Source organism: Noviherbaspirillum sp. (genome assembly GCF_035254865.1).
Lineage (GTDB): Bacteria > Pseudomonadota > Gammaproteobacteria > Burkholderiales > Burkholderiaceae_D > Noviherbaspirillum.
Genome location: NZ_DATFAF010000009.1, coordinates 1 through 57,021, shown reverse-complemented (window position 1 = coordinate 57,021; position 57,021 = coordinate 1). Strand labels below are relative to the sequence as shown.

Below are 57,021 nucleotides of genomic sequence, written 5' to 3'. Positions count from 1 at the left end.
AAGGTCGGGCCCGGCATGGGGGATCTCGTGCCCGCCGTGCTGGCCGCCTACGGCGTGATGGCGGCGGTGTTCCGCGCGCAGCGCTGCGGTCGCGGCCAGTTCCTGAATGTGGCGATGGTGGACGGCGTGCTCGCCCTGTGCGAGCGCACCATCTATCAGTACAGCTACCAGGGCAAGGTCGCACATCCGGAAGGCAACCAGCATCCGCTGCTGTGCCCGTTCGGCATGTTCCCCGCGCGCGACGGCTGGGTCACGCTGGCCTGCCAGAGCGACGACTTCTGGCGCCAGCTGTGCATGCTCATCGAGCGCGAAGACATGCTGAGCGATGCGCGCTTCACCGACAACCAGACGCGGGTGCAGAACCGCGACGCGGTGTACGAGGCGGTGAGCGGCTACACCACCCGCTACACGAAACGCGAACTGACGGAACGCCTGGGCGGACATGTGCCCTTCGGTCCGGTGTACGACATCGCCGACATCCATGCCGATCCGCATTTCCGGCAAAGCGGCATGCTGGCCGAAGTGGAACAGCCCGGCATGGACCGCAAGCTGGCGATCGCCGGCATACCGATCCACATGTCGGAGACGCCGGGGAGCATACGGCACCGCGCGCCGCTGCTGGGCGAGCATAGCGACATGATTTTGCGCGAGGCGGGCTGCAGCGCGGCGGAAATTGCCCGCTGGCGGGAAGCCGGCGCGGTGGCTTGACGGAACCAGCACTTCACTCTCACAAGGAAAAGGACACAAGATGGAAAACTATCAACGACCCAAGCGTTTGCGTCGCGTGCAGCTCGCCGTGCCGGGCAGCAGCGAAAAAATGATGGCGAAGGCCGCCGGCAGCGACGCCGATCATGTCTTCCTCGATCTGGAAGACGCGGTGGCTCCCAATGCAAAAGTCGGCGCGCGTTCCAACATCGTGAACGCGCTGCGCACGCTGGACTGGGGCAAGAAGACGCGCTGCGTGCGCATCAATGACCTCGGCACGCAATGGGCCTACGAGGACATCATCCATATCGTGGAAGAAGCCGGCGAATTCGTCGACACCATCATGGTGCCGAAGGTCATGTCGGCCTGCGATGTGCGCTTCGTCGCGACGCTGCTGCGCCAGATCGAAAAGAAGACCGGCATGAAGCGGCAGATCGGCATCGAAGCGCTGATCGAGGAAGTCGAGGCGATGCAGGAAATCGACAACATCGCGCGCGCCGATCCGCGCCTGGAATGCATCATCTTCGGCGCCGGCGACTATTCCGCCTCGCAGGGCATCGACATCCGCTCGATTGGCGGCGAGAACGGTTATCCGGGCGACATCTGGCATTTCGCACGCTTCAAGCTGGTGGTGGCCGCGCGTGCCGCGGGCATTGACGCAGTGGACGGTCCGTTCGCGAATTTCAAGAACCCCGAAGCGTATCGCGAAGAATGCCGCCGCGCGATGATCCTCGGCTGTGTCGGCAAGTGGGCCATCCACCCGGCGCAGATCGAAGTCGCCATTGATGCCTTCTCGCCCAAGCCGGAAGATGTCGAGCGCGCACGCAAGCTGGAAGCCGCGTATGCGAAGGCCGAGGCGGAAGGCATGGGATCGGTGAACATCGACGGCATCATGGTCGATGCGGCATCGGTGCGCATTGTGCGCAACATCATCAAGAAGGCGGACCTGATCGGGATGTAAATCCGGCAGAAGAAGAATCGATCGGGCGCGCCGCCGGCCTGCCCGATCGGCGGACGTCAATGCGTCCGACATTTGCAGGAGACAGGCATGACAGTTGAGAAACAGGCTTCGATGGAGTTCGCCGGGAAGACGGCGCTCGTCACCGGATCGGGACGCAATATCGGCCGCGCCATTGCGCTGGCCTTCGCGCAGCAGGGCGCGAACGTGATCGTCAACGGCCACAGCGACAAGAACGCGGTCGACGGCGTGGTGGAGGAAATCAGGAAGGCGGGCGGCAAGGCGATCGGCATCATGGCCGACGTGTCCTCGCATGATACAGTGGCTTCCATGGTGGACCAGGGCGTGCGCGAGTTCGGGTCGATGGACATCCTCGTGTCCAATGTCGGCATCCGGCGCATGCAGCCGTTTCTCGACATCAGCGTGGAGGATTGGGACAAGGTGCTGGCTTCCAACCTGTCGCCGGCGTTCTACCTCGCACGCAATGCGATTCCGCACATGCAGCAGCGCAAGTGGGGACGCATCATCCTCATTTCCGGCTTCGACGGCTTCTGGGGCCAGATCACGCAGCGCGCGCACAACGTCACTTGCAAGGCCGGATTGCATGGCCTGGCGAAGGCACTGGCGCGCGAGTTCGGGCCGGACGGCATCACGGCCAACACGGTGGTGCCCGGCGCGATCGATACCGTGCGCGACTGGTCGCAGTATGCGCATCAGCCGGACAAGAAAGAGATCGAAAAGCAGATTCCCGTGCGTCGCTTCGGCGACCCGGCGGAGATCGCGGCGGCCTGCACCTATCTCGCTTCGGGCGGCGGCGGCTTCGTGTCGGGGCAGGCGATTCACGTCAACGGCGGGCATTACATGTTTTAGGCAGCACAGGAACCGTAAGGGGCGCCATGCAAGACGCTCCGGCGGCAGCCATTCGGCTGGAGTTGCACAAAGATCCAATACAGGAGACAGGCAATGCAAACAGACTGCTCAGTCATCGAGCCGCCAGCGCCATCCGCTGATCGGCCGGCCGCATCCCACAAGGAAAATGAATTCATTCTGTGGCGCATGATTGATACCGTCACCGACCTCGCCGGCATGATCAGCGGATGGTCGGTATTCGCGGTCGGCATCTTCGTGCTGTATGAAGTGATAATGCGCGCCGCGTTCAGGGCGCCGACCATCTGGGTGACGGACGTCAGCACCTACATCCTCGCGTGGTTCTGTTTCATGACCGCGGCCTACGGGCTGAAGACGGGCAGCCATATCGAGGTCGATGTGATGACCCATTCCCTCGCGCCGCGCGCCCGGTCGATACTGCATCTGACGGCCACCGTTCTGGTTCTGCTCTATGTTGCCATCTTCGCGTATTTCGGATGGCAGATGGTGTGGGAGTCCTACGACCGGCATCAGGCCACGCCCAACCTGCTTCACTTTCCCGTATGGATCGTCCAGCTCGGATTGGGCATCGGCATGACGATCATGGTGCTGCAGACGGTGCGCGGCGCAGCACTCACGATCGCCAAGATTCGCAGACTGCCCTCGGAGGCAAAGCAGTTCGTCCCCGCCGTGATGCTGCTTGCCAGCATGGCGGCGGCCCTGTTCGTGCTCAATGAAGTTTCCGAGATATGGGGCGTGATCTTCCTGCTGGTCGTTCTGCTGTTCGGGGGCGTGCCGGTTTTCGCCGCACTCGGCCTGGTCGGCGCAGGCGGCTTTTTCTTCGTCTTCGGCGGCTTCGATTCATTGAGCCAGGTGGCCTTCATGGGCTACAAGAGTTCCGGGGACTTCACCCTCGTGGCGCTTCCCTTGTTCGTCCTGTCGGGATATCTCCTCGCCTCGGGCGGCATCGGCGAGGAAGTGTTCGACGTGGTGTCGAAATTCATCGGCCATCTGCCCGGCGGTCTGGTCATCACTTCCATCGTGGCCTGCGCGATTTTTGCGGCGATCTCCGGCTCCAGCGTTGCGACGGTGGCGACCATCGGATCGATCGCGCTGCCGGCCATGCTCAAGTACGGCTACGACTTGAAGCTGGCACTGGGTTCGCTCGCCGCCGGCGGAACGCTCGGCATCCTGATTCCGCCCAGCGGACCGATGATCATCTATTCCAGCATCACCGACGAGTCGGTCGGCGCGCTGTTCATGGGGGGCGTCATACCGGGCTTGCTGCTGACCCTGATCCTCGCCGCGTATTGCGCCTATGCGCACCTCAAGTCGGGATCGGGCAAGGCACGGATGCCCAAGGCGTCTTGGGACGAGCGGCGGGCCGCGCTTCGAAAAGGCGTATGGGGCCTGTTTGCGCCGGTGCTGGTGCTCGGCGGGATCTACACCGGCATCTTCACCGCTACCGAATCCGCCGCCGCGGTACTCGTGTACGCCGTCTTCGTGAATGTCATCACTGGGCGGTTTTCCTGGCGCGGCATGAATGTGGCAATGGTGGAAGGCACGAAGAGCAGTTCCATGATCCTGGCCATCATCATCGGCGCCGCTTCCATGGGCGCAATCTTCACGCAGCTGCAGATGCCCCAGCTCGCGACCGCCTTTGTGGTGGACAACAATTTGCCGCCCTGGATGGTGATCGCTGCCGTCATGATCATCCTCGGTGTGCTCGGCATGATGCTGGAGGTGGTGTCGGTCCTGCTGATCACCACGCCCATCCTGTATCCGCTGATCACCGGCATGGGATTCAGCGGGCTCTGGTTCGGCATTTTCCTGACGGTGAACATGGAGCTGGCACTGATCACGCCGCCGGTCGGCATGAACCTGTTCGTACTGCGCCAGATGTCGGGTACGCACATGCGCACGGTCATCATGGCGGCGGTGCCGTTCATTTTGCTGATCACCCTTTTTGCGATTCTTGTGGCGGTGTACCCGCCGTTGTCCACGTGGCTGCCAAGCCGCATGGGATACAAATGACGACCCGCGCCTTGCCGTCATTGTCGGACGCACGGTCGCCATGCCGTGCGCGTTCTAAACCACTTCAGCTCGGAAGGAATACAGTCAAGATGAAAACCAATACACACGTTCGATTGACACTCAAGGGTCTTGTTGCCGCTGTCGGTCTCTGCCTCGCTCTGCCGTCGATGTCGGCGTACGCCGCGGACAAGAAGATCATGATCCGCTTTGCCGGCACGCTGCCGGTTGCACACCACATCACCAAGACGCAGGAATACTTCAAGAAGCTGGTGGAGGAGCGCAGCAACGGCAGGATTACGGTACAGGTCTATCCGGCCGGCCAGTTGTACAAGGATGTCGATCTGGTCGATGTGATTCCGAAGGGCTCGGTGGAAATGGCGATCGCGAACCTCGGCCAGTGGAGCGGCCTGGTTCCGCAGCTTGCAATCTTCGACCTGACCGGCAACTGGTCCGGGCGCGAGCATTTCTATCGCTCACAGGATGACAGCAAGGTGCGGGAAGTGATTGCCAGGGCGATGGAGAAGCGCGATACCCATCTGCTCAATACCATCGACTATGGCGAAGGCACCTACATCACGAACAAGCCGCTGAAGACGCTGGAAGACTTCAAGGGCATGCGCATCCGCGCCAGCACCGAGTACAACACGATCCAGGTGCAGACCCTGGGCGGTGCCAGCAGCCTGATCAGCTCGGCGGAAATCTACCAGGGCTTGAGCCTGGGCACCATCGACGGCGCCATCACCGGGCCGAGCAGCTTCATTTCGCGTAAACTCTATGAGGTTGCGAAGTACGACATGAACAGCTCGCAAGGCTATGGCAACTTCGGCACCGTGGTCAGCCTGAAGTGGTGGAACAGCTTGCCGCCGGACGTCAAGGACCTCCTGACGAAGGCGGGCAAGGAGGCGGAAGCCTGGTGCAGAAAGAGCGCGCAGGCTGCCGATGCGGCGGCATGGGAAAAGCTGTCTTCCATTCCGGGCAACGTGGTCTACAAGGTGGAGCCCGCCGAATTGGCGCGCTGGGCCAAGATCATGCTGCCGCCGCAGATGAAGTTGTACAGGGAGCGTGCGGGCAAGGATGCCGACATCCTGCTGGAACGCATCGAGGCACTGCGCAATCAGTAATGGGTGCGCCGCGCCCCGGCTTGGGCGGGGCGCGGCCGGTTCGTATCGGAGGCGATGAATGGTTGACGAGAAGCGCTCGGATAACGTGGTGAAATCGGCCCGGCGCGTGCTGGAGATCTTTGAATTCTTCGCCGGCCGGCAGGCGCCCGCGACGGTGATGGAGGTGTCGCGCGAACTCGGCTATCCGCAGTCGAGCACATCGGTCCTGATGGAGAGCCTGCGCAGTCTCGGTTATCTCAGCTATGACCGCTATTCGCGCCGCTTCAATCCGACCCTGCGCATTGCCTTCATGGGCAACTGGGTGCAGGAGAGCATGTATAGCGACGGCAATCTGTTTCGCATCATGGTCGACCTGCAGCAGCGCTCCGAGCACACCGTGATACTCGGCTTGCAGAATGACATCCATGTGCAGTACATCCACAGCATACAGTCCGCGTCGCCGCTGCGGCTGTTCGTGCGCGCCGGCACCTTGCGCCCGCTGGCGCGCGCGGCGATCGGGAAAATGCTGCTGAGCACCAAGCCGGACCAGGATATCCGCGCCTTGCTGATCCGGATCAATGCCGCGGAAGAATCGCCGGAACGACGCATCAAGCTGGCCGACCTGATGGAAGACATCCAGCGCTGCCGGCGCGACGGCTACTACATCAGCCAGGGGAGCGTGACGCAGGGCGCCGGCGTGATTGCGATGCTGCTGCCCGAGATTCCCGGACAGCCGCAGATGGCGCTGGGCATCGGCGCGCCGGTGCCGCGCCTGCTCAAGCACAAGCAGAAAATCATCGACATGCTGCGCGAAGTGCTGCAGCCCGACTTTGCCAGCAGAAAATCCGCCTGAGCCGGTGACGCATTGCGCATCGGCGGCGACTCCGATTCACTTGACTCGAACAGAACCATGAGCACAATCCCACGCAACCGGCCGCGACGCAGCGCCCTCTATACACCCGGCGCCAATCCGCGCGCCATGGAAAAAACGAAGCAGGTTCCGGCGGATGTCTTCATCCTCGACCTGGAAGACGCGGTGGCACCCGACAGCAAGCTGGAGGCACGGCAGCATGTCGCCGCTTTCCTGCAGCAGCGCAAGGCCGACCAGCGCGAGCTGATCGTCCGGGTCAACGGGCTGGACACGGCCTGGTGTGCGGAGGATTTGCGCGCTGTCATCGGACTGGGTCCGAGCGGCATCCTGTTCCCCAAGATTAACAGCCGCCGCGATGTCGAGCGCGCCGAGGAATTGCTGACTGCCGCCGGCGCGCCGGCGGACATGCAGATGTGGTGCATGATCGAGACACCGCTCAGCATCCTCAACCTGCACGCCATCGCGCAGCACGCACAGGAAAGCGCGTCACGCATGAGCGTTTGGGTGATGGGAACCAACGATCTCGTCAAGGAAATGCGCGCGCAGCATACGCCCGACCGCACGCCGCTGCTGTTTGCATTGAGCGCCGCGCTGAATGCCGCGCGCGCCTACGGCCTGGTGATCCTTGACGGCGTGCACAATGACATCGCCGATACGGAGGGCCTGACGCGAGTCTGCGAACAGGGTCGATCCATAGGCTTCGACGGCAAGACCGTGATCCATCCGTCGCAGGTCGAGCAGTGCAATCGCCTGTTCGCGCCCGATCCGGAAGCGGTGCAGAATGCGCGCCGCATCATCGCCGCCTTCGACCAGCCGGAAAACGCGGGCAAGGGTGTGCTGCAGGTCGACGGCAAAATGGTCGAATTGCTGCACGCGGAAATCGCCCGCGATACCATTGCCGTCGCCGATGCGATCGCCGCGCTGCACGGATCGCAGGCGCAAGCCTGAAGCCCGCGCGCTGATTGCACACCCATGGATGATGCACATCGGCGCAGCAAGGCCGACAAGTCGCTGTTGAGCCGGACGGCGAGCGCCGGATCTGCAATGACCGCCGCGCCGCCGCTCTGGATGATCAGCCTGGTGCCGGCGCTCGGCCTGTTCGCCTCCTCGGTGCACATGCCGTCGATTCCGGCGATGGCTGTCGATTTCGGCGTTGGCCCGCAGCCGGTGCAGTTCACCGTGTCGGTTTATCTGGCCGCCATGGCGCTGTTCGCGCTGCTGGTGGGGCCATTGAGCGACCGTTTCGGCCGCCGCCGCGCGGGGCTGGTGCTGCTCTTCGTCTTTGCGCTGGGCAGCATCGGCGCGCTGCTGGCTTCCCATGTCGAGATGATGCTCCTGGCGCGGCTGGTGCAGGGCATCGGCGCCAGCGGCGGCGTGGTCCTGTCGCGCTCGATGGTACGCGACGCGTTCGACGGACGGGCCGCGGCCAAGGCATCGGCACAGGTCGCGATGGCGGTCTCGATTGCGCCGATGTTCGGACCGGTAGTCGGTGGCTACGTCCACGAGCTCTTCGGCTGGCGCGCGAATTTTCTGATCGTGGCCGTACTGGCATTCGGCCTCTGGGCGCTCGCCGTGCTGCGCTTCGGCGAAACCCTGCCCGCCGAAAAACGCTATGTCGGCAGCGCCTTCTCCATGATGACCAATTACTTCGCCCTGATGCGCATGCGCAGATTCATGGCGTACTCCCTGCCGGTGATTTGCGGCTCGGTCGGCCTCTTCACTTTCCAGACCGAAGGGCCGGTGCTGCTGATCCGCCACATGCATGTGCAACCCGCCGATTACGGCATGTTCGCCGCCATGCCGGCCGTCGGATTCCTGATGGGCACCTTTGCCTCCGCCCGGCTGGCGCTGCACGTCAACGAGGCCAGGCTGATCGAAGCCGGCTGCCTGCTGTTCATTGCCTCCGGCCTGCTGGTCACCATGACGGCGCTCGAATTGGCGCCCTCGCCCTGGTTGGTCGCCGTGCCGATGCTGCTGTTCGGTGCCGGCAACGGGCTGGTGACGCCGAGCGCGACCATGGGCGGCCTCAGCGCGGCGCCCCTGCTGGTCGGTTCGGCGGCGGCGCTCATCTCCTGCCTGCGCATGGGTGCGGGATCGCTCGGCAGCGTGCTCATCACTGCCTTGCCGTCGGGATCGGCGGTGCCGCTGGGCGCCATCCTGCTGGCCTCCGGCGTGGCGGCGTTGCTTTCCTGGCAACGTCTGCGGCGGCGCAAGGGCTGAGTTGCGTCATGCATGCATCAGGTTCTGTCTCGCGGATGACTGCGCATGCCGGCCCGGATATTGTTTAATATGTCTGCGGCGACTTGCGGTACGCAGGGATATCAGACAGGAAGTTGCCGGTTTTTGCGGTTTCGCACAGCACGCAACGATAGCGCCCGTGCACGGTCAGAAGGTTTTCGCCATGATTCACATGATTTCCAATAACGCATTCACTCAACCATGAGCTTCCAAAACCTAGACCTGAACCTGCTGCGCGTTTTCGATGCGGTGATGACGGAGCAGAATCTGACGCGCGCCGCCAATTCGCTGGCGATGACCCAGCCGGCGGTATCGAATGCGCTCAAGCGCCTGCGCGACGCGCTTGATGACGATCTCCTGATTCGCACCGCGCATGGCGTGCGCGCAACGCCGCGCGCGGAAACCTTGTGGCCGCCGATACGCCAGGCGCTGGCGTCCTTGCAGAATGCCATTGCGCCCGATCTGTTCGAATTGTCGAAAGTGCAAATCACCTTCCGCATGGCCATGGCCGATTCCACCGCGGTGCTGTTTCTGCCGCCGCTGGTGCGCTCGATCGAGCGCGAGGCGCCCGGCATCCGCGTGCAGATGGTGCCGCTGACCACGCGCGAGCCGCGCCCGATGCTGATCCGCAGCGAGATCGATCTCGCGATCGGCTATTTTCCCGGCGTGCTGGCCCAGATCGCGGGCGCGCAGGGACCAGTCACGTCCAAGATCCGGCACCAGCGCCTGTACAGCGGCAAGTACGTGTGCGTGATGCGAAAGAATCATCCGCTGGCGGACCAGGACTTGACGCTCGACGCCTATTGCGCGGCGCATCACCTGCACGTCAGCTTCTCCGGCCGCGCGCATGGCCTGGTCGATGATGCGCTGGCCAATCTGGAGCGCGAACGCACCGTCCTGCTCACCGTCAACCAGTATTTCACGGCGGGCAAGGTGATTGCCAATTCCGATCTGATCACGGTGCTGCCCTTCCACCTGATCGCCGCCACCGGCATGGCCGAGGCGCTGGTCTGGAAGCGCCTGCCGTTCAATCTGCCGGACATCAATGTCGACATGCTCTGGCATGAGCGCGACACGCAAAGCATGGCGCACAAGTGGATCCGCGAGCAGATGATCTCGCTGGTGGAAACCAGCGGCAGCGGCACCGGCACCAAATCCGAAGTGGACCGGCGCTGATCGATTTCCATACAGCGTGTATTGGTAATGCCGGCGCTGCAACAGGCGCCGCCGAATTCTGCTGACAACTTTCCGTATGGAAAGTATATTGGCCTTGAGGATTTTTCCGCCAATCAGAAAGGACATCCCATGGCACGCACCGACAAATTCAGGCTGCAGCACAACGAACTGATCGCGCTGGCGCGCGAGCTTCAAGGCATGCTCGATGAAGAAGCCTTGTCGAAAGACGCGACCGCCGCGCGCCATTGTCTCGGCAGTCTGATGGGCAAGCTCACCATGCACCTGTCGACCGAGGACAAGGTGCTTTACCCTGAACTCGAGGCGCACAAGGACCCGGCAGTGGCAAGCCTTGCGCGCCGGTTCGCGTCCGAAATGAAAACCACGGCCGCCACCATCGGCAGCTACAACGGACGCTGGGGCACGCCGAGCGCGATCAAGGCCAAGCCGCACGAGTTCGTCAAGGAAACCAGGGATGTGATCAAGATCCTCTCCGACCGCATCAAGCGCGAGAACCAGGAGTTGTATGCGATGGCGGACCGCAGCGAGGGCAAGGCGTTCTAGCGTTCACCAGGATCGCTTGTCAACGAGACTGCCGACCTGAAGCGCTCGGCTTTGCCCGGGAATGCGGACAAATCCGGGATCCATGTCGGCCATGCGGCCGGATGGAAGAGCGCGGTCCACCAATCCCCATTCGACATACGAAGCACGGTGGGCCGTCTCTTGCATTTCGTTGCCGAAAATATTCAGCAGTGAGGAAACAGGCAAGGTACGGATGGTGGCACCGGGCGCCAGTTCAGTGCTGGAGGCCGCTGCGGCCAGGCCGATGTAGATGCCGCCGGAGAGCGTGCCTGTCACGCGCAGGCGAATGGATACGCCTTCGCGCACCAGATGGCGCAGGCTCAATGCCAGGTGCACCAGATACTGCGAGAGAATCAACTCTTCGTCCTGCATCAAGGTGCTGTGTCCGGGGCAATCCATGACGATCGTGAGGCGCTTCATCGCGCCATGCGAGCATGCCGATTCGGCCAGTTCGGCCAGCATGATCGCGTCGGCTGCCCCAAAAGATCTGCCCATCACGCATCGCAGCGTGTCGCCGTCCAGTACCGGGCCTTCGTCCTTGCCGGAGGCACGCACGGCGTCCTGCGCACCGGCCGACATTCGCTGCGACAAATGGCGACGCTCCGCAAGCAATGCTTCGCGTGTCACGCACGGCCTTATCGGCTTGGCGACCCATGCATGTACGGCTTCCGCATACGCATCGAGATCGTCGGCGACCAGCTGCTCGGCGTTGCCAACCGCAGCGCGGGAAATGCCATTGATCCGGCTTGACACCGTGTCGCGGGATGCGTCGTCCGCCAGCGCGGCCTGCAGCACGCGCGGTCCCGACATCGCCAGTTGCGTGCTTTCCGAATAAAGGCGTGCATCGACCGAGAACGACAGCATGCTCGCCGAACCGAAGGCATAGCGCCCGATGACGGCGAGCATGGGCACTTCGGCGAGGCGGGCGTCCAGCACTTCCCGCATCAGTGCACGGATTGCGCCTTGCACCGGCAATCCCGCGGTAAGACGGGTGCCGGCGGAATCGATCAACAGCAGAATCGGCGCGCCTGTCGCACGTGCGCGCAGCAATGCCCACTTGAAGTCAACGCATTCGGCAACACCGAAGGTGCCCAGGGCCGCAGCGGGGTCGGTGGCAATCACCAGAACCTTGCGCTTGGCAATCTGCCCCTCTACGAGGCGAAGATCGGAATTGGTGGCGAGGTATTGCCACGCACTGCCCTTGAACAAGGCGGCGAGCCGCTGTGAAAGTTCGGCCCGGCTGTAGATTTTTTGCTCCACGATGACCCCTTACAATTTATCAAGAAGGAATGCCGCAGCAGCTGCCGGCGTGGTACATCCGGCGGCCACGGCGGCGATCTGCTCCGGCAGTGCGGCCTGCACCGCGCCATGATTGTGAAAGCGTTTCTGCAGACGCATATCGATCAGTGTCCACATCCAGTCCACGGCTTGCTTGCGGCGTTTTTCCGTCAGCTGCCCGCTCGCCGCCAGCCTCTTGCGGTGCTGCAGAACCGCGTCCCAGAAAGCGTCGATGCCCTCGCCGGACGCCGCGCTGACGGCCAGTACCGGCGCGGCCCAATGCGACGAGTTGCGCAACAGGCGCAATGCATTTTGCATCTGGCCCATCGCCAGTCGGGTGGCGTTCCGGTCCAGGTCCGCCTTGTTGAACACCATCACATCGGCCAATTCGACAATGCCTTTCTTGATCGCCTGCAAGTCATCGCCGCCATGCGCCTGTTGCAGCAACACGAAGGTATCGGTCATGGCGGCTACTGCCGTCTCGCTCTGTCCTACGCCCACCGTTTCGATGATGACGACGTCGAACCCGGCCGCTTCGCACACCAGCATGGCTTCACGCGTGTGCGCCGCGACGCCGCCCGGCGAACCGGCGGCCGGCGATGGACGGATATAGGCATGGGGCGTCATCGACAGCCGCTCCATGCGCGTCTTGTCGCCCAATATCGAGCCGCCATTGACCGAACTGGAAGGGTCGACTGCAAGCACCGCCACGCGCTGGCCTTGTCCGATCAAATAAAGTCCGAGCGCTTCGATGAAGGTCGACTTGCCCACGCCCGGTGCGCCGGAAATGCCGACGCGCACCCGCTGGCCGGTTTCCGGCAACAAGGCCTTGAGGACCTGTTGCGCCCGCGCCTGATGATCGGCCCGGCTGGATTCGATCAGCGTGATGGTCCTGGCCAGAGCCCGGACCCGACGTGCGCGCACGCCGGCGACCAGCGCCGCATCCTCATCCGATAAGCCGCAGCCGGCTGTCATGGCGTGCTTCATGCAGTGCGGGACCCGGCGCCGATGCCGCTTGCCAGCGATGCGCTGATTTTCGCCAGGACATCGCCGGCGCATAGCGGAATCGGCGTGCCTGGGCCATAGATCCCTTGCACGCCGGCCTGGTACAGGAAGTCGTAATCCTGCGCCGGAATGACGCCGCCGACGAATACCACAATCTCGGCCGCCCCTTGATTCTTGAGCGCTTGCACGACCGCAGGCACCAGCGTCTTGTGGCCGGCGGCGAGCGTGGAGATGCCGAGCGCATGCACATCGTTTTCGATCGCCTGGCGTGCCGCTTCTTCCGGCGTCTGAAACAGGGGGCCGATATCGACGTCGTAGCCTAGGTCGGCAAACGCCGTCGCCACCACCTTCGCGCCACGGTCGTGACCATCCTGGCCCAGCTTGGCGATCATGATGCGCGGACGGCGGCCCTGCGGCGCCGCAAATCGGTCGATGTCTTTCTTGATGGCGATCCAGCCGTCGTCATTGTCGAAGTGCGCGCCATAGACTCCCGCTACGCTCTGAATGGTGGCGCGATAGCGGCCGAATTCCTTCTCCAGCACGTCCGATACCTCGCCTACGGTGGCACGCGCGCGCATCGCATGAATCGACAGCGCCAGCAGATTGTCCTGGCCCTGCTTTCCGCCGCAGCGCGCTGCCGCCGCCAGATCGCGCAATGCCGCTGTCACGGCCGCGCCGTCACGCGCCGCCCTGGTCGCCTGCAGGCGCCGGATTTGCGATTCACGCACGGCGGCGTTGTCGATGTCGCGAACCTCGACCGCATCTTGCCGGGCCAGCTTGTATTTGTTGACGCCCACGATGACGTCGCGGCCGGCGTCGATACGCGCTTGTTTTTCAGCGGCGCAAGCCTCGATTTTCAGCTTGGCCCAACCGGAAGCGACGGCCCTGGTCATGCCTCCCATCTGTTCCACTTCCATGAGCAGCGCCCACGCCTTGTCCGCCATCTCTTGCGTCAGTTTTTCCATCATGTAGGACCCGGCCCACGGGTCGATCACGCTGGTGATATGGGTTTCTTCCTGAATGATGAGCTGGGTGTTGCGCGCGATGCGTGACGAGAAATCGGTCGGCAGCGCGATCGCTTCATCGAACGAATTGGTGTGCAGCGACTGGGTGCCGCCGAATACGGCCGCCATCGCTTCGACGGTGGTGCGCACGATATTGTTGTAGGGATCCTGCTCGGTCAGCGACCAGCCGGAGGTCTGGGAATGGGTGCGCAGCATCATCGACTTCGGGCTCCTGGGGTCGAACTCCTGCATGATGCGCCACCATAACAAGCGTGCCGCCCGCAGCTTGGCGACTTCGAGATAGAAGTTCATGCCGACGGCGAAGAAAAAGCTCAGGCGGCCGGCAAACTGATCCACATCCAGGCCGCTGGCGAGCGCTGTTTTCACATATTCCTTGCCGTCGGCCAAAGTGAACGCCAGCTCCAGCGCCTGATTGGCGCCGGCTTCCTGCAGGTGGTAGCCGGAAATCGATACCGAATTGAATTTCGGCATGTGCTGCGCGGTGTATCCGATGATGTCGGCGACGATGCGCATCGACGGCTCGGGCGGATAGATGTAGGTGTTGCGCACCATGAATTCTTTCAGAATGTCATTCTGAATGGTGCCCGACAACTGCTCCTGCGCCACGCCTTGTTCTTCCGCCGCCACCACATAGGCGGCCAGCACCGGCAGCACCGCGCCGTTCATGGTCATCGACACCGACACCTTGTCGAGCGGTATGCCGTCGAACAGGACCTTCATGTCTTCCACCGAGTCGATCGCCACACCGGCCTTGCCGACGTCGCCGCTCACGCGCGGATGGTCGGAGTCATAACCACGATGCGTCGCAAGATCGAACGCAACCGACACACCCTGTCCGCCTGCTGCCAGCGCCTTGCGATAGAACGCGTTGGATTCTTCGGCAGTGGAAAAGCCGGCGTACTGGCGTATGGTCCACGGCCGCACGGCATACATGGTGGCTTGCGGCCCGCGCACATAAGGCGCAAAACCGGGCAGCGTATCGGTGTAGGGCAAGTCTCCGATGTCGGCCGCCGTATAGAGCGGTTTGACGGCGATGCCTTCCGGCGTATGCCACACCAGTTTGTCCAATGCGCATGCGGGGGCCGACCTGGCCGCGGCTTTGGTCCACTCTTCGATCGATGCCGAACGAATGTCTTGATGCGATGAATTTGCTTGAGACGACATGGACTGGATTCCAATGCGTATGCTTCGGTGGAGAATGTCTGCCGGAATTCGATGGGCTCCGGGCGCGGCGCCACTTTGCCATCCTCGTCAGTGGCATTGTCGGTGGCATTATTCGCGGCGCGTCAGATGCATCCGGCGCTGCGCAGTCTGTTTCCATGCGCGCGCTGATGGGAGAGATACGTTCTGATCAAGCCGGTGCTGTCACTCTTGCCGAACCACCCGTTGTTCTTGTTCGATGGCATGACCGATGACCCGCTGTGCCTGTTGCAGGACCAGGAGTCGCGCCGATCGCAACGAATGGTTCTCGTTTGGAATTTGCGCCTTGATGGTGATGCTGGTCTGCTGAAACTCGACCGCGGTTTCGGCAAGCAAAGTGTGTCCGCTCGAGACGAAATTTAACTGTTCAAAAGTTGGAATGCTCATGCGTATGCTCTCGACAATCCTTTAAGAACCTGAAGAATGTGATGTTGATCCATCGAACCCGATGGACAACGCGTGCCGGCTGACATCTGCTACCCGGTATGGGACATTGGCTTGGGACAGGCCGTCATTTCGTTCGGAATGATTGGCCGGCGCAGCTCTGTTTTTAACTGGGTGTATCGCGCTTGTGAGACGCTATGTTGGCCGCGGAGTCGTTGACCGGTTCTGACCGGCGTCAAGTGATGGGCACAAGATCGCATGGGCAAGTCGCAAAGCAGGCTTGCGACTTTCTCCGGCTCTTGATGCGAAAAAAGATTGCGTCGTCGACGCTACCAACGAAGCGGATTGGACAGGCGATCGCTGTCGAGAATGGTTCAATCCTGATTCACGCCGCCAGCCCTGCCGCCTTGCCCCGCTTCGGGCCAAGCGATGCCACCACGGCAGCCAGACCAAGCGCGCTGGCGCCGATCGCAAACAGTGTCGTGAACGAATGCGTGGACGCGTACAGCGTTGCCATCGCATGCCCGCCCACCGCCTGCAGCAGCGAATAGGAAAAGGTCAGCAGCGCCCAGTTGCGCTGGTGACCGCCGACGCCTTCCAGTTCGATCACGCGGCCCGACACCACCGCCGCCATGCCAGGCGTCAGCGCGCCGACCAGCAAGGAGGACGCGAACAGCGCGAGAGTGGAAGTCGACAGCAGCGGGAGCGCGACCGACGCGCCCTTGAGCGCGAGGCAGCCGATCACGGTAGCGCGAAAACCGATGCGATCGGCGACCATTCCGCACACCGGCGGGCCGAGCGCGGCGCCGACGCCGAACACCACCCAGAACGCGCCGCCGGCGGAAACCGGCTTGCCGAGTCCGTGCACCAGATACTCCACCCAGAACACGGTGTGCGGCAGGTAGCCGATCGCATCGAGCGCGTAGGCCACCAGCAAGGCAAGCAGCGCGCCGCGCGGCAGCATCTTTCCCTGCGGCGCATGCGTGTGCAACGGCGCGGCGGCCAGCGGCTTGTCATAGCGCTTCCAGGAAACCGCCACGCACAGCCCGATCATGGCGGCGAGCGCCGACCATGCCAGCGCCAGATGCTCTGCGCCAAACACCGGGGCGGCGAAACCGGACAGCACGATGCCCCAGCCGACGCCGGAGAACATGATGCCGGCCGCCTTGCCGCGCTGGGCGACGGGAAGCTGGCTCAGCAGATAGGGCGCGGCGAGGATCATCAGCAGCGCGCCGGAAATGCCGGCCATGAAGCGCCAGACCCAGAACCAGGCCAACCCGAGATTGAACGCGCAGGCGATGAAACTGAGCAGGATGACGGCCATGGCCGCCCGCACCACGCGCGCGGTGCCAAGCATCAGGGCAAGGCGATGCGCGACCAGCGCGCCGAGCAGATAACCGATCAGGTTGGCGGCGGCGATCTGGGCCGCGCCGCCGGGCGCCGCCCAGTGCGCATCGATCATCAGCGGCAGCAAGGCGACATAGGAAAAGCGGCCCAGCCCGATGCCCATCAGCAGGGCGCACAAGCCGGCGACCGCAATCGGCAGCCAGGGTGACGAAGCGTGTTTGTTCATGCGTTCAATTCAAAAAGCGTGAGAGCGCTTCGTTCCCTTTCCTTGCCGGCATGATGGAGCGTCCAGATGAGTTTAACGGGTGCACCGAGAACATTATGGATGTCCACGGAAACCACGGAGCGAACGAATATTTTATGTCTTTTGTGGAATCGATGATTTCGCTGCCGCAAAGTAGGATTTTTCCGTGCCTTCCGTGCCTTCCGTGCCTTCCGTGTTTTCCGTGGACATCCCTAGCCTTAGCGCACCGGTGAGCGCTTGAACAGGGCGCTGACCTCGCCCACGATGCCGCGGCGGAACGCCAGCACGCAGAAGATGAAGATCAGGCCGGTGACGATGGTGACCGATTCGCCGATGGAAGTGAACCATTCGATATGGGTCGCGGACGCCAGCCAGGAGCCGAGGTCGCCCAGCTTGTTCTCCAGCGCGATGATCAGCAGCGCGCCGACGATCGGCCCGGCCAGTGTGCCCAGGCCGCCGACCAGCGTCATCAGCACCACCAGGCCCGACATGGTCCAGTGTACATCGGTCAGCGTCTCGAAGCCGAGCACGACGGTCTTGGTCGCACCGGCCAGCCCCGCCAGCGCGGCCGACAGCACGAAGGCCAGCAGCTTGTACTTGTCGGTGTCATATCCCAGCGAAATTCCGCGCGGCTCGTTGTCCTTGACCGCCTTCAATACCTGCCCGAAAGGCGAATGCACGATGCGCACGATGAGCGCGAAGGCAGCGACGACGATGCCGAGCACCACGTAATACAGCGTCATGTCGTTCGACAGATCCACCATGCCCAGCAGCTTCCCGCGCGGCACGCCTTGCAGACCGTCCTCGCCGCCGGTGAACGGCGCCTGCAGGAACACGAAGAACAGCATCTGCGCCAGCGCCAGCGTGATCATGGTGAAGTAGATGCCCTGGCGGCGAATTGCCAGCAGGCCCATCAGCAGCCCGATGAAGGCGGCGAATGCGGTGCCGAGCAGCAGGCCCGCTTCGAAGGGCAGCCCCATGGTACTGATGGCGTAGCCGGCCACATAGCCGGCGCCGCCGAAGAAGGCGGCATGGCCGAAGGAGAGCAGGCCGGTGAAGCCGATCAGGAGATTGAACGCGCAGGCAAACAGCGCGAAACACAGCACTTTCATCAGGAACACCGGGTAGGCGACAAAGGGTGCCGCCAGTGCCAATGCCAGCGCGATTGCATATCCGACTTTCTTATCCATTGCTTGCTTCCTTTTCATTTCTCTTTGCCGAACAGGCCGGCCGGGCGGATCATCAACACGATCGCCATGATGATGAACACCACGGTGGCCGACAGTTCCGGATAAAACACGCGCGTCAGGCCCTCGATCACGCCCAGCCCGAGGCCGGTGACGATGGAGCCCATGATCGAGCCCATGCCGCCGATCACCACGACGGCGAACACGACGATGATCAGGTTGGAACCCATCAAGGGCGACACCTGGATCACGGGCGCGGCCAGCACGCCGGCGAAGGCCGCCAGCGCGACGCCGAAGCCATAGGTGAGCGTCACCATCAGCGGCACGTTGATGCCGAAGGCTTCCACCATCTTCGGGTTCTCGGTGCCGGCGCGCAGGTAGGCGCCGAGCTTGGTCTTTTCGATCACATACCAGGTCGACAGGCAGACCACGAGGGAGGCCACCACCACCCAGGCGCGGTACTTCGGCAGGATCATGAAGCCGAGATTGAAGGCGCCGCCCAGGGCTTCCGGCACCGAATAGGGCTGGCCCGACACGCCATAGAAGGAACGGAACAGGCCCTCCAGCAGCAGCGTGATGCCGAAGGTCAGCAGCAGGCCGTACAAATGGTCCAGCTTGTACAAATGGCGCAGCATGGTCTTCTCGATCACGATGCCGAACACGCCGACCACGACCGGCGCCAGGATCAGCATCACGAAATAGTTCAGCTCGAAATAGGACAGACCCATCCATGCGAGGAAGGCGCCGACCATGTACACCGCACCGTGGGAAAAGTTGATCACGTTGAGCAGACCGAAGATCACCGCGAGGCCGAGCGACAGCATCGCGTAGAACGATCCGTTGACCAGGCCCAGCAGCAGCTGGCTCAACATCGCCTGCAAGGGAATACCGAAAATATCCATACGAATAACCTTAAAGAAAAACCGGGGAGGACATGCGGTCCGCCGCGTTTACACGCTGAACTTACACGCTGAACTTACACGCTGAACTTACACACTGAACTTACACGCCGAGCAGCTCGTTGAGCACGGGCATCATGCTGTCGAGCTTTTCGGAGGGGAAATGCTCGACGATCTGTCCATGCTCCATCACGTAGAAGCGGTCCGCCAGCGGCGCCGCGAAGCGGAAGTTCTGTTCCACCATGACGATGGTGTAGCCCTTGCTCTTCAAGGTGGTGATCATGCGCGCGAGCGCCTGCACGATCACCGGCGCCAGACCTTCCGAGATTTCGTCGAGCAGCAGCAGCTTCGCGCCGGTGCGCAGGATGCGCGCCACCGCCAGCATCTGCTGTTCGCCGCCGGACAGGCGCGTGCCCTGGCTGTTGCGGCGCTCGGCCAGATTGGGAAACATGTCGTAGATCTCTTCGAGCGACATGCCCTTGTCGGTCTTCGACACCATGGGCGGCAGCATCAGGTTCTCTTCCGTGGACAGCGAAGAAAAGATGCCGCGCTCTTCCGGACAGTAGCCGACGCCGGTATGGGCCACCTTGTAAGTCGGCAGCGCGATGGTTTCGCGGCCCTTGACCTTGATCGAGCCCGTGCGGCGTCCGGTGAGACCCATGATGGCGCGCAAGGTGGTGGTGCGGCCGGCGCCGTTGCGGCCGAGCAGCGTGACCACCTCGCCCTGGCCGACCGACAGGTTCACGCCGTGCAGGATGTGCGATTCGCCGTACCAGGCGTGGAGATCGACGATGTCGAGTGCTTGTGATTTCATTTGAGCGAGGTTTCGGATGTTGGGGTGAACGGCGGCATGCATCAGTGCGCTCCTTCCAGCGCGGCGCTGGCGCTTCCCATATAGGCTTCCATCACCTGCGCGTCTTGCGAGACTTCCCGGTAGCTGCCTTCGGCCAGCACGGCGCCGCGCTGCAGCACCGTGATGCGGTCGCAGATGCCGGACACCACCGCCATGTTGTGTTCCACCATCAGGATGGTGCGGCCGGCGGAGACCCGCTTGATCAGCTCGGTCACGCGGCTCACGTCCTCATGTCCCATGCCTTGCGTCGGCTCGTCGAGCAGCATCAGTTCCGGCTCCATCGCGAGCGTGGTGGCGATCTCCAGCGCGCGCTTGCGGCCATACGGCAGATCGACCGTCAGCGTGTCGGCGAAGGATGCCAGGTCGACCTGCGTCAGCAACTCCATGGCGCGATCGTTCAGGCGCGACAGGCTGGCTTCGCTCTTCCAGAAATGAAAGGACGTGCCGAGCGCGCGCTGCAGTCCGATGCGCACGTTTTCCAATACCGACAAGTGCGGAAACACGGCCGAGATCTGGAACGAACGGATCACGCCCTGCCGCGCGATCCGGGCCGGCGTCGCATGGGTGATGTCGCGCTGGTTGAACAGGATCTGGCCCGCGGTCGGCGTCAGAAACTTGGTCAGAAGATTGAAGCAGGTGGTCTTGCCCGCTCCGTTGGGGCCGATCAGCGCGTGGATATGACCGCGCGTGACCTGCAGGTTGACGTCGTTGACCGCGGTAAATCCCTTGAACTCCTTCGTCAGGCTTCTCGTCTCGAGAATGAAGTCGACCATTGATGCTCCTTGCTGTTTATCACGGACTCACGATCCGGATCTGTTCTGATATTGATGCGGGCGCAACAGGTGCAACAAGCGTGCCATACCGTGCACGAAGGCAATCGATGGCGATGGCGAGCGTATCTTCCATTGTCGGCGCAGCGGTTTCGCGATTCGATAACACATCGCAACTTCTCGCCACGTGTGTTTGCGGTGAACACTCTCCATGAAAGCCACTGTCTTCTGCGCACACATGTTTCACCCGGCAAAGCATGGCAATGGCTTGTCTTCGAGGGAAAGCGCGGTTTTTCGCGTGTGGAACGGAATTTGCTGACAGGCTTACAGAGCACCAACTTCGCGGAGGAACGTGCCGACATTAACAAGGAATGCGCGAGCAGCGGCTGATGAGAATCGTTGCCTGCATCCCTACCCAGCCACATGTTTGAACAGGAAAACGGAGAACGAGATATGAAGCGCACTGCTTATTCCACATTAAGCACGACTCTCACCGCGATTGCGGCGGCAACACTTTCGGCCCATGCCGCAGCCCAGATTTCGGACGATGTCGTCAAGATCGGCGTGATCGTCGACAAGACCGGCGTCTATTCCGCCAACGGCGGCCCGGGCGCAGTCAGGGCGGTTGAGATGGCCGTCAAGGATTTCGGCGGCAAGGTGAACGGCAAGCCGATCGAGATCGTTTCCGCCGACTATCAGAACAAGGTGGACATCGCGCTGTCGAAGGCGCGCGAATGGATCGACCGCGACAAGGTCGACATGATCATCGAGTCGACCGACTCGGCCGCCGCCATCGCGATGCAGAAGCTGGGCGCGGAAAAGAAGCGCGTGATGATCTTCGCCGGCTCCGCCAGCACCGCGCTGACCAACAAGGAGTGCTCGCCCTACGGCATCCATTATGTATATGACACCTATGCACTGGCCACCGGCACCGGCCGCGCGGTGATGCAGGAAGGCGGCGACACCTGGTACTTCATCACGGCGGACTACGCTTTCGGCCATTCGCTGGAAAAGGACACCACCAAGGTCATCAACGAGATGGGCGGCAAGGTGCTCGGTACCATCAAGCATCCGCTGTCCGCATCGGACTTCTCCTCCTTCCTGCTGCAGGCGCAGGCTTCGAAGGCAAAGGTGATCGGCCTGGCCAACGCCGGCAAGGACACCCAGAACTCGGTGCGCCAGGCAGCCGAATTCGGCATCACCAAGGGCGGCCAGAAATTGGCCACGCTGCTGGTGTTCGATACCGACATCAAGGGCCTCGGCCTGAACGCTGCGCAGGGCCTGCTGTTTACCACCGGCTACTACTGGGATTTCAACGACGAGACGCGCAAGTGGTCCAAGCGTTTCTATGACATCCACAAGGCCATGCCGACCATGATCCAGGCCGGCGCGTATTCGGCGACCATGCATTATCTGAAGGCGATCCAGGCCACCGGCAGCGACAACGCCGACACCGTGATGAAGAAGATGAAGGATACCCACATCAACGACTTCTTCGCCAAGGACGGCATCATCCGCGCCGACGGCCGCATGGTGCATGACATGTACCTGGCCGAAGCCAAGAAGCCGAGCGAGTCGAAGGGCGAGTGGGACATCATGCAGATCAAGCGCACGATCCCGCGCGACCAGGCTTTCCAGCCGCTCGCCGAAAGCACCTGCCCGCTGGTGAAGAAGTAATCGCATCACACCGGAGGCCGGCGTTTGCGCGCCGCCTCCGGCGCATTCCACGGCAACAGTGAGCAGAAATCCATCATGAGCAATCCACTTTCCAAGGAACTGGTCCGCGCCTGGCTGAAGCGGCGTCTGGAGAACCGCGAACCGCCGCCCGAGCTGGAGCAGATACGGCGCGAGGTCGGCTGGTCCGACACGGGCAAGGATCTGGACAAGGGAGAGCAGGAGCTGGTCTTGCAGGCGGGGGAGAGCGATGCGCATTTCGCCTGATGCACGCAGCGATGCGCCCGGCGTGCTGCTGGTCCTGAACGACGTCGTCAAGGACATGGAAGACGAGTTCAACCGCTGGTACCAGCAGCAGCATCTCGACGACCGCCTCGGCGTCAGCGGCTTCAGGCGCGCGCGCCGCTATCGTTCGGTGGACGGACAGCCGAACTACATGGCGCTGTTCGACTGCCAGTCGATCGATGTGCTCGCCTCGCCCGCCTATCACCGACGCCTCGCCAATCCGACCGACTGGACCAGGAAGGTCATGCCCGCCTTCCGCAACATGCAGCGCTCGGCCTGCCGGGAAAGCTGGTCGATCGGTGTCGGTATCGGCGGCAGCGCGATCGTCGTGCAATGCAAGCCGATCCAGGGCAGGGAAGACGATGCGCGGCGCTTCATCAGGGACAAGTTCGGCCCTGGCCTGATGCAATCGACCTGTACCGTGCGCATCGCGCTGTGGGAAACCGATGCCGCCGTCACCGCCGCACCCACCTCCGAGATGGCGCTGCGTGGCGGCCAGGACAGCGTCGCCGACTGGGTGCTGTTCATCGAATGCTATGACCTGGGGCAAATGGCGCTGGCCCTGCATACCCAGATCCTGAGCGGCGAAGGCGCCCGGGCCGGCCTGCTGATCGGCTCCTGGATGCGCTACCAGTTGATCTGCGAGCGCAGTGCGCAGCGCGAGGCTGCCTGACCGGTCGCCCCGTCCACCAAATTCATCATTTACACCAACCTCCCAAGGAGAATCGCATGAACAAGGAATTGTTTGACAAAGGCCTCAAGACCCGCCGCGAAGTGCTCGGCGCCGAATACGTCGATGCGTCGATCAAGAATGCCGACGAGTTCAACATGCCGATGCAGGAACTCGTGACGCAATACTGCTGGGGCGATGTCTGGAACCGTCCGGGCCTGGAGCGCCGCACGCGCAGCTTCCTGAACCTCGCCATGATCACCGCGCTCAACCGCCCGCACGAACTGAAGCTGCATGTGCGCGGCGCGATCAACAACGGCCTGACCAAGGACGAGATCAAGGAAGTCTTCCTGCAGGCCGCCATCTACTGCGGCGTGCCGGCCGCCATCGACAGCTTCCGCGTCGCCAAGGAAGTCTTCAAGGAAATGGGGATCTGATGAAGATCGGATTTATCGGACTGGGCATGATGGGCAATCCGATGGCCCATCTGCTGGCGCAGGCGGGGCATGCGCTCGCGGTCATGGACCTGAATGCGGCGACGGCGGCGCGCTTCGCGGCCGAACATGCCGGCGCGACGGCAGTCACCGAGCTGAAGGATTTCGGCGATGCCGAGGTCGTCATCACCATGCTGCCGGATTCGAACGCGGTGGAAGCGGTCGTGCTCGGCAGCGCCGACAAGCCGGGTTTGCTTTCCATCCTGAAGAAGGGCGCGACGCTGATCGACATGAGTTCCGCCGAACCGATGCGTTCGCGCAAGCTGGCGCAGACGCTGCAGGACAAGGGACTGCAGTATCTCGACGCGCCGGTCTCCGGCGGCGTCAAGCGCGCGGTGGATGGCACGCTGGCCATCATGGTCGGCGGCGATGCGGCGGTGCTGGCGCAATGCGAACCGGTCCTCAAGACCCTCGGCAAGAACGTTACGCACGTCGGCCAGCATGGCGCGGGCCACGCGATGAAGGCGCTCAACAACTACGTCTCCGCCGCCGGCTTGCTCGCCACGGTGGAAGCCCTGCACGCGGGTCAGGCGTTCGGCCTCGATCCCGAGATCATGGTAGCCGTCCTCAACAGCTCTACCGGGAAGAACAACACGACCGAAAACAAGGTGAAGCAATTCATGCTGTCGGGCGCGTACAACTCCGGTTTTTCGCTGGCCTTGATGGCCAAGGATCTCGGCATTGCCATGGGACTCGGCAAGTCGGTTGGTTTCGACATGCCGCTGGGCGACGAAGTGCTGCAGATCTGGCGCGATGCGAACGAGGCCTTTGGCAAGGGCGCGGACCATACAGAAATGTATCGCTATTTCCAGACCCTGAAACAGTGACCTGACCATGGAAAACGCCACGCTGCCGACCTACGAAGTCTTCGCGCTGCGCTATGCGACGGTGGCGCGGCGCAGGCCGGAAAACTTCATGTTGCCCGACCCGCATGACGGTCCGATGCCGATGGATTATTTTGTCTGGGTCATCCGCGGCGCGGGCCGCGCCTGGCTGGTCGACACCGGCTTCAACCGGGCCGCCGCCGACGAGCGCAAGCGCAATTTCCTGCGCTGTCCCATCGCCTCGCTGGCGACGCTCGGCCTGCAGCCGGAGGACGTGAGCGACGTCATCATCACGCATCTGCATTACGATCACGCGGGCAATGTGAATCTGCTGCCGAAGGCGCGCATTCACCTGCAGGAAAAGGAGTTGCACTACGCCACCGGCCGCTACATGACGCAGCCCTTGCTAAGGCATCCGTACGCGGTGGACGACGTGGTGGAAATCGTGCGCGGCGTCTACAAGGATCGTGTCGAGTTTTACGCCGGTGATGCGGAGCTCGCGCCCGGCATCCAGTTGCTGCTGGTGGGCGGGCACACCGCCGGCCTGCAGGCGGTGCGCGTGCACACAGCGCGGGGTTGGGTGGTGCTGGCATCGGATGCATCGCACTTCTACGAGAACATTCATCGCGACTCGCCGTTCCCGATCGTCTTCCATGTCGGCGACATGCTGGATGCGTACAGGCGATTGCTGTCGCTGTCGGACTCGCCGGATCATCTGATCCCCGGTCACGATCCCTTGGTGCTGCAACGCTATCCCGCGTTCGGCGATGCGGCATTGGAAATCGTTTGCCTGCATGAACCGGCGTTGCGGCCGTTGGTGCTAGATGGGGAGTGAGGCGTCTGGGGAGTGAGGCGTCTTCCACGGATAAGGCAACTAAACCATCACTGCTTTGTGTCCACGGAAAACACGGAATACACGGAAAAAATTCCTCTGCTTCTTTCCGTGTATTCCGTGATTTCCGTGGACAATCCAGATCACCCCGCCATGCCCAACTTCTTGTACAGATAAGCGCGCGAGATCCCCAGTTCCTCGGCGACCTTCTTCTTGTTGCCGCCGTGCTTGAGCATGGCGTCGCGAATCATCGCCTGTTCCATGTCATCGATCGCGTCCTGAATCTTTCCGGTAGGCCGTGTCGCGACCGTGATCGGGGCCGGTTTTTCGCCAAAGCCCTCAGGGATTGGGCGGAAATTCTGCAAGGTGATTTCCGGGCCGTCGCAGAAGATTGCGGCCTTCTCCACTTCATGCAGCAACTGCCGCACGTTGCCCGGCCAGGGCAGCTCTTTCAGGTAATCGTAGACGCGCCGGTCGACGCGCTTGACCGAGGTGCGGTGGCGCTCGGCGAACGCGACCAGGAAGCTCTGCACCAGGTCCGGGATGTCTTCCGGGCGCTCGCGCAGGCTCGGCATGTGGATGGTGACGCCGCTGATGCGGTAATACAGGTCGAGGCGGAATTCGCCGTTGCTGATCATTTCCTGGAAGTTGCGGTTGGTCGCGCAGATCAGGCGGAAATCCGAATGACGCGCGCGGTCGCCGCCGACGCGTTCGAAAATGCCATCCTGCAATACGCGCAGCAGCTTCACCTGGATTTCCGGCGGCATGTCGCCGATCTCGTCGAAGAACAGCGAGCTCTGGTCCGCCAGTTCGAACTTGCCCTTGCGTCCCTTTTTTTCCGCGCCGGTGAAGGCGCCCGCTTCGTAGCCGAACAGTTCGCTTTCGACCAGTCCGCTCGGCAATGCGGCCGCATTGACGAAGACCATCGGGTTTTCATTGCGCGGGCTGAGCGCATGGATCGCATGCGCGGCCAGCTCCTTGCCTGTGCCGCTCTCGCCGACGATCAGCACCGGTACATACAGCGGTGCGACCTTCAGGATGTCGGCCTTCAACTGACGGATGGCATCGCTATTGCCCACCATCTTTTCCAGGCCATACGAGCGGCGCTTCAGGCCGGACAGTTCATTGCGGTAGAACTCGACTTCGGAGCGCAGCTTGGCGACTTCGCTGCTCAGTTCCAGCACCGTTTCCGGTCCCTTGAACATCACGCGGCCGAGCGCGCCGAGGACTTTGCCATTCTCCAGCAGCGGGATGCGCGCCACCACGCGGGTGACGCCGCCCATTTCCTGCAGCTTGCCGATTTCCGCCTTGCCGGTCTGCACGACTTCATGCAGGTTGGTGTTTTCGATGACCTCGGTGACATGCTTGCCGATGGCTTCGCCGCGCTTGATGCCGAAGAATTTTTCATGCACCGGAGGAATGAACTGGATGCGCGCCTGATCGTCGACGACGACCATCGACTCGTAAGGGTTGTTCAAAAAGTAATCGAACACCGCCTGCGCGAAGTCCACGCTGGAAACAAATTCGAACAGCGTCGATCTGCCCTTCACAGGTTGAATCAGGAACACGACAGCGTCGGGGCTGGTCCGGTAGCTGACGATCAGTTCCGGCTCGCCTTCCAGCGCAATCATGCCGCGCTCCGCGCCTTTTTCCTTGAAACGCTCCAGCAATGCGCGGCGAATTTCAGGATCGCAAGCGAATCCCGTCTGGCAAATAGTTTCGTGTTGTCGATTCAGCACCAGCATGCCGAATTCGGGCAACTTCCCGCTAACCTTCTCGTCAACCGATTTCATCCTGTGTCTTTTCAAAAAACAGATTTCGCGAAATGCATTGTCTCTCAAAAAGACATTCCTTTCACGGTGGAAGTTCAATTGCGGCAAGCATCGGCTGCGCGACGCGGCGGCACGCGGCACGCAAAGCGCCATACGGCGCTGTATTGCGCCGCATGCCCGCGCGACACGATCAGCGCGGGAAGCCCCGGAAATCGGATGGCATGGAGGTTGCTCATGCATATGCAGAACTTGTCCATCAAAGATCTTGCAACCATGCTTCCTGCCGATTCATTACCGCCTCCGCAATCCGAGAACCCGCTGCGCCTGCTTGACGGCATCCGCGTGCTCGACCTCACCACCTCGATCGCGGGCCCCTATGCTTCCCTGCTGCTGGCCGACCTCGGTGCGTCCGTCGTCAAACTGGAGCGGCCCGGCCGCGGCGACGATGCCCGCGCATGGGGGCCGCCCTTCCTCGACGGCGAGTCGCTCTGGTTTCTCAGCGTCAATCGCAACAAGGACAGCGTCACGCTCGACTATTCCAGGCCGGCCGGGCTGGAAGCCCTGCATGCGCTGGTCAAGGTGGCCGACGTCATCATTGTCAACCAGGTTGCGCGCAGCCAGAAGAAGCTCGGCATCGATTACGGTACGCTCAAGGCGCTCAACCCGAGGCTGATCCACGTGTCGATTACCGGCTTCGGGCTGTCCGGTGCAAGCGCCGACCAGCCCTGCTATGATTTGATCGCCGAGGGTTACAGCGGCGTGATGGACATGACCGGCGAAGCCGATCAGGATCCGCAGAAGGTTGGCACGCCGGCGGCGGATCTTCTGTCCGGCGCGGATGCGGCACTCGCGACGCTGGCCGCACTGATTGATCGAGGCCGCACCGGCAACGGCCATGCGATCGATGTCGCCATGGTGGAAAGCATGACCCGATTCATGACCCCGCGCATCATTCCCTATCTCGGCTCCGGCGAGCTGCTGCGCCGCAGCGGCGGAAAAGACAGTGTGATCGCGATCTACCAAACCTTCCATACCGCCGATGACCCGATCACCCTCGGCCTCGGCAACGACAATATCTGGACGCGTTTCTGCGATGCAATCGGGCGCCCGGACATGGGGAGCGATCCGCGCTTTGCCGACAACGTCGGGCGCCGCGAAGGCCGCGCGGAAATCGTGCGCGAAGTCCAGACCATTCTGCTCACGCAGCCGCGCGCGCACTGGCTTGCGCTGTTCGCCAAGGCCCGCATCCCGGCCGGCCCGATCAACCGCATCGACCAGGTCGTGAGCGCGCCGGTGTTGACGGAAAGAGGCCTGTTCTACGCCGCGCAGCGCGACGGCGTCCCGGTTCCCCAGGTCGGCCTCGGCATCCGCTTCGACGACAACCACCAGACCTTCCGCAAGGCCCCGCCGCGACTCGGCGAAGACACGCAGTCCGTCTTCGCCTCCTGGCTCGGCTGGAGCGAAGAAAAGATCCAGCAACTCGGCTCCGCAGGACTGCTCTGACTGCGCCCGCCCACACCGTAAAGGAAAACTTCCATGACACGCAAATTTGAAACCATTCTCTACGCCGAAGACGGCCCTATCGGCACCATCACCTTGAACCGCCCGAACAACGGCAACATGTTCAACGAAACCATGTGTCATGAAATCCGCGACTGTCTCAACGACATCCGCCGCGAGACACGCACCCGCGTCATCGTCATCACCGGCGCCGGCGACAAGTTCTTCTGCATCGGCGGCGAAAAGACCGGCATGGAAGACACCAACCTGTACGCCGGCGTGCTGCCGGTGCTCGACATGTACGAAGCGATCGACCGCCTGCAGAAACCGGTGATCGCTTCCGTGAACGGCTTCGCGGTGGGCGGCGGCCATGTGCTGCAGGTGATGTGCGACATCACCATCGCCAAGGAAAGCGCGATCTTCCGCCAGGTCGGCCCGATGATGGGCAGCTTCGACGCCGGCTTCGGCACCTGGTACCTGGAAGACCTGGTTGGCAAGAAGAAGGCCAAGGAAATCTGGTTCCGCAATCCCAAGATCACCGCCGCCGAAGCGGTGCAGATGGGCCTGATCAACAAGGCCGTGCCGGACGACCAGCTGGCCGCCGCCACGCGCGAGATGGCGCTGGAAATCGCCGATCGCGGCGCTTTCGCGCTGGCAGCCATCAAGAGCGCCTTCCTGGCACGTCACGGCGGCGTCGCCGGCCTGTCGCGTGTGACGCATGACATGCTGCTGCGCCTGAATCTCAACACCGAGGAGTCGAAGGAACTGTCGAAGTCCTTCGCCGAGAAGCGCAAGCCCGACTCCGACAAGTTCGGTCACTGACAGGACACCGGCGCATGAATACGATTCTTACACTTCACGATCCGCAACAGGCGCGCGCCTGGTACGACGCCGGGGTCTGGCAGGATAAGACCCTGTACGGCCTGCTGCAACAACACGCCGGCAGGCAGCCGGATGCCTTCGCGCTGCGCGACAGCGTGCATCGCCTGACATGGAGCCAGCTGCTCGCATGGACCGAGGCGGTGGCGGCGGATCTGGAAGAGGCGGGATTGCGCAAGGGTTCGCGCGTGTCGATCTGGCTGCCGAATCGCGTGGAAGCGCTGGTGGTATTCCTGGCCTGCTCGCGCAACGGCTACATCTGCAATCCGTCGCTGCACCAGAACTACACGGTGGCGGAGATCGTGCGCCTGCTCGAACGCATCGACTGCGAAGCCTTCTTCGGGCAGAAGGGCTACGGCGCCGACGCCAACCGTCCCGGCGTGGCGGAGCAGATCGGCGCCGTCCCGTCACTGCGTCGCACCTGCTGGCTGGAAGCGCGCCAGGGACGCGCCGACGTGGCGGGCGGCAACTTCCCCGCGCCGGGCAGCAAGCAGCCGGTGCATGCGCCGGACAACAATCCCGACAAGATCGTCTATCTCGCCTTCACGTCCGGCACCACCGGCATTCCGAAGGCGGTCATGCACAGCGATAACACCCTGCTCGCCAACGGGCGCGCGATGGTGCAGGACTGGCATCACGACAATAACACCATCCTGCTCACGCTCAGCCCCATCAGCCATCACATCGGCACGGTGGCGCTGGAGCAGATGCTGTCGGCCGGCTTCGAACTGGCGGTGAACGATTTGCCGCCCGGCCTCAAGCCGATCGACTGGATCCTCGAAACCGGCGCGACCTACGTGATGGGCGTGCCGACGCATGCGATGGACATCCTCGCCGAAATGAAGCGGCGCGACATGGAAAAGCTTGGCCGCGTCAAGGTGTTCTACATGGCCGGTGCGGCGATTCCGCGCGAGACTGCGCAGGGCTTCCTGAACCGGGGCATCCTGCCGCAGAACGTGTACGGCATGACCGAGAACGGCTCGCACCAGTACACGCTGCCGAGCGACAGCACCGACACCATCGTCGGCACCTGCGGGCGCTCCTGCGCCGCCTACGAGATCAAGCTGTGGAACCAGGAGAACCCGGACCTCGAAGCGGGGCCGGGCGAGATCGGTGAAATCGGCGGACGCGGCGGCTGCCTGATGCTGGGCTACTTCAACAACCAGACCGCCACCGAGAAGTCCTTCAACGCGCAAGGCTGGTTCATGAGCGGCGACCTCGGCATGCTGGACGAAAACGGCTGCCTCATCATCATGGGGCGCAAGAAGGATCTGATCATCCGCGGCGGACACAACATCCATCCGTCCACTATCGAAGACCTTGCCGTCACGCACACAGCGGTGCTCAAGGCGGCGGCCTTTCCGATCGCCGACGAACGCCTCGGCGAAAAGGTCTGCCTCGCGATCACGACCAACGGCGCGCAGGCGCCCGACGCGCAGCAGATGCTGCAACACCTGCATGCGGCCGGCCTGTCGAAGTTCGACATGCCGGAGTACTACATCCCGCTCGAGGAGTTTCCCCTGACGGCCAGCGGCAAGATCCTCAAGCGCGAGCTGGTGGAATGGGTGAAGCAGGGCCGCATCGCGCCGACGCCGGTGCGTTTCGCCGAGAAACAAACAAGCAAAGAGACAAGCTGACATGCCCATCAAGCTAAGCTATCGCGACGAGTTCGCGATTCTCACCATCGACCGCCAGGAAGCGCTCAACGCATTGAGCTTTTCCCTGATCGGCGATATCGACAAGACCTTCGACGAGGTTGAAAAATCGGATGCGCGCGCGCTGCTCATCACCGGCGCGGGCCAGAAGGCATTCTGTGCGGGCGCCGACATCAGCGAACTGATGAACCGCGACCTGGAAGCGCAGAAGCGCGGCGCGGAATTCGGCCAGCGCGTGTTCGCGCGGCTGGACAACTTTCCGATTCCGTCGGTCGCGATCATCAACGGCTATGCCTTCGGCGGCGGACTGGAACTGGCGCTGGCCTGCACCTTCCGCCTGGCCACGGCCAACGCCAAGGTCGGCCTGCCGGAAATCAAGCTCGGCCTGATCCCCGGCTACGGCGGCACGCAGCGCCTGCCGCGCGCGGTCGGCGAAGCGCGCGCGATGGAAATGATCCTGAGCGGGCGCACCGTGGCGGCGGAAGAGGCGCATCGCATCGGACTGGTGAATCGCCTGGTCGAAGGCGACGCGATCGAAGCCGGCATCGCCTTCGCCCGCGAATTCAGCGGTCACGGCATGGTCGCGCTGCGGCTGGCGCGCGGCGCGGTGCAACGCGCGTTGCAGACCTCGCTCGCCGAAGGACTGAAGATCGAAGCCGACCTGTCCACCCTCGCTTACCAGAGCAGGGATGCGGCGGAAGGCATGGCCGCTTTCCTCGAAAAGCGCAAACCCCAATTCAAGGATTGCTGAAAAAATGAGCAAGCAAGGTATCATCATCGTCACCGGCGCAAGCCGTGGCATCGGCGCGGCGATCGCGATCGCACTGGCCGATCAGGGCTTCAACGTGGCCTGCCTGTCACGCAGGGGCGAATTGCCGGCCGTGCCGAATGCGGGCGAAGCGGCGCTCGCACGCTGCAAGGCGTATGCCTGTGACGTCACGAAGAGCGACAGCCTGCGTGACGCCTTCGCCCAGGTCGCCATGTCCGGTCCCATCGTCGGCCTCGTCAACAACGCCGGCGTGCATCTGGAAGGCCCGAGCGCCACTTTCTCGCTCGACGATTACGAAACGGTGTTCTCCACCAATTCGACCTCGGTGTTCACCAGCTGTCAGCACATCTATCCGCACCTCGTCGCAGCCGGTGGAGGCCTGATCGTCAACATCGGTTCCTTCTTCGACAAGATGGGCGTCAAGCGCAACCTCGCGTACTGCGCGTCGAAGGCGGCGGTCGGCGCGATCACGCGCTGCCTCGCGGTGGAATGGGCAGGCAAGGGCATCCGCGTGCTGGACGTGGCGCCGGGCTACATCATGACCGACCTGAACAAGGAAGCGATGTCGGCCGGGCCCTTGCGCGAGTATCTCGACAAGCGCATTCCCGGACGGCAGCCGGGTACCTCCGAAGACGTGGCGAAGCTGGTGAGGGCGCTGTATTCCGCCGACATGCCGTTCCTGTCGGGCGAAACAATCTATATCGATGGTGCGCAAGGTATCGCGCATTAATTTTTGAAAAGAGAACGCTGTGAATATCTTTGAACGGCTCGACGCCGACATCCCGCTCAACGAGGATGAAAAACTCCTGCTCGACAGCGTGCGGTCACTGGCGCAAGACGAAATCATGCCGCGCGCGGAGCATTACGACAAGACCGGCGAATTCCCCTGGGAGAACGTCAAGGCCATCAACAATCTCGGCCTGAACGCGATGTTCATTCCCGAGCAGTACGGCGGCGCGCAGCTGTCGTACACCGCCTACCTCGCCTGCGTGCGCGAAATCGCGAAGGCATGCGCCTCGACCGGCATCATCTGGGCCACCAATTTCCATGCGATCAAGCCGGTGATCGATTTCGGTTCGGAAGAACAGAAGGCACGCCTCTTGCCGCGCATCGCCGAAGGCGGGCTCGCGGCGCTGGCGATCACCGAACCGAATGCGGGCTCCGACGCGACCGGCATGCGCACGCGCTTCACGCCCGAGGGCGACGAGATCGTGATCGACGGCGGCAAGACCTTCATCACCAACGGCGACGTGGCCGATCTCTATGTGCTGTTCGGCAAATGGAGCGAGATCGACGATCCCAAGCAGGCGATCTCGGTGGTCGTGCTGGAAAAGGGCACGCCCGGCCTGTCGGTGGTGCGCACCGAAGACAAGATGGGCCATCGCGGCTCCAGCACCGCCACCATCTCCTTCGACAATTGCCGCGTGCCGCGCGCCAACCTGCTGTGCAAGCCGGGCGACGGCCTGAAGATCCTGTTCTCCTCGCTCAACAAGTCGCGCCCCAGCGTGGCCGCGCATGCGCTGGGCATCGCGCGCGCCGCCTTCGAGGACGGCGTGGCCTACATCAACGAGCGCAAGCAGTCGGGCAAGAAGATCATCGAATTCCAGGGCATCCAGTTCATGCTGGCCGACATGGCGACCGATCTTGCGATGTGCGAATCCTTCCTGTGGCGTCTCGCCAGGCTGGTGGACGGCGGCGGCAGCGATTTCGGCATCGATGCGTCGATGCTGAAGATGCGCGCTTCCGATCTGGCCATGCGCATCACCACCGACGTGGTGCAGTTCTTCGGCGGCTACGGCTACTGCAGCGATTTCCGCGTCGAGCGCCTGATGCGCGACGCCAAGATCACGCAGATCTGGGAAGGCACCAATCAAGTCCATCGCCAGTTGATCGGACGCAGTTTTTTGACCAAATGAGGACTCCACAATGAGTGAGATCAACACCATCGGCATCGCCGGCTGCGGCACCATGGGCGCCGGCATCGCCATCGTGGCCGCGCGCGCGGGTTTCCGCACGGTCGTGTACGACACGCGCCAGGAAGCGCTGGAGCGTTCGCAGAAGCAGACCAGGGACTTCTTCGCCAAGTCGGTGCAGCGCGGCAAGCTGACCGAGGAACAAATGGCGACCGCCATCAACAACCTGGTGACCACCACCAACCTGGCCGATATGGCGCAGTGCGACCTGGTGATCGACGCCGTGTTCGAAGACCTGCGCGTCAAGCATGAGCTGTTCGGCAAGCTGAACCAAGTCTGCCCGCAGCACACCATTTTCGCGTCCAACACCTCGACGCTGTCGATCACCGAAATCGCCGCCGGCTCCGGCCGCGACGACCGTTTCGTCGGCATGCACTTCTGCCTGCCGGCGCAGCTGATGAAGCTGGTCGAAATGTCGCCCGGCCTGAACACCTCCGAGGAAACCTTCGCTAAGGCCTGGGCCGCCTGTGAAGCGCTGGGCCAGCGTCCGGTGAAGACCAAGGACAATCCCGGCTTCATCCTCAATTACTTCCTCGTGCCCTACAACAATGACGCGATCCGCCTGGTGGAAGCCGGCGTCGCCGCACCGGCCGACATCGACCGCGCCATCAAGGAAGGCCTCGGCTATCCGATGGGGCCGCTGGAGCTGCTCGACCTGATCGGCCTCGACACGCAACTGCTGCTGTGCGATGCCTTGTACGGCATCACGAATGAACCGCGCGCCGCCTGCCCGCCGCTGGTGCGGCGCATGATCGCCGCCGGCCATCTGGGCCGCAAGTCCGGGCGCGGTTTCTATACCTATCAAGGCAATGCCATGTTCGGGAGCTGACACATGAACTATTCCATTATCGATACCGGCAACAGCCGCTCCTTCCCGGCCGCGCATGCCTTGCTGGAAGGGAAGGCGGCGGATGGCGAGGTCGTCATCCTGATCGGACAACAAGCCGGCGCTGCACTGGCGAAGGTGCAGGGCGCCGACAAGAAGGCCGCCATTCTGATCGAGCTCGGCACCGAATGCCTCGGCGTGCATACCGGCGAAAGCCGCGGCAAGGAAGGCTCCAACGTGCTCGGCTTCAATCGCTTCCGCCTCGGCGACGCCGATCCGTCCAACCTGGTCGAGCTGGTGCGCCAGCCGAATACGCCGGAGTCCGCGATCAATGCCGCCAAGGCGGTGCTGGAAGGCGCGGGACTGATGGTCGCGGTGTGCTTCGACTTCGCCGGACGCATCATCGACCGCCTGGTGCGTCCCTACTACAACGCCGCATTGCGCCGCCTCGACGAAGGCCTCGCTACCGCCGACGACATGGACCTCACGCTGCGCCTCGGCCTAGGCTATCCGGAAGGCCCGATCGCGCTGCTGGAGCGTACCGGTCTTGAACATCACTTCGATGTCACGCAGTCGCTGTTCGACGCGCTCGGCGAATCGCCCTACGCGCCGGCCCGCCGCGCTCGCGTGGCGAAGGTGCGCGCCCAGAAAAAGGAAGGCTGACATGATGCGTCCGCTAGAAGGGGTGCGCGTCCTCGACTTCAGCACGCTGCTCCCCGGTCCGCTGGCGACACTGGTGCTGGCCGAGGCCGGTGCCGAGGTGATCAAGATCGAACGTCCCGGCCGTGGCGACGAAATGCGCAGCTACGTGCCGAAGTTCGGCGACGACAGCGTCAACTTCGCGCTGCTCAACCGCGGCAAGCGCAGCATCGCCATCGACCTGAAGGAGAAGGGCGTGGTCGACAAGCTGCGCGGCCTGATCGAAAGCGCCGACATCGTGGTCGAGCAATTTCGCCCCGGCGTGATGGATCGCCTCGGTCTCGGCTATGAAGCGCTGTCGGCGATCAACGACAAGATCATCTATTGCGCGATCACCGGCTACGGCCAGTCCGGTCCGCGCGCCAACGTGGCCGCGCACGACCTGAACTACGTCGCGGAATCGGGCATGCTGGGCCTGACGGCCGGTTCGGATGGCGCACCGGTGCTGCCGCCCGCGCTGATCGCGGACATTGCCGGCGGCACCTATCCGGCCGTGGTCAACATCCTGCTGGCATTGCGCCAGCGCGACCGCAGCGGCAAGGGCTGCAAGCTGGACATCGCGATGGCGGACAACCTGTTCACCTTCCTCTACTGGGCGCTGGGCAACGGGCAGGTGGCGGGGCAGTGGCCGACACCGGGCGGCGACCTGGTGACCGGCGGCACGCCGCGCTACCAGATCTATCGCACCAAGGACAACAAGTTCCTCGCCGCCGCGCCGCTGGAAGACAAGTTCTGGGCAAACTTCATCGAAGCGATCAACGCGCCGCGCGAACTGCTCGACGACAGCCAGTCGCCCGAGTCCGTGAAGGCGCGCATCCAGGAAATCATCGGTGCGCAGAGCGCCGCGCACTGGCGTGCGGTGTTCGAAGGCAAGGATGTGTGCTGCGCGATTGTCGCCACCATGCAGGAAGCGATGGCGGATACGCATTTCCGCGAACGCGGCGTGTATTCGCGCGAACTGGCCAGCGGCGGCAAGCACATCACCGCGCTGCCGGTGCCGGTGCAGGATGCCTTCCGCGGCCATGACCAGTCCAGCGGCTATCCGGGATTGGGCGAGGCCAACAAGGATTTCGGCATCGACTGATGCCTGGTGCAGCAATGATTCAACTGTCCACGGAAAACACGGAAATCACGGAAAAGGCTAGAGAATATTTCCGTGATTTCCGTGTTTTCCGTGGACATGAAGTGATTTTCCGGCACGCTGCAATGCCAGCATTGCGGGCTGGATTGAAGGTGATGCAGTGATGATTTATCTGTCCACGGAAATCACGGAAAAAACCAGAGAATATTTCCGTGTATTTCGTGCCTTCCGTGGCCCCCCACAAATTCAACGAGAACAATTCCTATGCGAGCAATCCTGATCAGGGAACACGGTGAGCCGGAGACCCTCAAGATCGAAGAAGTGCCCACTCCCACATTCGGGGACGACGATGTATTGATCGATGTGCATGCGATCGGCGTGAACTATCCCGACCTGCTGGTGATCAGCGGCCAGTACCAGATCCTGCCGGCGCGCCCGTTCAGCCCCGGCAAGGATGCTGCCGGCGTGGTCGCGGCGGTGGGACGCAATGTCAAGTCCTGCAAGCCGGGCGATCGGGTGGTGGCGCAGGTGGAATCCGGCGCTTATGCGGAACAACTGGTGGCGCGCGCCAGCAATACCTTCGTGATGCCCGACAGCATGCCGTTCACCGATGCTGCCGCGATGGGCCTGGTGTACCAGACCGCGCACTTCGCATTGGTCGAGCGCGGCCAATATCAGAAGGGTGAAACCGTGTTGGTCAATGGCGCGGCTGGCGGTGTCGGCCTCGCTGCGGTACAGATCGCCAAGGGCCTCGGCGCAACGGTGCTGGCAGGTGTCAACAATGACGAACATGCGAAGCTCGCGAAGGCGAACGGCGCCGACACCATCATCAATCTCGCCGCCGACAACCTGCATGAGTCGCTGCGCCAGCAGGTGTACAGCGTGACCGGCGGACGCGGCGTCGATGTCGTGCTCGATCCGCTGGGCGGCGATGTGTTCGACGCGGCGCTGCGCGCCATGGCGTGGCGCGGCCGCATGGTGGTGATCGGTTTCGCGGCCGGACGCATTCCCGTCATCAAGGCCAACTATCTGCTGGTCAAGAACATCCTCGTCTCGGGCCTGCAATGGAGCGATTATCGCGAGCGCGATCCGGCGTGGGTGCGCCGCGTGCAGGACGAACTGTTCGCGCTCTACACCGACGGCAAGATCAAGCCGAACGTCATGCGGAGCTTCCCGATGGAAGAGTTCGCCAGCGCGCTCGCGCTGGTCAAGGCGGGCAAGGTGCAGGGCAAGGTGGTGCTGACCACGCCGCGCGCCAAGGCTTGAGCGGGGAGTGACTACCATGAACACTGCATTGGCGTCCTCCAGCATCGTCGGCGTCGTCGGCAGCGGTGCGATGGGTTCCGGCATCGCGCAAGTCGCCGCGGCCGCCGGCCATCCGGTCAGGCTGTACGACACCCGCCCGGAGGCGGTCGAGAAAGCGATCGCCGGCATCCGCAAGACCTTCGGCATGCTTGCCGAGAAGGGCCGCATGACGGCGGAAGCGGCGGACGCCGCCGGGCAGCGCCTGAGCGTGGCGGATTCGCTCGCAGGCTTCGCCGATGCCGGCCTGGTGATCGAGGCGATTGTCGAGAACCTCGACGTCAAGCGCCGCCTGTTCGCCGACCTCGAGGGCATCGTCGGTGACGACTGCATTCTCGCCACCAATACTTCCTCGATTTCCGTCACCGCACTGGCCGCCAACCTGCGCCTGTCGGGCCGTTTCGCCGGCATGCATTTCTTCAATCCGGTGCCGTTGATGGCGCTGGTGGAAGTCATCAGCGGACTGGCGACCGATCCGCAGGTTGCGCAAACAATTTATGCGACCGCCTCCGCCTGGGGCAAGAGCCCGGTCTACGCGCGCTCGACGCCCGGCTTCATCGTCAATCGCGTGGCGCGTCCGTATTACGCCGAAGCGCTGCGCCTGCTGAACGAGCAGGCCGGCGAACCGGCCACCATCGACGCCATCCTGCGCGAAGCCGGCGGATTCCGCATGGGGCCCTTCGAGCTGATGGATCTGATCGGCCACGATGTGAATTTCGCGGTCACGCAATCGGTGTTTCAGGCCTACTTCAACGATCCGCGCTTCACGCCCTCGCTGGTGCAGCAGGAACTGGTCAACGGCGGCTTCCTCGGCCGCAAATCGGGCCGCGGCTTTTACCGCTACGGCGATGACAGCACGCCGCCCGCGCCGCACACCGAAGCGCAAGCCGATGCGCCGCAGCAAGTGACGGTAAAGAGCTCCGGGCTGGTGGCCGAGGCGATCGCGTCACGTGCGGCCTCCGCCGGCGTCGCGGTGACGCGCGTGCTGGGATCGCAGGAAGACGACGCCCTGCTGAAATGCGGCGGTGCGGTGCTCTATCTGACCGACGGCCGCAGCGCCACGCAACGCGCCGCCGACAACGGTCTTGCGAACACCGTTCTGCTCGATCTCGCGCTCGACTACACCAAGGCGACCAGGGCCGCCTTGTGCCCGGCCGACCAGTGCACGCCCGAGGCCTATCGCGCCGTCGTCGGCCTGCTGCAGGTATGCGGCTTCAAGGTATCGCGTCTGGGCGACGTGCCCGGTATGGCGGTGATGCGCACCGTGGCGATGCTGGCCAATGAAGCGGCCGATGCGGTCAACCAGGGCGTGTGCGATGCGGCGGCGGCCGACACCGCGATGCTCAAGGGCGTCAATTATCCGCGCGGCCCGCTAGCCTGGGCCGACACGATAGGCTTGCATTACCTGATGCGCGTGCTGGGCAACCTGGGACGCAGCTATGGCGAAGACCGCTATCGCATTTCGCCGCTGATCCTGCGCAAGGTGTGGAACGGCAGCACGTTTCATGGGTGAGCTCCGCGGCCGCCGGGCGGACGAACCGAACCATTACTCTCGAGGAAAACAACATGACTGAAGCCTTCATTTGCGACGCCATCCGCACGCCCTTCGGCCGCTACGGCGGCGCGCTGGCGCAAGTGCGCGCCGACGACCTGGCGGCGATTCCGATTCGTGCGCTGATGGAGCGCCATCCGGGCGTGGACTGGGCGGCGCTGGACGATGTCGCCTACGGCTGCGCCAACCAGGCCGGCGAAGACAATCGCAACGTCGGCCGCATGGCCGCCTTGTTGGCCGGCTTGCCTGATAGCGTTCCGGGCAACACCATCAACCGCCTGTGCGGATCGAGCATGGACGCGGTCGGCAGCGCGGCGCGCGCCATCAAGTCGGGCGAGACAGCGCTGATGATCGCCGGCGGCGTGGAAAGCATGACGCGCGCGCCCTTTGTCATGGGCAAGGCCGACAGCGCGTTCTCGCGCGGCGCGAAGATCGAGGACACCACCATCGGCTGGCGCTTCGTCAATGCGCTGATGAAGGCGAAGTACGGCGTCGACAGCATGCCGGAGACGGCGGAAAACGTGGCGCGCGAATTCGGCATCGCGCGCGCCGATCAGGACGGCGTGGCGCTCAGGAGCCAGCAGCGCTGGGCAGCGGCCAATGCCGCCGGCTTCTTCCGCAACGAAATCGTGCCGGTCACCATTCCGCAGAAGAAGGGCGAGCCGAAGGTGTTTGCCGCCGACGAGCATCCGCGCCCCGACACCACGGTGGAAGCCCTGGCGAAGCTGAAGGGCGTGGTCAGCCCCGAAGGCAGCGTCACCGCCGGCAATGCCTCGGGCGTGAACGACGGCGCCTGCGCGCTGCTGCTGGCATCGGAAGCCGCCGCCGGCCGCCACGGGCTGACGCCGCGCGCGCGCATCCTCGGCATGGCAACTGCCGGCGTGGCGCCGCGCATCATGGGTTTCGGCCCGTCGCCCGCCTCGAAAAAGGTATTGGCCCTGACCGGCCTGCGCATCGACCAGATGGATGTCGTCGAGCTCAACGAAGCCTTCGCCGCGCAGGCGCTGGCCGTCACGCGCGATCTCGGCCTCGCGGACGATGCCGCGCAGGTCAACCCGAACGGTGGTGCCATCGCGATCGGCCATCCGCTCGGCGCATCCGGCGCCCGCCTGGTCACCACGGCGCTCAACCAGCTGGAACGCACCAGGGGCCGCTACGCGCTGTGCACCATGTGCATCGGCGTGGGGCAGGGCATCGCGCTGATCATCGAGCGCGTGTGAGTCGGACAGAAGGTGCGGCCAAGGTCTGGTTTACGGCGATCCGGTTTTCGCGAATTTCCAACAAAGTGCGGGAAACAAGTGTGACATCTGATCAATCGCGGGGCTACAATCTGTTTCAAATCGGATAGATTGGAGTGCGACTTGTCACAATCGCAGCCCCGTGATATTGCGTCTGCCCAGCGACTGAGGCTCGTCCGGACACTGCTTTCCATCGGTTTCTATGTGCTGTGCGACCTCGTCATGGCGTTTTGCGCCTGGTACGGCCTGTATCCGCTGTTTCCCTTGGCCGGGTATTCCATCGGCGTCATCGTGGTGTCCGCCACCTTCCTTGGGCTCATCCATTCCGGGCGGAACCTGCGCTTCAGCGACCCAAGCATGACCAAGGCGCAGACCATCGGTTCGATCCTCCTGTGCAGTTACACCATCATCTATGCCGGCCCGCTGCGCGGCACCTTCATCTATGCCTATGTCATCAGCATCATGTTCGCCGGCATGCATCTCTCGTTCCGGCAACTGATCCATCTTGCGCTGCTGCCGCTGGCCCTGTTCCCCTTCGTCGTCGCGCTCGCTTCCCGCCATGACCCGGCAGGCGTCGACTGGCGAATCGAGTTCGTGCACTGGATCTCGCTGTGGGTGATCCTGGGATTCACCACCGTGCTGACCGGCACGCTAAGCCAGCTGCGGGCAAGCCTGAAGGCCAGCAATGCGGAACTGAAAGCGGCACTGGCGCGGCTGACCGAAATGGCCGAGCGCGATGCGCTGACCGGACTGTACAACCGGCGCTACCTGCTCGACATGCTGCATCGGGAGAAGAACAGGGCGGAACGCAGCAATGGCAGCTTCTGCGTGTGCGTCATCGATATCGATCATTTCAAGCGCATCAACGATACCTGGGGCCACGGCGGAGGCGACATCGTGCTGCGCACCTTTGCCGGGCTGGCCGCACGCTGCATCCGGTCGACCGATCTGCTGGGCCGATGGGGCGGGGAGGAATTCCTGCTGATTCTGCCGGAAACCTCGATCGCCGTCGCCGAGTCCTGCATCCTGCGCATACAGCGCGAGCTGGCCCATGTCGAATTCGCCGCGCTCGAACCGGATTTCCGCGTCACCGTGTCTGCCGGCATTGCACCCTGCATTCCGGGTCAGACCATGGACGAGCTGATCGAATGCGCCGATCAGGCGATGTACGCCGCCAAGCGCGCCGGCCGCAACCGCGTGGTCAAGGCCGACGAGCAAGTCTGCGTGAAATGATCTGGCGCAGCATGCATTGCCTTTTGTCCGGCTAGAATTTCCCGCAGGTCCACACTTGCCGGGGCATTCATCATGCCGCCAAGACTCATCCGGATACTGTTGCCGCTGCTGATGCGCATCGCCTCGGCGGGCGCCGCATTCCTGCCCCTCGCGTTGGACGCTGCCGCCGTGCCCTACGACGAGGCAAAAGCCGCATCGGTGGATGCGGTGATCCGTTACCACGAGTTGTCATCCGGTTCCCGCAACAGCGTGACCAGGCCGGCCCCGGCAGTGGATTGGGGCGCGGTCCCGCCGCCCTTCAAGGCGTATCCGGGCGTCGCCCATGTCGCACTGGAGCGAAGAGCGGCCGGCGCGCGCGGCTTGAGCGACGCGCTGCGCAGTCCCGCCCTGCACAGGCAGCGCTTGCGGCGCGACGAGCTGGGCGAGATGCTGTACCTGTCGGCCGGCGTGACCGGTCGGCGCGAAGGGAACGCATTGCGCGCCGCGCCCTCCGCCGGCGCACTCTATCCGATTGAACTGTACCTCGTGGCGCGTGCGGTCGATGGCCTTCCGGCCGGCTTGTATCACTACGACCCCGAGCATCATCGTCTCGATGCGCTGGGCGCCGCGCCGGCGCGGTTCGGCGCGCCCGAAGCGGAAGGCGCCGATGCCGTGGCGCTGCTCAGCGCCGTGTTCCGTCGCACCGGCAACAAGTATCGCGACCGCGCTTACCGTCTTGCGGTAGCGGACGCCGGCCACCTGATGGAAAACCTGCGGCTGGCGGCGCACCAGACGGGCATGCAGGCAAGGCCGCTCGCGCAATTCGACGACGCGCTCGTGGCCAGGGCGCTCGGCATCGACGGCGTCGAGGAGGGCGTGCTTGCGGTCATGCAAATGCGGCATGCGACTGATGCGCCGGCGGCCGGCACGCGATCGCCGGCGCATTTCGTCCCGGCACCGATGCCGCAGGGCACGGCGCTCGGCATCACCGGCATGGCACAAGAGGCGACCTCCTTGCGCCTTGTGCCGGAAGAGAAGCAAGCGGGAGCCATCGCATTGCCGCCGCCGCTGCCCGCCACGCAAGACCTGCGCGAAGTCATCGTCGGTCGCCGCAGCACGCGCCGCTTCCTCGCTGATCCGGTGCCGCTGGCCATGCTGTCCTCGATGCTGGCCGACATGGCCTTGCCGCCGCTACTCTCGGATGCGATCAATATCCATCTGGTCGTCAATCGCGTTGCGGGATTGCCGGCGGGCGTCTATCGCTATGTGCCCGGCCATGCGCTGGTGCCGGTGCGCCAGGGCGATTTCGCCGCCGCCGCGCAATCGGCCGCCTTGTCGCAACCGGTGATCGGCAATGCCGCCGTGGTGCTGGTGCTGTCGGCCGACCGTGAGCGCATGCTGGCCCAAGGAGCGCGCGGCTATCGCCATGCCTATCTCGAAGCGGGCATGCTGGGCGAACGCTGGCTGCTCGGCGCCGTCGCGCGCGGACTGGCGGCTTGTCCGGTCGGCGCGTTTTACGATGATGAGGCGGCGGCGCTGATTGCCGTGGATGCGCAGCGCGAATGGGTGCTGCATTTTGCCACGCTGGGCAAGGCGGAGAAATAAGAACCTGTTTAGTGTCTTTTTAGCAGGCGCGCAGCCTCCTGAGCAGGCCGTATACTAGGCGCGGCGACGCGACGTAGTGGTGCTACGGCAAGGAGCTGCAACAACGTAGGCGGCCAGCTCAGGAGGCTGCCCGGAGGGTTCTGCCGGGAAGGGCGCATTGCGGCGTTGCGCCGCTTGCGCAGACGCCCAGTCTGAGCGGCGCGGCGCGTCTTGCACTGCATCCCTTCCCGGTAGAACGCGCCTGCCAAAAAGACACTAAACAGGTTCTAAGATCATTCCGCCATCGTCTCGAACCCAGCGCGCGTCATGCGCACGCCTTGCATCGCTTGCGGCAGCGCTTCGGCTTCCGGCCGATGCGGATCGATGAACAGGTCGCCAAGGTTGGTGTCCGACGACTTCCCCAGCAGCGACGCGCCGCCGCCGTCGATGCGGCCGGCCAGCCAGGCGTCGGCCACTTCCCGTCCGAGTTCCTTCAAATGCTGCAGGAAGGCGAGCGCCGTGTTGCTCTTGCTCGCCACGCCGTAGCCCGCCATCTCCGCATGCGGCGGTATGTAGTGCATCAGGATTTCCATCTTGTTGTGCAGCTTGCCGCCCGCCTGCCTGGCATAGGCCTCGGGCGGCACCTGGCGCAGCAGCTCGTTGACCTCGTGGATGCGCTTGATCTCGGCGATCAGCGAGGCATTGAAGGTGATTTCGTTCATGCGGTCGATGATCTTCCAGGCGGTATTCGGCGGCAGTTCTGACTTTGCCTCGACGATGGGATTGACGCCGACGATGACCAGGTCGCGCGTTGTCTCCTTGTGATGCTCGATCAGCGGCGCCAGCGCGGGGTCGGCGACATAGCCGCCATCCCAGTAATAATCGCCGTCAATGAGCACCGCGCGATCCGCCACCGGCAGGCAGGCGGAGGCGAGCAGGTGCGGCACGCCGATTTCCTTCTTGGTGAAGCTTTTCGGCTGGCTGGTGCGCACGTTGGTGGCGCAGACGTAGAGCGCGGGGCCGATGCGGCTGTGCTTGAGCACCTCCAGATCGATGCAGTCGGCAATCGCCAGTGCAATCGGATTCTGCCTCGGCGCGAACGGCGACTGATACGGCGAACTGATGAGCGATAGCGCATTGAGCGCGACCGGCACCGGCAGGCCGTCGATGTTCCACGAGGGATGCAGCGGATTGGCGGTGAAGCGGTAGGGATTCCAGTACAGGTTGCCGAGCGCCGCCACGTCGATCCAGAACTTGTCGAGCAGCGCGCGGGTATTGGTGCGGCGCGCTGCGGCGTCGAGCGGATGGCCGTCCAGGTCATGCTCCAGCGAGAGGCCGTAGGCCAGCACGGCGGCGATCATCGCGCCGCCGCTGGTGCCGCTGACGGCCGCGATGTCGATGTGCTCATCCTGCAGCAAACGGTCGACCACGCCCCACACATACGCGGTGTGTGCACCGCCGCCCTGCAGCGCCAGCATGATCCTGTTCCTGTTTTGCGTCGGCATGATGGAAGCCTTTCGGGTTGACATGAGGATGCGCCGCGCCGGGAGCGCAGGCAGGGACCAATGTAATGAAGCCGACATGTGCACGCAAATCCGCATGCATGCCGCGCGACATGCATCAATAGCGATGGTCTGTGCGATGCCTGCGCGAAACAAATCCGGTGCAAACCGCAGGCGCGCTCACGCCGCTTGTTCCTGCAGCGGCGCGTTCTTCCAGAACAGGGATTTCCCGATCAGATACTCCATGCCCGTTGCGCCGGCCAGCATGCCGGAGCCGGCCACCATCAACTGCATCGGCGACAGGATTTGCGCCAGGCCCCAGAACAGAATGAGCGACAGCATGCGCAGCGCCCACAGCACGAATTCGCGCGCGAAGATGCGGTCCGACAGCTCGCCGTGGATATCGAGCGTGCATTGATTGAGCACTTGCTGGCCGGCCGACAGGAAGGGCACGGCGGCCGCGCGCAGCACCGAGTAGGCGATGTACAGCGCGGGCATCCAGACACTGGCGCCGAGCAGCATGAACGCCAGGCCGACCGCCGCGCTGGCGCCGCCGAACCAGTTGGCGCGGTTGTGCAGGTGGCGGCTGTGGCGCGTGGTGAAAAGCGCAAGGCCACCGACCAGTCCGGCCAGCGTGGCGACCCAGCCGAAACGGCTGGCCGAGCCGAGCGCATTGACCGCGCCGGCCGAGGCCATCGCCTGGCTGATGCCGAACAGGCCGGATTCCAGAAAAAACAGCGGCAGGCAGGCGACGAATTGCGGCTGGCGAATCACCGCCAGCGGCGCCTTGAGCGACACCGGCGCGGTATCCGGTATCGACTTGCCGAAGAAGACGCCGCCCAGCAGGCAGAGCGCGCCATACATCCAGTACACGTAGCGACTCTGCTCGGAAAAGCCCGTCAGCAGCAGCGTCGCGATCAGCGTGAAAGCGACGCTCAGCATCACCGAGATGGTGACCGAATGGGAGGCATAGCCGTCGCGGTCATGATCCTGCAGCAGCGACATCTCGAGCGAATGCCGCGCGCCCCAGGTCACGCCCATGAAGGATCCGTAGGCAATCGCCATGGTGGTGACCGAGCGCCCGCCGACAAGCAGCAGCACGCCGGGGAACAGGAAGCCGAGGCGGAACAGCCGCCGCCCGCTCAGCCGCAAGCGCGGGCCGAGCAAATAGGTGATGAAGGTCGCCGCCATGGCCGCCGTCAGCATGCCGGCGGTATAGCGGAACATGGCCTGCAGGTCTTCCCGTCCGACGACGAAAAAACCGATGAATCCGCCCAGGCTGCCGACGGCGCCTTGCAGGCCGATCAAGGGGAGGAGTGCGCGTTGATGCGGGCTCAACTTCATGTCCATGCGGGATAAGTGGTCGCGCCATCGCCCTCCGGCATGCATGGTTCGGCTAACGGGAAGGCGGTCTGGCGGGCGGCGTCAGTACGATGCCGGCGCTCCCGTGGGCGGAGCGTCCACTGCGGACATCACCGGTGCCGGCGACACACTCATGCGGCCCTGTCCGGGCTCTGTTTGAACCGGTGCGACCGGGGCTGCGCTGGTAAGGCTGGGCGAGGATTGCACATTGCTCAACTGGGTCTCGGGCAAATCGCTTCCGCCACCGCAACCGGCGAAGACAAACAAGGCGGCGGCAAGGCAGGCGGCGTGATGCAGAAAACGCGATGACAGGCCATGATCGGCTTGCCGATTCCGGGATGATTTCAGCATGAACAACTCCTCAGATAAGCGACAGTGATTCACTGTGGGCGCACTGTTGGTGAATAGCGCCTATCTGAGTTTTGACGCATAGAAATAGTTCCTCAAATAAATCTTGAAGGGAAGCTATTTGGAGGGATGCGGCGCGCCATGGCTGCACTGACGGATTGCCAATGACAAGCACGCCATTGAAAGGAGAGCAAGAAAATCAGCTCAACAGGCGGCTATGCTTGGGCAGTTGCGCGGCGAGGTAGTCGTGCTGATCGGCCAACACATTCCTGCCGCTGAGCAGATAATGTTCGGCGCGGCAGGGAATGTAGGGAACATACAGCAGCGGACGGAAGTGCTGGACCAGCTTGTCGCCCTTTTCCTGGTTGCAGCGGCGGCAGGCGGTCACGCAATTCATCCAGGTATCCTTGCCGCCACGCACGCGCGGAAGAATGTGATCGCGCGACAAGTCCTTGTGGCTGAAACGGTCGCCGCAATAGGCGCAGGTATAGCGGTCGCGCTTGAACAGCAGGTAGTTCTGATTGCCGAGCGGGAGTTCGTTGCGCAGCTTGCGCGCCATGTGCTCGCTGCCGGCAATCGCGATGATCGGCTTGATGGTGATTCTCGATTGCAGTCCCGAGCGCTGGAAACCGCCGCGGAACACCATGCTCAGCCCGCCCAGCTCCCACGCCACCTTGCCGGTCGCGTAGTAGATCACTGCGTCTTGCGCCGGAATCCAGCCGAAAGGATTTCCCGCGATGTCGAGCGCCAGAATATGGGCAATCATTGCATCACCTGTGTTGCATCGTATGAACACCTGTCGTGTGCCGGGCGTGCGTCCTTCTGCCGGATTGCTGAAACGGAGTGCCGCCGGATTTCATCGGCGTCTTTCGGTCGTGCAGACGCGCACTTGTTTTGCCGGGCCTTTGCTGACCCTGTGCAGACAATGGATTGATAATAAAACTAAACGTTGACGGAGTGAATGATCCAGAGTAATTCCGTGTTCCCATTCTGCATTTTGTGTATGCCGCGCAACTATTGAAGGCCTGCGCCAGAGACTTCGTGCCCCTTATCCCTTCACGCACACCACCTGCCGCAAGGTGTGCATCGCCTCCACAGGTCGCGCTGCGCCTCCATCAGACTGTCGATCTCCTTGCAGGCCATCGGTATCTCGTCGATCACGCCCGCTTCCTTGCGGCATTCCACGCCGCGCGTTGTGATCGCCTGATCTTCGACGGGGACGCGCCGCTTCGCTTCGTGCCGGCTCATGATCCGCGCCGTGGCTGCCGCTGTGAAAGCTCTCCGCATTGCCCTTGCCGCGCACGATGTAGCTCTGGGCATCCATCGCGCCGGGGATGATGCCGAGTTCTCCCGCGCGTGCCGACACTGCACCCTTGCGGGTCAGCAGCACCTCACGCCAGAAATGCACCTCCTTCTGCACATAATGGTGACAATTCACCGCCTCCACATGTACATCGAAGGGCTTGGCAATCACCTTTCGCACCGCCACGTGAGCCGGAGTGCAGCATCAGCCGGACAAATCCCGTCTCGTCGAGGTACACCTCCACGAAATGATTACCGCCCAGCGCGCCAAGATGACGGCAATTGTTGGTATGGCGCAGCTTCGATGTTTTCTTGCAAATGCAGTCGAACTCCTCCTTCAATTGCGCCTCGATCGCACGCCGCGGGCCCACATCTTCGCCTGCGAACGGCGTCATTGGAATAGACCTCGGATCCTGCAATTAATTGCCCGGGCAATGCAATATCCGCCTCTTGAGGCGGCACAATATTTTCGCTCTCTAATTCTTCAAACGCATTATCGCGGCAACGGGACGGGGAATGACGGTATGAGCGGTTTTCTACTGGATATTTATACTGAGCCGTCGAATGACGACAGCAATCCGCTGGACCAGGTCGGCTACCGGCGGCAGGAGCCGGCCACCGGGACCGTGATTCACACGCTGGCGATGCCACCCGGGTAGATTGCGATGGCGATGGGCACGGCGAGTGCCGACGACACCTGGTCCTACGATGAAGACACGGCGATGCTGATTCGCGGGAAGGAAGAAACGTTCCATCATACCGACCGCAACACGCTTGTCCGGATCGGCCCGCCGACCCAGAATCCGCTGGCACGCCAGGCTTGATCCGGGCGCGAGGCCGGGCCGGCTTTGCCCTTACTTCTTCTCGCCCGCCGACCCCGGCTGCTCGGCAAGCCCGCTGGTATAAGTCGCCGCCGCCCGCCGCGCATGCGGCGCCGGTTTGCCCTCCAGCGGCGGCAAATCCTTCGCCTTCGACAGCGCGATGCCCGCCGCCTGCGCGACGCGCGTGCCAAAGTCATGGTCGCAATGCCACAAATGCCAGACCATGCGCAGCTGGATCGGCTCCGGGCATTGCTTCAGGTCACCGCTGATATTCGCGATCAGGTCCTCGCGCTCCCAATCCTCGAAGCTGCGATAGCGGTCGCCGGCCTGCTTGTAATCATCCGCGGTGCGCGAAGTCTGGTAGCGCCCGAGGTGGCCCTCGACCCATTGGTGGTATTCCTTCTCCGGCCTGGGCGCTTCCCGCACGCCGCCCAGCATGCTCGGCTCGTAGTTGATGTGCCTGTTCGCGCCGCTGTCATCGACGCCATAGGCCATCTGGCCATCGCGCTGGTTGGTGTGCGTCGACGCCTTTTCCTGCGGTGCGTTGATCGGCAATTGCAGATAATTGGGCCCGACGCGATAACGTTGCGTATCCGAATACGACAGCGTGCGTCCCTGCAGCATCTTGTCGTCCGAAAAGTCGATACCGTCCACCAGCACCCCGGTGCCGAACGCCGCCTGCTCCGTCTCCGCGAACACATTGTCCGGATTGCGGTCCAGCACCATGCGCCCGACCGGCAGCAACGGAAACTTGTCTTCCGGCCAGCGTTTGGTGTCGTCGAGCGGATCGAAGTCGAGCTCCGCATGCTCGTCGTCCGTCATGAGCTGCACGCAGAATTCCCATTCGGGGAAATCCCCGCGCTCGATGGCATCGTGCAAATCCTTGGTCGCATGGCCGACATCGTGTGCCTGGATCTCGGCCGCTTGCGCGGCCGTCAGGTTGCGCACGCCTTGCTTCGGCTGCCAGTGAAACTTGACGAGGTGCGCGACGCCTTCGTCGTTGACCAGCTTGTACGTATTGACGCCCGACCCTTCCATCTCGCGGTAGTTGGCCGGAATGCCCCACGGGCTTTTCACCCAGGTCAGCATGTGCAGTGCCTCCGGCGACTGCGACACGAAATCGTAAAAGCGCCACGGCTCCTGGCGATTGGTGACCGGGTCCGGCTTGAATGCGTGGATCATGTCCGGGAACTTGATCGCATCGCGAATGAAAAACACTTTCAGGTTATTGCCGACCAGGTCCCAGTTGCCGTCAACCGTCTTCAGCTTGACCGCGAAACCACGCGGATCGCGCGCCGTCTCCGGCGAGTCCTTGCTGCCGATCACAGTGGAAAACCGGACGAACACGGGCGTGCGCACACCTGTTTCGTTCAGCACCCTGGCGCGTGTGTAGGTCGATGCCGGTTCCTTGCCGATCTTTCCGTAGGCTTCGAAATAACCATGCGCACCGGTGCCGCGCGCGTGCACCACCCGTTCCGGAATGCGCTCGCGGTCGAAGTGCGTGATCTTCTCAATGAACTGATAGTTTTCCAGTGTGGCAGGGCCGCGCTCGCCGACCGAGCGCAATGACTGGTTGTCGCTCACCGGATGGCCCTGGCGGGTAGTGAGAATCGGACGTTCGTCGCTCATGACATGCCTTTCGGGTGCAGTGAAGAAGTCATGTTGACAACGGGTGGCGGTTTTCTATCCCGCGCTCGGCATTGTTGTTATTGCTGCCCAATACGGCGCGCATGCGAGTGCAATCATTGTGTTGCGGGAATAACTTTCGGACAGGAAGCGCCGCAGTCCCAGCTCTTGCGCTGCCTCAACCGATCCTCCCGCGCATCGGGTACCGTAGGCCAGCGAACTCAGCGCTCCAGCTATCTGCGCGGAAGGGTGCATGCCCTTCGGTCGCTGCCGAAGCTGCAAGGGAGAAATGCATGTCCAACAACCCACTGGCCCGCTGCACAGCGGTCACGGCCATCGCCCTGCTCCTGCTGCTGGGCGGATGTTCTCCGTCCGGCAAAGAGCAGACCTCTCCGCAGGCCGCCACGCCGGCCCCTGCGCCTGCCTCCACACCCGCCCCGGCGGCAGCACCGGCACGCGGCGTCGAACTGCCCAGCTTCGTCAACCTCGTCAAGCAGGCCGGACCGACCGTGGTGAACATCAGCGCCATCCAGCAGGGCCGACAGTCCGGTTTGCGTCCGGGAGATCCGCTGTATGAATTCTTCCGTCGCTTCGGCGCCACCCCCGACACCGGCGAAGCGCCGACGCTCAGCCTCGGCTCGGGCTTCATCATCAGCCAGGACGGCTACGTCCTGACCAATGCGCATGTCATCGACCAGGCCGACGAAGTCATCGTGAAGCTGACCGACAAGCGCGAGTTCAAGGCCAAAGTCATCGGCGCCGACGTCTACACCGATGTCGCGCTGGTCAAGATCAAGGCGGACGGCCTGCCCGTGGTGAAGATCGGCGATCCCGGCAAGGTCGAGCCCGGCCAATGGGTGGCCGCCATCGGCGCCCCCTTCGGCTTCGAAAACAGCGTCACCGTCGGCGTCGTCAGCGCCAAAGGGCGCCTGCTCCCGAACGGCAGCTATGTCCCCTTCATCCAGACCGACGTCGCCGTCAATCCCGGCAACTCCGGCGGTCCGCTGTTCGATACCGAAGGCGAAGTCATCGGCATCAATTCCCAGATCTACAGCGAGACCGGCGGCTACATGGGTATCTCGTTCGCGATACCGATCGACATCGCCACCGGCATTGCAAAGCAGTTGCGGGAAACCGGCAAGGTGGTGCGCGGCCGCATCGGCGTGCAGTTGCAGGAACTGACCCAGGACATTGCCTCGTCCCTGGGGTTGAAGGAGACGACTGGTGCGCTGGTCGCCGCCGTGCAGCGCGGCGGCCCCGCCGACAAGGCCGGCATCAAGCCGGGCGACGTGGTGGTGGCCTTCAATGGCCAGCCGGTGAAGACCACCGCCGATTTCGCGCGCCTGATCGGCGAGACCAAACCCGGCACGACGGTGAGCGCGGAACTGCTGCGCGGCGGAAAAAACGTGAGCGTGAAGATTACGCCGGACGCGCTGGAAGGCTAGGGCTGCGTTCCTCAAAGCAGCCGCAGCCCGCTTCCGTCGCAATGACGCGGTGCAGGTCGGCAAAGCGCGTCGTTGCGGTGTGGTCGAAGAGCGGGTCGGAAGGCGCTTGCGCCAGGTCCGCGCCGATGGCTTGCACGTCGCTCGCGTCGAGCATCGCGACGGCGAGCGGAAACAGGCTCAGTTCCTCGACCATCATGTTGTGCCGCAAGCGCTCCGCGTAGAGGCGGATTTCCAGCGGCAGCTGCGCCCACGACACGGTTTCCTCGCGCGCCGCCGATTCGAGATCGCGCATCAGCTCGCGTCCCTGCCGGGCCAGCACATGATGCTGGCGCTCGATCTCCTCGCCCAGATCGGCGGGCAGCGCCTTTTTGGAGCGCAGCGCGGCAACGATGCGATCCTCCACCGGATGATGGTGGACATCGGGGAATTGCGTCAGGTAAAACAGCACGTCGACCAGCAGGTTGATCTCGGAAGGCGCTGGCGGCAGCGCGGAGGGCGGCGCAGGGAACCTGGACAAGAGTCCGACCAGCTTGTCGAGATTGCGGTGTTCCCGCTGCAGCTGACTCACGAGCGTTTTCATATCATCGATCCTCATGTTGCGACGGCCGAAATCCGTCCGCGACGACTGTTCAGAACGAGCTCTTGACCATCATCAGCCGGATCTTTTCGATTGCGCGCGATGGCGCCAGGCCCTTCGGACACACTTCCGTGCAGTTCATGATGGTGCGGCAGCGGAACAGGCGATAGGCGTCGTTCAAATCATCCAGCCGTTCTTCCGTCGCCGTGTCGCGGCTGTCAGCAATAAAACGATAGGCCTGCAGCAATCCGGCCGGCCCGACAAACTTGTCCGGATTCCACCAGAAGGACGGACACTGGCTGGAGCAGCAGGCGCACAGGATGCACTCATACAACCCGTCGAGTTCCTCGCGCTCCTCCGGCGTCTGCAGGCGTTCCTTCTCCGGCGGGATCGTATCGTTGATGAGATACGGCTTGATCGAGTGGTATTGCTTGAAGAACTGCGTCATGTCCACCACCAGGTCGCGGATGACCGGAAAGCTCGGCAGGGGACGCAACACCACCGGCTCCTTCAGCCCTCTGATCGGCGTGATGCAGGCAAGGCCGTTGCGGCCGTTGATATTGATGGCATCCGAACCGCACACGCCTTCGCGACAGGAACGCCGGATGGTCAGCGAGTCGTCTTCCATCTTGATGCGCAGGATCGCGTCCAGCAGCATGTGGTCGGTGGGCGCCAGCGCGATATCGTAGTCCTGCATGTACGGTGCCTTGTCGGCATCCGGGTCGTAACGGTAGATCGAGAATCGCATGGCGGATCGCCTCACAGGAGCAAGAGAATACGCATGACCCACGCGGCCATGCCGACCAGATAGAAGCCGAGCAGCGCAAGAAGGGCGAGGCGCAGCGCCAGCGGCTTGATGTAATCCATCATCACATCGCGCAGACCGACCCAGGTATGCAGCAGCAGGGCGACAAAAAACAGCAAGGTTGCCATGCGCACCAAGGGTCCGCCGAGCCATGCGCGCCACGCCTCGAAGCCGTGCGGCGCATTCCACGCAAAGTGAACGAGTGCGAACAGGACGGCCAGCAGCATGTAGACGGCGGTGAAGCGCTGCACCGTCCATGCGCGCAATCCGGATAGCGCTTTTTTCAAAACAGAACTCCCGCGCTCAACAGCGCAATCACCACCGCGCTGCAATTGACAACCCATGCGCTGGTGCGCGCGGCCTGCAGATGCGACCCGACATCGATATCGCTGAGCAGATGGCGCACTCCCGCCAGCAGATGATGCGCCAGCGCCCAGATGAACAGCACCGCCAACAGCTTGAAGATAGTCTGTGCGAACATGCCGGCCACGCGCGCATAGCCTTGCGCATCGGCCAGCGACAGCCCGAGCAGATAGATGCAGAACGGCGTGCCGACCGCCAGAATGACGCCGGTGATGCGATGCAGGATGGAGGTCACGGAGCCGACCGGCATCTGCAATTGCGTCAGATTGAAAAATACCGGTCTTGGTCTGTTCATGGGTTTTTCCATCGGAATTTTCCGTGGGCAAAAATCATCAACGAGATGCAAGGAGATGCGTCGATCAATGCGGCATCATCGCATGCAATTGTTGCAAGCGGGCAAATCGACGGCACACCAAAGCAATTCGACAGCACATGAGCACGTCGGTTTTCACCGACGCCTTGCTTGCAGGAGAGAATGGGCAACGAATTCCCCGGCTATTTCCCCGTCATCGACGCGGTCGCCGTGCGCTCCGCGCCATAAGTCTTCGCCAAATAGTCTACCATCGCCGGAATATCTTCGTCCGCGAACTGTGCGCCGAACGGCTTTTTCATCTTCTGCACCGTCGCACTCCAGTAGCTGCGCGGCGACGACGGCGGCTGCATCTGCACATACTGCGCCGAATGGCAGGTCATGCAGTTCTCCAGCACCAGCTTGTATCCCGGCAGTCCGCTTTCCTTGAAGCGCGCGGTCTCGCGCGGCAAGGTGATGTCGAGCGCGCACACCGTCGAGCTCAGCGCCAGCGCCAAGCTTGCCAGCAGCAGGCGAGGCCATGCACGCCGCGTGTTGGTGGTTTCCATGGCCGGCCTCCTCATACCGCCACCACGTGCGTGGTCTCGACCACGTTGCGCATATAGCCGGGCGGATTCCACAGCGCGTTCATCGGCTGGCTCTGGCCGATGCGGTTGAGCGCGCGCACCATCAGCGCGTGCTTGCCGGCGCGTGGCGGAACGAAAGCGATGCTCCACTCGCGGAAGGAATAGCGGCCCAGATCCTTGCCCAGCTGCGCCGCCCGCCAGGTCTGCCCGCCGTCGCCCGAGAACGCCACCTCCGTGATCCCGTAGCCGCCGTCGAACGCAATGCCGCTCACCACGGTCTCGCGTCCAGCCGTCAGCTGTGCGCCCTCGGCCGGACTGGTAATGAAGGACCGCACATTGAAGCGCGCAATCGGCACCGTTTTCGCCGGCGTGGCGCCGGGCGGCACGCACGCGCAGTCGTTATCGGGAATGCGATAGGCCGGATTCATCCAGAAACCCTCGAACGGCTTGTCCAGCACCGCGATCTCGGACAAGTGCTTGACCCAATAGGTGCCGTAGTAGCCCGGCACCACCAGGCGCAGCGGATAACCGTTCAGCATCGGCAGATCCTCGCCGTTCATGCCCCACGCCAGCAGCACCTCGCCATCCAGCGCATGATCGATGTCGAGCGCCTTGATGAAATCCGGACCGTTGCCCACCGGCGGCTTGTCCAGGCCGTCGAAGGACACCTGCACCGCGCCCGCCTTCACCCCGGCTTTTTCGAGCACCTTCTTCAAGGGCACACCGGTCCAGCGCGCATTGCCCATCGCGCCGTTGCCCAGCTGGCCGCCATTGACGCGCGGCGAAAACAGCGCGCGGCTGTTGCCGGAACACTGGTTCACCGCGATTACCTCCACCGGATCCGCCATGCGCTTGATCTCGTCGAGCGACAGTGTTAGCGGCGTGTTCACCGCGCCGCCGACATGCAGGCGAAAGCTTTCCGGTGAGATGGAAGTCGGAATACCGCTCCAGTGATAGCGCACGAAAAACGCATCGTTCGGCGTGATCGGTCCCTCGCTGTACACGCTGAAAGGCGTTTCCAGTTGCGGCGGCCGGTGCGTGAGCACGATCAGCGGACGCTTCTGCGGAAAAGCCAACACATCGCGTTCCCCGTTGTCGAAGGGGAGCGTGATCTGGGCCGCGAGGGCGGAGAACGGAGTGAGCGATGCGCCGAGCGCGCCCAGACGTTCAAGAAATTTTCTGCGGCGAAAAAATTCCGGGCTGCGTTCCCGACAGGTCTTGATCATCGTCCCCTCCTCGCTGATCTGCAAAATATAGAGAGACAAATCGCGGAGTGCCAGCGGAATCTGATGCTTGTTCAACACAGCGCAAATCCGGCCTCCGCTTCGCTGATCGCCGTGAAAGGGTGTACCCTTTCAAGCTGGAAAGAATGTCACAGGCATCACACACGACATTTCATGCATACCGCCCGCAAACAACAACACAGGAGCAAGCAATGGCAGGCCAATTCGAAATCACCAGCATGGCGCTGTTCTGCGACTTCGAGAACATCGCCCTCGGTGTTCGCGACGCCAAGTACGCGCATTTCGACATCCGGCGCGTGCTGGAACGTCTGCTGCTCAAAGGCAGCATCGTGGTCAAGAAAGCCTACTGCGACTGGGACCGCTACAAGGACTTCAAGGCGCCCATGCACGAAGCCGCGTTCGAGCTGATCGAAATCCCGCATGTGCGCCAGTCCGGCAAGAACTCGGCCGACATCCGCATGGTCGTCGACGCGCTCGACCTCTGCTACACCAAGTCACATGTCGACTGCTTCGTCATCATCAGCGGCGACTCCGATTTCTCGCCGCTGGTCTCCAAGCTGCGCGAGAACAACAAGTACGTGATCGGCATCGGCGTCAAGGATTCCACCTCCGACCTGCTCGCCGCCAACTGCGACGAATTCATCTTCTACGACGACCTGGTGCGCGAGCAGAAACCCAAGCGCAAGCCCGCCGAAAAGAAAGCGCCGGCGAAGAAGAACACCAACGGCAGCACCAAGGCGCCCGCCCCGAAAACGGAAGAAGACAAGCGCCAGGACGCGCTCGACTTCGCCGTCGGCACCGTCGAAGCCCTCATCGCCGAGCGCGGCGAAGACGAAAAAATCTGGGGCTCGATGGTCAAGCAGACCATGAAGCGCCGCCGTCCCGGTTTCAACGAGTCGGCCTATGGCTACCGCTCCTTCAAGGAGCTGATGGAGGATGCGCAAAAGCACGGCCTGCTGCAGATCGTGCGGGATGAGAAGACGGGGCAGTACACGGTGCGCTTGGCGGCGGGGGAGGAGTGAGCGGCAGGGGATCGCACTATTTGCCTTCCAGGGCGTCGGCCAGCATGACGCCGGGGCGCGAAACGGCGCGATCTCCTTCGTAGCAGGACCTGGCATACGCGATCTGCTCCGGCAGTGCGGCAACCGATGCCAATGGCAGCATCGTGATGCGATCCTTGTTGCCCTTGCCTTCCCGGATCGTGATTTC

General features: G+C 63.0%; 56 protein-coding genes and 1 pseudogene (1 of these 57 only partly in view). 35 read left to right on the top strand and 22 right to left on the bottom strand.

All coding sequences use genetic code 11. The annotated features are described in order from the left end of the window. The 10 genes from VJ651_RS02555 to VJ651_RS02510 form a co-directional block, all read left to right on the top strand. Positions 1-708, top strand: the 3' portion of a protein-coding gene (locus VJ651_RS02555) for a CaiB/BaiF CoA transferase family protein (RefSeq protein ID WP_414691292.1). 537 nt of this gene lie to the left of the window's left edge; the window shows 708 of its 1,245 coding nt (coding positions 538-1,245); its start codon lies off the left edge, out of view; it ends in the stop codon at positions 706-708. A 40-nt stretch (positions 709-748) separates the two neighbouring features. Then, on the top strand, positions 749-1,666 hold the full coding sequence (locus tag VJ651_RS02550) for a CoA ester lyase (protein WP_324105913.1): 918 nt from the start codon (positions 749-751) through the stop codon (positions 1,664-1,666). An 87-nt stretch (positions 1,667-1,753) separates the two neighbouring features. After that, complete coding sequence (locus VJ651_RS02545; RefSeq protein ID WP_324105912.1) at positions 1,754-2,533, top strand: 3-oxoacyl-ACP reductase family protein; 780 nt, start codon at positions 1,754-1,756, stop codon at positions 2,531-2,533. Positions 2,534-2,626: 93 nt separating this feature from the next. Then, positions 2,627-4,564, top strand: coding sequence for a TRAP transporter large permease subunit (locus tag VJ651_RS02540; RefSeq protein WP_324105911.1), 1,938 nt, complete (start codon positions 2,627-2,629; stop codon positions 4,562-4,564). 89 nt (positions 4,565-4,653) lie between these two features. Then, complete coding sequence (locus tag VJ651_RS02535; protein ID WP_324105910.1) at positions 4,654-5,685, top strand: TRAP transporter substrate-binding protein DctP; 1,032 nt, start codon at positions 4,654-4,656, stop codon at positions 5,683-5,685. Positions 5,686-5,743: 58 nt separating this feature from the next. Beyond that, positions 5,744-6,517, top strand: coding sequence for an IclR family transcriptional regulator (locus VJ651_RS02530; protein ID WP_324105909.1), 774 nt, complete (start codon positions 5,744-5,746; stop codon positions 6,515-6,517). Positions 6,518-6,574: 57 nt separating this feature from the next. Continuing rightward, a complete protein-coding gene (locus VJ651_RS02525; protein ID WP_324105908.1) occupies positions 6,575-7,483 on the top strand; it encodes a CoA ester lyase in 909 nt (302 codons plus the stop codon). A gap of 24 nt (positions 7,484-7,507) precedes the next feature. Then, complete coding sequence (locus VJ651_RS02520) at positions 7,508-8,755, top strand: multidrug effflux MFS transporter (RefSeq protein ID WP_324105907.1); 1,248 nt, start codon at positions 7,508-7,510, stop codon at positions 8,753-8,755. Between the two features lie 219 nt (positions 8,756-8,974). Further along, positions 8,975-9,949 (top strand): LysR family transcriptional regulator, encoded by a 975-nt coding sequence (locus VJ651_RS02515; RefSeq protein WP_324105906.1) that lies wholly within the window; start codon positions 8,975-8,977, stop codon positions 9,947-9,949. A gap of 129 nt (positions 9,950-10,078) precedes the next feature. After that, the gene (locus tag VJ651_RS02510; RefSeq protein WP_324105905.1) at positions 10,079-10,510 is read left to right on the top strand and encodes a hemerythrin domain-containing protein; all 432 of its coding nucleotides are present in this window, start codon (positions 10,079-10,081) and stop codon (positions 10,508-10,510) included. A gap of 3 nt (positions 10,511-10,513) precedes the next feature. Here VJ651_RS02510 and VJ651_RS02505 read toward each other — a convergent pair whose 3' ends face one another. The 9 genes from VJ651_RS02505 to VJ651_RS02465 all read right to left on the bottom strand — a co-directional run bounded on the left by VJ651_RS02505 (position 10,514) and on the right by VJ651_RS02465 (position 20,723). Continuing rightward, positions 10,514-11,788, bottom strand: coding sequence for a hypothetical protein (locus VJ651_RS02505; protein ID WP_324105904.1), 1,275 nt, complete (start codon positions 11,786-11,788; stop codon positions 10,514-10,516). Positions 11,789-11,797: 9 nt separating this feature from the next. Continuing rightward, on the bottom strand, positions 11,798-12,781 hold the full coding sequence (gene meaB, locus VJ651_RS02500) for a methylmalonyl Co-A mutase-associated GTPase MeaB (RefSeq protein ID WP_324105903.1): 984 nt from the start codon (positions 12,779-12,781) through the stop codon (positions 11,798-11,800). Positions 12,782-12,789: 8 nt separating this feature from the next. Then, positions 12,790-15,000, bottom strand: coding sequence for a methylmalonyl-CoA mutase (gene scpA, locus VJ651_RS02495; RefSeq protein ID WP_324105902.1), 2,211 nt, complete (start codon positions 14,998-15,000; stop codon positions 12,790-12,792). Between the two features lie 201 nt (positions 15,001-15,201). Continuing rightward, positions 15,202-15,423, bottom strand: a complete 222-nt coding sequence (locus VJ651_RS02490) for a hypothetical protein (protein ID WP_324105901.1) — start codon at positions 15,421-15,423, stop codon at positions 15,202-15,204. Between the two features lie 382 nt (positions 15,424-15,805). Next, entirely contained in the window at positions 15,806-16,993 is a 1,188-nt protein-coding gene (locus VJ651_RS02485) for a YbfB/YjiJ family MFS transporter (RefSeq protein ID WP_324105900.1), read from the bottom strand. 236 nt (positions 16,994-17,229) lie between these two features. Beyond that, positions 17,230-18,201, bottom strand: coding sequence for a branched-chain amino acid ABC transporter permease (locus tag VJ651_RS02480; RefSeq protein ID WP_324105899.1), 972 nt, complete (start codon positions 18,199-18,201; stop codon positions 17,230-17,232). A 14-nt stretch (positions 18,202-18,215) separates the two neighbouring features. After that, a complete protein-coding gene (locus VJ651_RS02475) occupies positions 18,216-19,100 on the bottom strand; it encodes a branched-chain amino acid ABC transporter permease (protein ID WP_324105898.1) in 885 nt (294 codons plus the stop codon). A 100-nt stretch (positions 19,101-19,200) separates the two neighbouring features. After that, positions 19,201-19,911 (bottom strand): ABC transporter ATP-binding protein, encoded by a 711-nt coding sequence (locus VJ651_RS02470; RefSeq protein ID WP_324105897.1) that lies wholly within the window; start codon positions 19,909-19,911, stop codon positions 19,201-19,203. A gap of 41 nt (positions 19,912-19,952) precedes the next feature. Continuing rightward, on the bottom strand, positions 19,953-20,723 hold the full coding sequence (locus tag VJ651_RS02465) for an ABC transporter ATP-binding protein (RefSeq protein WP_324105896.1): 771 nt from the start codon (positions 20,721-20,723) through the stop codon (positions 19,953-19,955). A 450-nt stretch (positions 20,724-21,173) separates the two neighbouring features. Between VJ651_RS02465 and VJ651_RS02460 the strand changes: the two genes are divergently transcribed. The 6 genes from VJ651_RS02460 (at position 21,174) to VJ651_RS02435 (ending at position 25,502) form a co-directional block, all read left to right on the top strand. Then, positions 21,174-22,397, top strand: a complete 1,224-nt coding sequence (locus VJ651_RS02460; protein WP_324105895.1) for an ABC transporter substrate-binding protein — start codon at positions 21,174-21,176, stop codon at positions 22,395-22,397. Positions 22,398-22,472: 75 nt separating this feature from the next. Next, complete coding sequence (locus tag VJ651_RS02455; RefSeq protein ID WP_324105894.1) at positions 22,473-22,661, top strand: hypothetical protein; 189 nt, start codon at positions 22,473-22,475, stop codon at positions 22,659-22,661. After that, positions 22,645-23,352 carry a hypothetical protein gene (locus tag VJ651_RS02450; RefSeq protein ID WP_324105893.1) on the top strand — a complete coding sequence of 236 codons (708 nt, stop codon included), beginning with the start codon at positions 22,645-22,647 and terminating at the stop codon, positions 23,350-23,352. The genes VJ651_RS02455 and VJ651_RS02450 overlap by 17 nt, the downstream gene beginning before the upstream one ends. Positions 23,353-23,408: 56 nt before the next feature. Beyond that, positions 23,409-23,786, top strand: coding sequence for a 4-carboxymuconolactone decarboxylase (gene pcaC / locus VJ651_RS02445; RefSeq protein ID WP_136420004.1), 378 nt, complete (start codon positions 23,409-23,411; stop codon positions 23,784-23,786). After that, positions 23,786-24,670: an NAD(P)-dependent oxidoreductase gene (locus VJ651_RS02440; protein ID WP_414691291.1), complete on the top strand. Its 885-nt coding sequence runs from the start codon at positions 23,786-23,788 to the stop codon at positions 24,668-24,670. The genes pcaC and VJ651_RS02440 overlap by 1 nt, the downstream gene beginning before the upstream one ends. Before the next feature lie 7 nt (positions 24,671-24,677). Next, complete coding sequence (locus tag VJ651_RS02435; RefSeq protein ID WP_324105892.1) at positions 24,678-25,502, top strand: N-acyl homoserine lactonase family protein; 825 nt, start codon at positions 24,678-24,680, stop codon at positions 25,500-25,502. A gap of 140 nt (positions 25,503-25,642) precedes the next feature. On the opposite strand, the gene VJ651_RS02430 is transcribed toward VJ651_RS02435, so the two are convergent. Beyond that, the gene (locus VJ651_RS02430; protein ID WP_324105891.1) at positions 25,643-27,292 is read right to left on the bottom strand and encodes a sigma-54 interaction domain-containing protein; all 1,650 of its coding nucleotides are present in this window, start codon (positions 27,290-27,292) and stop codon (positions 25,643-25,645) included. 213 nt (positions 27,293-27,505) lie between these two features. Between VJ651_RS02430 and VJ651_RS02425 the strand changes: the two genes are divergently transcribed. The 15 genes from VJ651_RS02425 (at position 27,506) to VJ651_RS02355 (ending at position 43,562) form a co-directional block, all read left to right on the top strand. After that, positions 27,506-28,774, top strand: a complete 1,269-nt coding sequence (locus tag VJ651_RS02425; protein ID WP_324105890.1) for a CoA transferase — start codon at positions 27,506-27,508, stop codon at positions 28,772-28,774. A gap of 33 nt (positions 28,775-28,807) precedes the next feature. Beyond that, positions 28,808-29,593, top strand: coding sequence for an enoyl-CoA hydratase-related protein (locus VJ651_RS02420; RefSeq protein ID WP_136420007.1), 786 nt, complete (start codon positions 28,808-28,810; stop codon positions 29,591-29,593). Positions 29,594-29,607: 14 nt separating this feature from the next. Beyond that, a complete protein-coding gene (locus tag VJ651_RS02415) occupies positions 29,608-31,287 on the top strand; it encodes a class I adenylate-forming enzyme family protein (RefSeq protein WP_324105889.1) in 1,680 nt (559 codons plus the stop codon). A gap of 1 nt (position 31,288) precedes the next feature. Further along, positions 31,289-32,056, top strand: coding sequence for an enoyl-CoA hydratase/isomerase family protein (locus VJ651_RS02410; protein WP_324105888.1), 768 nt, complete (start codon positions 31,289-31,291; stop codon positions 32,054-32,056). A gap of 4 nt (positions 32,057-32,060) precedes the next feature. Continuing rightward, the gene (locus VJ651_RS02405) at positions 32,061-32,804 is read left to right on the top strand and encodes an SDR family oxidoreductase (protein WP_324105887.1); all 744 of its coding nucleotides are present in this window, start codon (positions 32,061-32,063) and stop codon (positions 32,802-32,804) included. A 19-nt stretch (positions 32,805-32,823) separates the two neighbouring features. Further along, positions 32,824-33,990: an acyl-CoA dehydrogenase family protein gene (locus tag VJ651_RS02400; RefSeq protein WP_324105886.1), complete on the top strand. Its 1,167-nt coding sequence runs from the start codon at positions 32,824-32,826 to the stop codon at positions 33,988-33,990. A 10-nt stretch (positions 33,991-34,000) separates the two neighbouring features. Further along, on the top strand, positions 34,001-34,876 hold the full coding sequence (locus tag VJ651_RS02395) for a 3-hydroxyacyl-CoA dehydrogenase family protein (protein ID WP_324105885.1): 876 nt from the start codon (positions 34,001-34,003) through the stop codon (positions 34,874-34,876). Between the two features lie 3 nt (positions 34,877-34,879). Next, entirely contained in the window at positions 34,880-35,536 is a 657-nt protein-coding gene (locus VJ651_RS02390; protein WP_324105884.1) for a 3-hydroxyacyl-CoA dehydrogenase family protein, read from the top strand. A gap of 1 nt (position 35,537) precedes the next feature. After that, positions 35,538-36,656: a CaiB/BaiF CoA-transferase family protein gene (locus VJ651_RS02385; RefSeq protein ID WP_324105883.1), complete on the top strand. Its 1,119-nt coding sequence runs from the start codon at positions 35,538-35,540 to the stop codon at positions 36,654-36,656. 14 nt (positions 36,657-36,670) lie between these two features. Continuing rightward, entirely contained in the window at positions 36,671-36,817 is a 147-nt protein-coding gene (locus VJ651_RS02380) for a hypothetical protein (protein WP_324105882.1), read from the top strand. Between the two features lie 100 nt (positions 36,818-36,917). Then, positions 36,918-37,919, top strand: coding sequence for an NADPH:quinone oxidoreductase family protein (locus tag VJ651_RS02375; protein WP_324105881.1), 1,002 nt, complete (start codon positions 36,918-36,920; stop codon positions 37,917-37,919). 16 nt (positions 37,920-37,935) lie between these two features. Further along, positions 37,936-39,468 (top strand): 3-hydroxyacyl-CoA dehydrogenase PaaH, encoded by a 1,533-nt coding sequence (gene paaH / locus VJ651_RS02370; protein WP_324105880.1) that lies wholly within the window; start codon positions 37,936-37,938, stop codon positions 39,466-39,468. A 53-nt stretch (positions 39,469-39,521) separates the two neighbouring features. Then, a complete protein-coding gene (gene pcaF / locus VJ651_RS02365) occupies positions 39,522-40,727 on the top strand; it encodes a 3-oxoadipyl-CoA thiolase (protein ID WP_324105879.1) in 1,206 nt (401 codons plus the stop codon). Positions 40,728-40,868: 141 nt separating this feature from the next. Further along, positions 40,869-41,978 (top strand): GGDEF domain-containing protein, encoded by a 1,110-nt coding sequence (locus VJ651_RS02360; protein ID WP_324105878.1) that lies wholly within the window; start codon positions 40,869-40,871, stop codon positions 41,976-41,978. Positions 41,979-42,050: 72 nt separating this feature from the next. Continuing rightward, positions 42,051-43,562, top strand: a complete 1,512-nt coding sequence (locus tag VJ651_RS02355) for a SagB/ThcOx family dehydrogenase (RefSeq protein WP_324105877.1) — start codon at positions 42,051-42,053, stop codon at positions 43,560-43,562. A 272-nt stretch (positions 43,563-43,834) separates the two neighbouring features. On the opposite strand, the gene VJ651_RS02350 is transcribed toward VJ651_RS02355, so the two are convergent. The 5 genes and pseudogenes from VJ651_RS02350 to VJ651_RS02330 form a co-directional block, all read right to left on the bottom strand. Then, positions 43,835-45,070, bottom strand: coding sequence for a patatin-like phospholipase family protein (locus VJ651_RS02350; protein ID WP_324105876.1), 1,236 nt, complete (start codon positions 45,068-45,070; stop codon positions 43,835-43,837). A gap of 153 nt (positions 45,071-45,223) precedes the next feature. After that, positions 45,224-46,381, bottom strand: coding sequence for a hypothetical protein (locus tag VJ651_RS02345; protein ID WP_324105875.1), 1,158 nt, complete (start codon positions 46,379-46,381; stop codon positions 45,224-45,226). 87 nt (positions 46,382-46,468) lie between these two features. Next, positions 46,469-46,756: a hypothetical protein gene (locus VJ651_RS02340; protein ID WP_324105874.1), complete on the bottom strand. Its 288-nt coding sequence runs from the start codon at positions 46,754-46,756 to the stop codon at positions 46,469-46,471. A 196-nt stretch (positions 46,757-46,952) separates the two neighbouring features. After that, positions 46,953-47,519 (bottom strand): HNH endonuclease, encoded by a 567-nt coding sequence (locus VJ651_RS02335; protein ID WP_324105873.1) that lies wholly within the window; start codon positions 47,517-47,519, stop codon positions 46,953-46,955. Between the two features lie 282 nt (positions 47,520-47,801). Continuing rightward, positions 47,802-48,402: pseudogene (locus tag VJ651_RS02330) on the bottom strand (RtcB family protein); the annotation flags it as partial. Positions 48,403-48,579: 177 nt separating this feature from the next. Between VJ651_RS02330 and VJ651_RS02325 the strand changes: the two are divergent. Further along, positions 48,580-48,714, top strand: coding sequence for a hypothetical protein (locus tag VJ651_RS02325; RefSeq protein WP_324105872.1), 135 nt, complete (start codon positions 48,580-48,582; stop codon positions 48,712-48,714). Positions 48,715-48,720: 6 nt separating this feature from the next. Next, the gene (locus VJ651_RS02320) at positions 48,721-48,879 is read left to right on the top strand and encodes a hypothetical protein (RefSeq protein WP_324105871.1); all 159 of its coding nucleotides are present in this window, start codon (positions 48,721-48,723) and stop codon (positions 48,877-48,879) included. 30 nt (positions 48,880-48,909) lie between these two features. On the opposite strand, the gene VJ651_RS02315 is transcribed toward VJ651_RS02320, so the two are convergent. Continuing rightward, positions 48,910-50,505, bottom strand: coding sequence for a catalase (locus tag VJ651_RS02315; RefSeq protein ID WP_324105870.1), 1,596 nt, complete (start codon positions 50,503-50,505; stop codon positions 48,910-48,912). A gap of 290 nt (positions 50,506-50,795) precedes the next feature. On the opposite strand from VJ651_RS02315, the gene VJ651_RS02310 reads away from it, so the two are divergent. Then, on the top strand, positions 50,796-51,947 hold the full coding sequence (locus VJ651_RS02310) for a Do family serine endopeptidase (protein ID WP_324105869.1): 1,152 nt from the start codon (positions 50,796-50,798) through the stop codon (positions 51,945-51,947). On the opposite strand, the gene VJ651_RS02305 is transcribed toward VJ651_RS02310, so the two are convergent. The 6 genes from VJ651_RS02305 to VJ651_RS02280 all read right to left on the bottom strand — a co-directional run bounded on the left by VJ651_RS02305 (position 51,922) and on the right by VJ651_RS02280 (position 55,794). Next, positions 51,922-52,527 (bottom strand): hemerythrin domain-containing protein, encoded by a 606-nt coding sequence (locus tag VJ651_RS02305; protein ID WP_324105868.1) that lies wholly within the window; start codon positions 52,525-52,527, stop codon positions 51,922-51,924. The genes VJ651_RS02310 and VJ651_RS02305 overlap by 26 nt on opposite strands. Positions 52,528-52,576: 49 nt before the next feature. Next, a complete protein-coding gene (locus VJ651_RS02300) occupies positions 52,577-53,272 on the bottom strand; it encodes a succinate dehydrogenase iron-sulfur subunit (protein WP_324105867.1) in 696 nt (231 codons plus the stop codon). A gap of 11 nt (positions 53,273-53,283) precedes the next feature. After that, positions 53,284-53,616, bottom strand: a complete 333-nt coding sequence (gene sdhD, locus VJ651_RS02295) for a succinate dehydrogenase, hydrophobic membrane anchor protein (protein ID WP_324105866.1) — start codon at positions 53,614-53,616, stop codon at positions 53,284-53,286. Then, positions 53,613-53,987: a succinate dehydrogenase, cytochrome b556 subunit gene (sdhC, locus tag VJ651_RS02290; RefSeq protein WP_324105865.1), complete on the bottom strand. Its 375-nt coding sequence runs from the start codon at positions 53,985-53,987 to the stop codon at positions 53,613-53,615. The genes sdhD and sdhC overlap by 4 nt, the downstream gene beginning before the upstream one ends. Positions 53,988-54,187: 200 nt before the next feature. Further along, positions 54,188-54,550 (bottom strand): cytochrome c, encoded by a 363-nt coding sequence (locus VJ651_RS02285; protein ID WP_324105864.1) that lies wholly within the window; start codon positions 54,548-54,550, stop codon positions 54,188-54,190. A gap of 11 nt (positions 54,551-54,561) precedes the next feature. Then, positions 54,562-55,794 carry a molybdopterin-dependent oxidoreductase gene (locus VJ651_RS02280; RefSeq protein WP_324105863.1) on the bottom strand — a complete coding sequence of 411 codons (1,233 nt, stop codon included), beginning with the start codon at positions 55,792-55,794 and terminating at the stop codon, positions 54,562-54,564. A gap of 209 nt (positions 55,795-56,003) precedes the next feature. Here VJ651_RS02280 and VJ651_RS02275 point away from each other — a divergent pair, with 209 nt between their 5' ends. After that, positions 56,004-56,834, top strand: coding sequence for an NYN domain-containing protein (locus VJ651_RS02275; RefSeq protein WP_292934237.1), 831 nt, complete (start codon positions 56,004-56,006; stop codon positions 56,832-56,834). The last annotated feature ends 187 nt before the right edge of the window (positions 56,835-57,021 follow it).

Coding starts and splice junctions, on each gene's coding strand:
- VJ651_RS02550 (WP_324105913.1), top strand. CDS start 749: ATGGAAAACTATCAACGACCCAAGCGTTTGCGTCGCGTGCAGCTCGCC.
- VJ651_RS02545 (WP_324105912.1), top strand. CDS start 1,754: ATGACAGTTGAGAAACAGGCTTCGATGGAGTTCGCCGGGAAGACGGCG.
- VJ651_RS02540 (WP_324105911.1), top strand. CDS start 2,627: ATGCAAACAGACTGCTCAGTCATCGAGCCGCCAGCGCCATCCGCTGAT.
- VJ651_RS02535 (WP_324105910.1), top strand. CDS start 4,654: ATGAAAACCAATACACACGTTCGATTGACACTCAAGGGTCTTGTTGCC.
- VJ651_RS02530 (WP_324105909.1), top strand. CDS start 5,744: ATGGTTGACGAGAAGCGCTCGGATAACGTGGTGAAATCGGCCCGGCGC.
- VJ651_RS02525 (WP_324105908.1), top strand. CDS start 6,575: ATGAGCACAATCCCACGCAACCGGCCGCGACGCAGCGCCCTCTATACA.
- VJ651_RS02520 (WP_324105907.1), top strand. CDS start 7,508: ATGGATGATGCACATCGGCGCAGCAAGGCCGACAAGTCGCTGTTGAGC.
- VJ651_RS02515 (WP_324105906.1), top strand. CDS start 8,975: ATGAGCTTCCAAAACCTAGACCTGAACCTGCTGCGCGTTTTCGATGCG.
- VJ651_RS02510 (WP_324105905.1), top strand. CDS start 10,079: ATGGCACGCACCGACAAATTCAGGCTGCAGCACAACGAACTGATCGCG.
- meaB (WP_324105903.1), bottom strand. CDS start 12,781: ATGACAGCCGGCTGCGGCTTATCGGATGAGGATGCGGCGCTGGTCGCC.
- scpA (WP_324105902.1), bottom strand. CDS start 15,000: ATGTCGTCTCAAGCAAATTCATCGCATCAAGACATTCGTTCGGCATCG.
- VJ651_RS02490 (WP_324105901.1), bottom strand. CDS start 15,423: ATGAGCATTCCAACTTTTGAACAGTTAAATTTCGTCTCGAGCGGACAC.
- VJ651_RS02485 (WP_324105900.1), bottom strand. CDS start 16,993: ATGAACAAACACGCTTCGTCACCCTGGCTGCCGATTGCGGTCGCCGGC.
- VJ651_RS02480 (WP_324105899.1), bottom strand. CDS start 18,201: ATGGATAAGAAAGTCGGATATGCAATCGCGCTGGCATTGGCACTGGCG.
- VJ651_RS02475 (WP_324105898.1), bottom strand. CDS start 19,100: ATGGATATTTTCGGTATTCCCTTGCAGGCGATGTTGAGCCAGCTGCTG.
- VJ651_RS02470 (WP_324105897.1), bottom strand. CDS start 19,911: ATGAAATCACAAGCACTCGACATCGTCGATCTCCACGCCTGGTACGGC.
- VJ651_RS02465 (WP_324105896.1), bottom strand. CDS start 20,723: ATGGTCGACTTCATTCTCGAGACGAGAAGCCTGACGAAGGAGTTCAAG.
- VJ651_RS02460 (WP_324105895.1), top strand. CDS start 21,174: ATGAAGCGCACTGCTTATTCCACATTAAGCACGACTCTCACCGCGATT.
- VJ651_RS02455 (WP_324105894.1), top strand. CDS start 22,473: ATGAGCAATCCACTTTCCAAGGAACTGGTCCGCGCCTGGCTGAAGCGG.
- VJ651_RS02450 (WP_324105893.1), top strand. CDS start 22,645: ATGCGCATTTCGCCTGATGCACGCAGCGATGCGCCCGGCGTGCTGCTG.
- pcaC (WP_136420004.1), top strand. CDS start 23,409: ATGAACAAGGAATTGTTTGACAAAGGCCTCAAGACCCGCCGCGAAGTG.
- VJ651_RS02440 (WP_414691291.1), top strand. CDS start 23,786: ATGAAGATCGGATTTATCGGACTGGGCATGATGGGCAATCCGATGGCC.
- VJ651_RS02435 (WP_324105892.1), top strand. CDS start 24,678: ATGGAAAACGCCACGCTGCCGACCTACGAAGTCTTCGCGCTGCGCTAT.
- VJ651_RS02430 (WP_324105891.1), bottom strand. CDS start 27,292: ATGAAATCGGTTGACGAGAAGGTTAGCGGGAAGTTGCCCGAATTCGGC.
- VJ651_RS02425 (WP_324105890.1), top strand. CDS start 27,506: ATGCATATGCAGAACTTGTCCATCAAAGATCTTGCAACCATGCTTCCT.
- VJ651_RS02420 (WP_136420007.1), top strand. CDS start 28,808: ATGACACGCAAATTTGAAACCATTCTCTACGCCGAAGACGGCCCTATC.
- VJ651_RS02415 (WP_324105889.1), top strand. CDS start 29,608: ATGAATACGATTCTTACACTTCACGATCCGCAACAGGCGCGCGCCTGG.
- VJ651_RS02410 (WP_324105888.1), top strand. CDS start 31,289: ATGCCCATCAAGCTAAGCTATCGCGACGAGTTCGCGATTCTCACCATC.
- VJ651_RS02405 (WP_324105887.1), top strand. CDS start 32,061: ATGAGCAAGCAAGGTATCATCATCGTCACCGGCGCAAGCCGTGGCATC.
- VJ651_RS02395 (WP_324105885.1), top strand. CDS start 34,001: ATGAGTGAGATCAACACCATCGGCATCGCCGGCTGCGGCACCATGGGC.
- VJ651_RS02390 (WP_324105884.1), top strand. CDS start 34,880: ATGAACTATTCCATTATCGATACCGGCAACAGCCGCTCCTTCCCGGCC.
- VJ651_RS02385 (WP_324105883.1), top strand. CDS start 35,538: ATGATGCGTCCGCTAGAAGGGGTGCGCGTCCTCGACTTCAGCACGCTG.
- VJ651_RS02380 (WP_324105882.1), top strand. CDS start 36,671: ATGATTCAACTGTCCACGGAAAACACGGAAATCACGGAAAAGGCTAGA.
- VJ651_RS02375 (WP_324105881.1), top strand. CDS start 36,918: ATGCGAGCAATCCTGATCAGGGAACACGGTGAGCCGGAGACCCTCAAG.
- paaH (WP_324105880.1), top strand. CDS start 37,936: ATGAACACTGCATTGGCGTCCTCCAGCATCGTCGGCGTCGTCGGCAGC.
- pcaF (WP_324105879.1), top strand. CDS start 39,522: ATGACTGAAGCCTTCATTTGCGACGCCATCCGCACGCCCTTCGGCCGC.
- VJ651_RS02355 (WP_324105877.1), top strand. CDS start 42,051: ATGCCGCCAAGACTCATCCGGATACTGTTGCCGCTGCTGATGCGCATC.
- VJ651_RS02350 (WP_324105876.1), bottom strand. CDS start 45,070: ATGTCAACCCGAAAGGCTTCCATCATGCCGACGCAAAACAGGAACAGG.
- VJ651_RS02340 (WP_324105874.1), bottom strand. CDS start 46,756: ATGCTGAAATCATCCCGGAATCGGCAAGCCGATCATGGCCTGTCATCG.
- VJ651_RS02335 (WP_324105873.1), bottom strand. CDS start 47,519: ATGATTGCCCATATTCTGGCGCTCGACATCGCGGGAAATCCTTTCGGC.
- VJ651_RS02325 (WP_324105872.1), top strand. CDS start 48,580: ATGAGCGGTTTTCTACTGGATATTTATACTGAGCCGTCGAATGACGAC.
- VJ651_RS02320 (WP_324105871.1), top strand. CDS start 48,721: ATGGCGATGGGCACGGCGAGTGCCGACGACACCTGGTCCTACGATGAA.
- VJ651_RS02315 (WP_324105870.1), bottom strand. CDS start 50,505: ATGAGCGACGAACGTCCGATTCTCACTACCCGCCAGGGCCATCCGGTG.
- VJ651_RS02310 (WP_324105869.1), top strand. CDS start 50,796: ATGTCCAACAACCCACTGGCCCGCTGCACAGCGGTCACGGCCATCGCC.
- VJ651_RS02305 (WP_324105868.1), bottom strand. CDS start 52,527: ATGAAAACGCTCGTGAGTCAGCTGCAGCGGGAACACCGCAATCTCGAC.
- VJ651_RS02300 (WP_324105867.1), bottom strand. CDS start 53,272: ATGCGATTCTCGATCTACCGTTACGACCCGGATGCCGACAAGGCACCG.
- sdhC (WP_324105865.1), bottom strand. CDS start 53,987: ATGAACAGACCAAGACCGGTATTTTTCAATCTGACGCAATTGCAGATG.
- VJ651_RS02285 (WP_324105864.1), bottom strand. CDS start 54,550: ATGGAAACCACCAACACGCGGCGTGCATGGCCTCGCCTGCTGCTGGCA.
- VJ651_RS02280 (WP_324105863.1), bottom strand. CDS start 55,794: ATGATCAAGACCTGTCGGGAACGCAGCCCGGAATTTTTTCGCCGCAGA.
- VJ651_RS02275 (WP_292934237.1), top strand. CDS start 56,004: ATGGCAGGCCAATTCGAAATCACCAGCATGGCGCTGTTCTGCGACTTC.